The following is a 56636-nucleotide window of genomic DNA, read 5'->3' as shown; positions in this document are numbered from 1 at the left end:
CATCAATCCCGAAACGCGCCGTATCTCCCTGAGCATGCGGGACGCCGAAGGCGACCCGTGGCAGGATGCCGCCAGCCGCTTTGCCGTGGGCACGGTGGTGGAAGGCACGGTGGAGAGCCAGAGCAAGTTCGGCGTCTTCGTGACGCTGGCTCCGGGCATCACGGGCCTGCTCCCGGCCGGCGTCATCAAGAACGCCAAGAAAAGCGAATACACCAGCCTCGACAAGGGCGACAACGTCAAGCTGGTCGTCCAGAATCTGGACACCGCCGCCCGTCGCATCAGCCTTGCCCCCGAAGGGGTGGAAGTGACAGAAAAGCCCCGTGACAACGACTGGAAGCAGCATGCCAGCACGGGGCCCGCCGGACAGGGTGCTGGGATGGGGATCATGGCACAGGCTTTGCAGAAGGCTCTGCAAAAGAAAGCCTAAGGAGCTTCCCTATGAAAATGAGAAAACCCCTTGCTCTGGCGCTGGCCACGCTGCTTATGATGGGCAGCCTGGCGCAGGCCGCCACGCTTCCCGATTTTTCCACGCTGGCCGCCAAGTGCGGCCCGGCGGTGGTCAATATCGGCACGGAACGCACGGCCCAGGGGGGCGGTCCCGAAGAATTCTTCGGCGAGATGTTCCGCAACATGCCCCCCGGTTTCGGGCAGTTCTTCGATCAGTTCGGCGCAGGCCCGCGCGGCGGACAGCGTGCCCCGCAAAAAAAGCAGAAGTCTCTTGGTTCGGGCTTCATCATCTCGGCTGACGGCTATATCGTCACCAACAATCATGTGGTGGCCGATGCCGACGTGATCCACGTCACCCTCGACGAGAGCAACGGCAAGCCCACGCCGCTCGTGGCCAAGCTCATCGGCGCCGACGAGGAGACCGACCTCGCCCTGCTCAAGGTGGACGCCAAGAAGGAATTGCCCTTCCTCAAGTTCGGCAATTCCGATGCGCTCAAGGTGGGCGAATGGCTCATGGCCATCGGCAATCCCTTCGGCCTTGACCACACGGTGACCTCCGGCATCCTGTCCGCCAAGGGCCGCAACATCCGCTCCGGGCCGTTCGACAACTTCCTGCAGACGGACTGTTCCATCAATCCCGGCAACTCCGGGGGCCCGCTCCTGAATATGGACGGCGACGTGATCGGCATCAATACCGCCATCATCGCCAGCGGGCAGGGGATCGGCTTTGCCATCCCCAGTAATATGGCCGCCAACATCATCGAACAGATCAAGAGCGGCAAGAAGGTCAGCCGCGGCTGGATCGGCGTGACCATCCAGGACGTGGATGAAGCCATGGCCAGGGCCATCGGCATGGAAACGCCCCGTGGGGCGCTGGTGGCCAGCACGCTGGAAGGCGAGCCCGCCGCCAAGGCCGGCATCGAAGATGGCGACGTCATCGTCAGCGTGGACGGCGAAAGCATCGCCGACTCCTCCGCGCTGCTGCGCGCCATCGCCGCCAAGAAGCCCGGCAGCATCGTCAAGCTGGGCATCTGGCGCGGCGGCAAGGAGCAGGTGATGGACGTCACCCTTGGCGAACGCCAGAGCTCCCAGAACGCCGCCGCCCCCGGCAAGGACGGCAAGAAGCGGGATGAAGGCCTGCTGGGCCTCACAGTGCGGTCGCTCAAGGCCGAAGAACGTCAGGAAATGGATCTGCCGGACAAGGAAGGCATCCTCGTGCTGGAAGTCAATCCCGACAAGGCCGCCGCCGAAGCCGACATCCGCCCCGGCGACATCATCCTGCGGGCTGACCGCAAGCCGGTGAACACTCCCGAGGCGCTCTCCAGGATCGTCAAGGAAGTAGGCGTGAAGCGCGGGGCCATCATGCTGCAGGTCATGCGGCGCGGCGACACACTCTTCAAGGCGCTCACCATCGAAAAGAAGTAACAGCACCTGATGCCGCCTGGTAACAACAAAAAAAGGAGGCGTATGCCTCCTTTTTTTGTTGCCGCCAGAAACGGGACTTGTAACATGCGGCAAAGCCCTGTATCTGAAAGACAGGAACGTTTCGCCCGTGAAGCGACAACACGTGAGGCGGCCGCACAGCGCCGCCCGGCCAAAGTGGGCGGGAAAACCGCGTTTTTTCCACGAGACAACAGGGCCGTATGCTCTGGAGCGCGAAGCGTTTCAAACGGAAGATGCTCAAGGCCCACCCCTTGTCCAGGCCGGACACGACACCCCAAGGAGACGTCATGGCTACCACCCCCTCCGGCAGGCAGATGCACCCCTCGTTCGACGCGGCCCATGAGGCCTTTGTCCAGGAATACCTTGCGCTTTACCACAACTTCCCAAAATACATGGAAGATCTTGTCCTCGGCTTCGGCTGGGGCGAAGGCAGCGACGGGCAACGCTGGTTCATCATTTCCGCCGATCCCAAGGACCTGCAGCACCTTACCTACCCTGAGCTCATGAACTGGGATCATGAAGGGTTCAGCGATCTCCCCGAACTCATCCAGCACGCCCGCCTTGATCCCATCGTGGAGTAGGCCGCACCGCCCGGCGTCACGGCAAAAGGGCAGTCCTTTTTCCGCGGACCGGGGCACCTCCTCCCGTGTCCGGCTCTTCCTCCGCCTTCGCTGTCTGAGGACCGCCTCCCCCTGAGCGCAAGCCTTCCCTGGCCTGAGCTGGGGGAGAGGGGAGCAGCCTGGGGAGCGTTTGCCGCGTCACGCCAGAGGCCCGCCGCCGAAGACGCCGCAGGCGCGGCATAGCCGCCTGTCAGCCGGCCTCCGCCCCCTGACGGCGGTTGCGTCCGGCAAAAGGGCAGGCTATACTGACAGATGAAGCGAAAGGAGGAAGCCATGTCCCTGCATCCGCACGCCGGGCAACTGCCCACGCCTGACATGCTGACCGATGTCCCCACGCTGGTCAGCGCCTATTATACCGACTTTCCCAGTCCGGCCGAGGCCTCCCAGCGGGTCAGCTTCGGCACGTCCGGGCACAGGGGCTCTTCCCTTGACCTGAGCTTCAACGAGGAACACATCTACGCCATCACGCAGGCGGTCTGCGACTACCGGGCCAGTCACGGCATCAAGGGGCCGCTCTTCCTCGGCGGCGACAGCCACGCGCTGTCCCTTCCGGCCTTTCGCTCGGCGCTGGAAGTGCTGGTCGCCAATGACGTACACGTCTTCATTGCCCCGGACGGGGAGTATACCGCGACTCCGGTCATTTCCCACGCCATCCTGAGCTGGAATGCCGGCAGCGCCCAGGCGGACGGCATCATCATCACCCCTTCGCACAATCCCCCGCGCGACGGCGGCTTCAAATACAATCCGCCCCACGGCGGCCCGGCGGAGACCGCCGTCACCCGCTGGATAGAGCGCCGGGCCAACGAACATCTGGAAGCCAGCAACCGCGCCGTGCAGATCACGCATTACCGGGCGGCCCGCCATTCCTCACGCGTCAAGGTTTACGATTTCACGGCCCGTTATGTGGATGATCTGGCCGAGGTGCTGGACATGCCGGCCATCGCCGCTTCGGGGCTCACCCTCGGAGTGGATCCGCTGGGCGGGGCGAGCCTGCCTCTGTGGGAACCCATCGCCCAGAAGTACGGCCTGGCGCTGAAGGTGGTCAACAAGGAGGTGGATCCCTCCTTCCGCTTCGTGCCCTGCGACAAGGACGGCAAAATCCGCATGGATTGTTCGTCCCCCTATGCCATGAGCCGGCTGCTGTCCTTGCGCGACAGCTTTGATCTGGCCTTTGCCTGCGACCCGGACGCGGACCGCCACGGCATCGTGACACGCGACGAGCTTATGAACCCCAACCATTTTCTGACCGCGGCGTGCTGGTATCTCTTTCGGACGCGTTCGCAGTGGAGCAAGGGCAGCGGCATCGGCAAAACGCTGGTGACCAGCGCCATGCTGGACAAGGTAGGGGAGGAACTCCAACGGTCGGTGGTGGAGGTCCCCGTGGGCTTCAAATGGTTCGTCCCCTATCTGCAAAGCGGCCGCTGCGCCCTGGGCTGCGAGGAAAGCGCCGGCGCTTCTTTCCTGACCCGCGACGGCAGGCCGTGGAGCACGGATAAGGACGGCCCGCTGCTCTGTCTGCTGGCGGCGGAAATGATGGCCCGGGAAGGCAAGTCCCCGTCGGCCGTCTACGCCGACCTGACGCAACGGCATGGCGCCCCCTGCTATCAGCGGCTTGATGCCCCGGCAGACAACAGGGTGCGTAGCCTGCTCAAGGGCTTGGCCGCGGAGCAGGTCGATATACGGGAACTGGCGGGCGAACCGGTGGAAAGCGTCATCACCCGTGCGCCGGGCAACGATGCGCCCATCGGCGGCATCAAGGTCATGGCCCGCAGCGGCTGGTTTGCCGTGCGCCCGTCAGGCACGGAGCCCATTTGCAAGGTCTACACGGAAAGTTTCGGAGGCGAAGAGCATTTGCGCCGCCTGCAAAAGGACGCCATTGAATTTCTGGACAGGCTGCTCCAGCGGGCGTGAAGCGCACCTCCGCACTGCTGGGCCGTCCGCTCAAGCGGGACTATTTGGTCAGGGAAGATTCTCACGACTTCGCACGAGGGGGGAAGCTCTTTCCGTGATGTTTTTCAATCTTCCTCCACTCGTAGGTGTTGTGTTTCGATAGGTTGTTCACCCTTTCCTCATTCGGTAAGTTGGAAGTTACCACATAAACCAACAAGCGAGTGAGGGAAAGGGTGAACAGCCATAAGAATGCCAAACTTACGGCCAGAGGTCGAGAGGAAATGGTTCGGCGGATGGACAGTATGCCCGCCGCTGCCGTCGCTGCGGGATTTGGCGTAAGTCTGCGCACTGCCAGAAAATGGAAAAGTCGTTACCGGCATGGCGGCATCGAGGCGCTCGTGGACAAAAGCCCACGCCCCCTGCGCTGTCGGAGCAAGCTCACGGAAAAGACATTCGGGGAAATTTTCTCCCTACGGCAGAAACGCTTGACCGGAGATGCGATAGCGGCCCGGCTGGGACTTGGTCGGAGTTCTGTCTTTCGCGCCTTGCGTAAACTTGGCTGCTCGCATCTTACCTCTCTGGAGGCAAAGCCTCCAGTGCGGCGTTATCAGTGGGAAAAGCCCGGACAGATGCTGCATCTGGATATCAAGGTCAGGGGAAAATCGACAGTGTGGGGGCACACGTCAAGTTATCGTCGCCGTCCCGACTTGGGAGAATATCTGCATGTTTGCATGATGACGCTTTGCGTGTGGCCTGTACGGAGATCCTCTCGGATGAGACGGCGGAATCGGTTGTAGAATTCCTCTTAATGCGCCCTCTTGGCGCTTGGCAGAAACTCTCTAGCTTCATGTCTGAACAAAGAGTAAACAACTAGATGGTGTCGTCAAATTATGTTTGCCCACAAAGATATGCATCTGATTTGAACGGCGGCAAGAAAAGAGGCACATCTTTTGGCATATCGTGTGGCAATTCCCCGCCAGCGCTTGAGATGGAGAAAAGCATTCTCGACAAGATGCCTGACTTTGTAGAGCTCTCTGTCATAGTTGCGTGATATTTTACGACTTCTCTTTGGCGGGATGACAACCTGGAAACCGGATTCACCTGCTTTGCGGAGAATACTCTCCGTATCGTAGCCTCTATCAGCCAAAAGTGCCCCGGCACTCAACCCGTCAATCAACGCATAGGCCTCTTTGCAATCAGCTCGGGTACCTTCTGTAACAATGACTCTGACCGGCATACCATGCGCATCCACGGCCAGATGTATTTTTGAGTTGAGCCCCCTTTTGTGCGGCTCATGGCCTCATTACCTCCCGCAGCGCCCGCCGCATGAGGATGTACTTTGCAATGACTGGCATCAATGATGAGCCATTCAAAATCAGGTTCGACAATGAGAGCTTCGAGTATTTTCTCCCAGACTCCCCGATCTCGCCATCGGCAGAAGCGGCGATGTGTATTTTTCCAGTCGCCAAGATCAGGAGGCAAATCCCTCCACGGAGCCCCAGTTCTCAGTATCCAGAAGACAGCGTTGATAGACAATCGGTTATCGGCAGAAGGACGACCGATGCTGCCTTTGGAACCGGGGAGAAGTTTTTCGATGTTTGCCCATGTCTTGTCGGAAATATCATGCCTTCGATGTGCCGCCATATGACCTCTCCTCATTGTAAGTGAGGAGATTATAACATACTTTTAATTTGACGACACCATCTAGTGAACAACAACTTCTCTGCATCTCAATGGAGAAAAAAACAATGGGCCTTACAGAGAAAGAAAAAGATATAAACTATGGTATTTGTATCTTACGTATTATATTTTCATTTCAAGTTGTAATGGTTCATTGTAATGGTGGAAGTTTTTTTTACTGGATTGGGTCTGCTGTCCCATTTTTTATGTTGACATCTTTTTACCTTACATACAATACATTCAATAAAAGTAACTACATAAATATAAAACGTCGTATTTCTAGAATATGCATTCCATATTTTGGATATGCCTTTATCTCTTTTGTCATAATATCATTTTTAGAAGTTATTACTACAAAACATATTGTATCTTATACAGATCTACTTTGGCAGCTTTTACTCGGTTCCAGCAAACTAAATCCACCTCTATGGTTTCTATCAAATTTAATAATTTGTTCTGCTATAATTTTCCTAGTTTCAAAGTATTCTCTAAATAAAAATAAACTTTTTATTATCATACTCATCACATCTTTTTTTATTCAGTATACAGGAATAAATTCTTTTATATTCTCAAATTTACGGTTTGAAATAAAATGGCCACTAGGGCGCATAATTGAAATGATTCCATACGCCTGCGCCGGAACTCTCCTTGCATCATCAGGCATATTAAAAAAAATACATAGCAATATATTAGCCATGTTTACAATTTGCATTCTCCTACTATTCTTTAAAACACACAGCATACCAACACCAACAGGATTTTATAATCAAGGAATACAAATGTTTATAAACACAATATTAGTATTTCCACTTTTCTACTTAGCAAATTTTGAAAAATTAAACACAGATATAAAAAAATTTATTTTATACATTTCAAACTACTCACTCGGAATATATTGCATTCATCATATTATTATATTAATATACGAAAATACAACAAACTATTCGGGAACATCCTTCATTAGAGGATCAACAATATATATACTAAGCTTATTTTTTTCAATACTTATCAGTAAAATACCTTTTAAATGGGCTGCAAGTCTTGTCAGATAGATGAAGCATAAGGAACACCTGACAAAGTTTATATAAGCAGAAAAAAATAAATACCGTCAGCATGTTAAGTTCGACAAGTTGAAAATTACCTACAAGCTGCAAGCGAACAAACTAAAGGGTGGACACCTTGATTAAGCCAGCCCCTGGCTCAACTCCACCGCCCGACGCAGCGCCGCCAGCTCGCTTTCTTCCAGCGGCCGGCATTGCCCCGGCGCCAGCTTGCCCAGCTGCAACGGGCCAATGGCCACGCGGCGCAGACGCAGGATCGTCAAGCCCAGATCCCGGCACATCCGTCGGATCTGCCGGTTGACCCCCTGGCGCAGGATCATCCGCAACAGCGTACAGCCGGAGGCCGTGCTCCGTGCCGTCACCTCCACGGGAAGCAGCACCTCGCCCTCCGCCAGGCACATGCCCGAACGCATGGTCTGCAAAGCCTTTTGCGTCACCACATCGCGCACGAGCACCTCATAGTGCTTGGGCAGATGGTGGCGCGGATGCATGAGCCGCTGGGCAAGTCGCCCGTCGTTGGTCAACAGGATGAGCCCTTCGGAAAAATAGTCCAGCCGTCCCACAGGAAACAGACGTATCCCCGGATGATCACGCGCCACCAGCGAAAGAACGGTCTGCCGCCCCTGCGGGTCGGCGGCCGTGCTGACCACCTGGACAGGCTTGTTCAGCATGAGGCAGAGCATCTGTTGCGTGCGGGAAATGGGCTTGCCGTCCACGCTCACGCTGTCCTCCGGGCCGATCCTCCGCCCGGCATGCGTCTCCACCTCGCCATTGACGCTGACCCGTCCGGCAAAGATCAGCTCATCCGCCTTGCGCCGCGAACAATACCCGGCTTCGGCAATGGCCTTGTTCAGGCGACGGTCCGAGAGGGCGGGTTCCTCCTGCGCCGGCGGGACGGAGCACGCCTGCCGGCGGGAAGGACGCCGCCAGGCACGCAGCTCATCCTGTGCGGCCTGCCGGAAAGAAGCGAAGCCCGAACGTCCGCCGTCGCCCGGGCGCTCCTCGTCGCGCCAGCCGCTGTGATGTCCTTTTGGGTCTCCCGGCAGCGGGCGGGGGAGAGGAGGCGTCTCCTCACTTGCCGGCAACGCGGAACCTGACGCCGCATCGCGGACAGCCGAAACAGGCAGGTTCTCTGCGCGGGCCTGCCGGATCTGGCGAGCCTGCCGCTGCCATTGCCCGGCCGCCTGCGTAAGAGGATGCGGCGCAGCAGGGACGCGCGCACTGTCCGTCTGGCTCTCCCCGCACTTTGTGAATCTATTCACTTTCGGATCGTCATTGTCTTTCCATGCCCGAAAGGCATCATCGCCATCACGAGACGAAAAGGCCTGGTGGGAGGCGCTCCGTCCCGGCGCGCGCCGCTGCCCCTGACGAAACTCGCCGCCTGGACGCTTTCCGCCAGACGGCAAGTCCGGGCCAGAAAAATGTGCCAGCCCACAATCGACTGGCGTAGCCGTTTCAGGCTGACAATACGCGGCACCTCCGGGAGGGCAAAATGGCGCCGGACAGGACATCCGAGCCGCCTCGTCAGCGGAGGATGATCCAGCACAGCTGTCGGACACAGGCGCAGAAGCGGCGGCTGCCGCCCGCACTGGCCGCCGGCGCACGGCGCGACGCAAAAAACGAGATCCCATAGACACCTCTCCACAAAGACTGGCGCAACCCCGGAGATCTTTCCGGGCATCACCAGAAAAGTTGTGCCCAACTTGGCAGGCCAGGTCAAGAAAAGAGAAGGGACGGCACAAAAGAGGCGGCAGCTAATATACTTGAATAATTTGATTTTTATAGCTAAAAGTTTACATAATTATCATTATGGGACAATATTGCATAAGAGAAAACAATCAGGAGGAAACACCCCTTCCTTACCCATTTACTGCCCGAAATTTTTCCCGCCAATACATCCACACTCGCGACATTTTTCGGGGCAGCACGCACGCATGATGTCCTACACGACAGCGTCCATTGCTGCAAAAATGAGCCGGGCAGCAACCCCCTTTTCCCGCGAACCTCACATGATCTTTTCGGCTTTGAGTACAGTTTTTACAAAACTACAATTGTCGAACTTTCCGCCATTTATACAGTTTTCTCTTTTCTCTGTTTTTTTGATTCAATTTTGAATCGTTCTTTTTCGATTGACAGTGGCCGTATCGCTTTCTAGGCTCAGGCGGGAAAAGCACGGACGCAAGCGACGACCTCCCGGCACAAAAGGCCGTCGGGGCAGGCACGGATTCCGGGTAAAAGCGACTGCGAGAGCCGGGCAACATGCGTCCTGCTCGTTCCCCGGGCCTTCTGGCAGTGTCGAACCAGGCCCCCTCTTCCGCCGCCTTGTGCGCGCTCCATCTTTTTCCTTCCAACCACGGAAATGCCGTTATGTCAGCAGTACCCACCGCCCCCTCGCTCACGCCCCAGCAACGGAAAGCCTTGCGTGATCAGCATCCATTATACAGACGTCTTTCCGGCGAAGGCGTCTGGGTGTTCCTGGAAGAACTCGGCCTGGATGAAGGGCAATGCGAACGCTTCATGGATGCCTTTTTCCGCCAGATGGATCATATCCTCTCCTGCATGGCGGCCTTGAACGCTTCCTCTCGCCTGCGGGGGCAGATCATCGGTCGGCCCGAGGACTGCTGCCCCGCCTGCGCGACCAGCATCGGCCGGTATATGTCGTCTGGCGGGGGCGGCGCATGGGACCTTTTGCCCCCATTCGGCATCGGCTGCCCGCTCTCGCTCCGCCTTGGCCATCCCGAGGAACCGCCGGCAGCCGGCTCCACCCTGTTGCCGGATGCCGTAAAAGAGCCTTCCATCCTCTGCGCCAGGCTGGCGGCAGATCCGGCGGATGGGCTCCGACGCTTTCTTGCCGCCGTGCAGCCTGCTGACACGGAGATCTGATCCACATATCGTGAAAAAAATAACCACTCAGCCAGGGACTCCTGGTTTCGGACAGCGTTCAGGAATATTTTCACAACCCCCCGCGAAAAAACGATCCCGTCAAAAAAATCTCCTTGCCTTTTTACGCAACTTCCCCTATATACACGCCTTGCAAGGTCATGGTATCCCCGTTGCGCCATGACTCCGACGGCAAGACCGGACAGTTCTGTAACTTCAGTTTTTCTGTATATACGGAGGATACCATGAGCAAAGAATGCGCTTTCTGCGGCAAAAAGCCCCAGGTCGGCAATCTTGTGAGTCATTCCAACATCAAGACCAAGCGCCGGTTCAACCCGAACCTCCAGCGCGTGCGTCATCAGTTTGCCGACGGTACCGTCTGCACCCTTTCTGTCTGCACCCGCTGCATCCGCTCCGGTGCAGTCACCAAGCCGGTCGCCAGCAAGAAGGCTGACGCCTAGGCGTTGCCCCCTGTCATGCAGACCCCGGCAGCAATGCCGGGGTTTTTTTGTGGCCGACTCCTGCGCCCTTCCTGTGCGAACGATCCAACGCCCCCGCCGCTATCGCCTGCGCCGGCGTCCCCCAGCCCTGCCGGCTTTCTGGTGTCGCCTTACTCCGCCCCGGGGCTTTGTCGACTATCTCCAGAAACGCGACTGGGAACTGCTGTTCAGCGCGCGCGACATCCCCTACCGGTTTGACAAGTTTTCCGGCCGGGAGCATCTGTACGTCCCTCCGCTGTATGAAGGCATCGCCCGCTACGAGCTGGCAGCCTTTTCCCGGGAGGCGCGCACGCCTCCATCTGCGCCGCCCTCCCTGCCGGCGCACGCGCATACAGGCTGGACCGCCCTGCTCCCCCTCTTCCTTGTTCTCTGGCATGGCTGGCGTGAAGGCTGGTGGCGCTGCCCCTTTCCCTGGCCGGATGCCGCCAGCTGGGACCGCCTGGGGGAACTTGACAGCGCCCGTATCGCCGTCCACGAAGAATACTACCGTTTCGTAACGGCTCTGACCCTGCATCAGGACGCCCCCCATCTCTGGGGCAACGTCCTCTTCGGCCTGATCTTCCTGCCGCTGCTGGCGCGCGCCGCCGGTGCGGGACGCGCGCTGCTGATCTGCCTGCTGGGGGGCAGCCTCGGCAATGTGGCCAACTATCTTTTCCGCCAGCATGCCTTCATCAGCCTGGGGTTCTCCACGGCTGTCTTTGCGGCCCTTGGCGCACTTAGCGGCGTGGCGACGCTCTCACAGCGCAAAAAGGCGCTCCTCCCGCTGGCGGCGGGCATGGCGCTCATCTCCCTGCTGGGGACAGGCAACGAAGATGTGGATTATCTTGCCCACTGTTGCGGCTTTGGGGCGGGCTTTTTGCTTGGCATGCTGGAAGGCGCACAAGACCGCTTTGCCCCGGCATGGCAAATCCCCCAGCTCGTTGCCTGGCTGCTGTCCCTGCTGCTGCCGCTGCTTGCCTGGCGTTGGGCATTCTTCGGCTGACCCCTCCGCCAGGCCCCCCCTCACGCACAAAAAAAAGCCTCCCGCCTGAAACAGCGAGAGGCTTTCGCCTGAAACCATACGACGCTTGCGCGACGGCCTTGTCGCAAAACCTTACTTGAAAGCCTTTTCAAAATTCGGCACGACCTGCTTCTTGCGGCTCATGACGCCATCCAGCCAGACCGTATCGCCGGAGAGGGGCACGCCGAAGGCCTTTTCCACCACGGACGGATCATCAGAAACGAACAGCAGTTCCGAACCTTCCTTCATAATGTCGGTCAGCAGCAGGAAGACGCTGTGCCGCCCGTCAGCCTTGATGCGGGCGATCTCCTGCTTGAGTCCGTCCTTGACGCCATCCAGCAGGGAAAGGTCCACCACTTCCAGCTGTCCGATGCCGACCTTTTTGCCGCTCATATCGAAATCCTTGAAATCACGGAAGACGAGGTCCTGCATGCTGGCGCCGTCCACGGCGCTCTTGACGCGGAACATATCCATCCCCAGCACCATCACATCATCCACGCCGGCAATGGCGGCCAGCTTTTCCACAGCCTTCCTGTCCGCTTCCGTACTGGTGGGCGACTTGAACATGACGGTATCGGAAAGAATGGCGCACAGCATGCCGCCGGCGATGCTGCGCGGGATCTCGATGCCATAGAATTCGTACATATTGGTAAGCACCGTATTGGTGCAGCCCACGGGCCAGATCCAGGCCTCCAGAGGGAGGGATGTCGTGATGTCGCCGAGCTTGTGGTGATCCACGATGCCCATGACCGTTGCGCTGTCCATTCCCCTGGGGGCCTGCCCAAGATCGGAATAATCCACGAGATACACTTCCCGGCCGGCAACGTCCTCCACAATCTGCGGCGCCGTCAGTCCAAAACGCTCCAGAACAAAAGCCGTTTCAGGAGCCGGCTTGCCCTGCGCGGCCGGAACGACGTCCAGCCCCCGCTTGGCATACAAGTCAGCGGCGGCAATGGCGGAAATGATGCTGTCGGTATCAGGGTGCAGATGACCAAGAACGTATGCGGACATGATGACTCCTTGCAACGCTCCCCGCAGGGAACGGTGATATGTGACTTTCGCCGGGCAAGAGCGCTCGCCCGTTCCACGTCTTTGCAATATTTTGCCGCGGATTGCAAATCCCGCAAGCCGGCGGACGGCTGGCCCTGCTACCGGCGCACGCCCAGCAGCAGAGAGACTGCCCCCCGGCGCTCTGCCGTGTCCAGTCCCTGGCCGGATGGCGCGCCCGAGCGCCTACGGCTTGTCCTCTTCCGGGGGCGCGCCTCCCGGTGCGGCTGCCTCCGGCGTATCCTGCGCGCCGGGCCGGGCCTTGGGATGGGCGGCATCATACACGCGCATCAGGTGCTCAAGGCTGACCTGCGTGTATCGCTGCGTCGTCGTCAGGCGACGATGCCCAAGCAATTCCTGCACGCTGCGCAGATCGGCCCCGCCGTCCAGCAGATGGGTGGCAAAGGAGTGCCGCAGGGCATGCGGCGAAAAATGCCTGGTCACACCGGCCAGACTGCCCAGACGATCCATACTGCGCACGGCTTCCCGCCGCTGCATCCGCCTGCCGCCGCGTATCCCCACAAAGAGGGCCGTTTCCCCGTCCGCCGCCAGCAATGGACGATCATCCAGCCATTCCCGCAATGCCGGCACGCAACTGTCGGACAGCGGCGCCAGACGCTCACGATTTCCCTTGCCCATGACGCGCACGACGCCTGCCGCCAGCTGCACATCGTCCACATCGAGGCCCAGGGCTTCGGCAATGCGCAGGCCCGAACCGTAGAGCAGTTCGGCCAGCGCCCTGTCCCGCGAATGCCGCAAAGGGTCACCGTCCGTACCGGCTTCGGCATCCAGCACGGCAAAGATCTCATCGACATTGAGCACGCGCGGCTGGTAGCTTTCCTGCCGGGGGTTGCGGACGGCTTTTGCCGGGTTTTCCTTCACCAGACGGGAACGCAGCGCATAGTGAAAAAAACTGCGCAGGGCAGCCAGCTTGCGCGACATGGAGGATCTGGCTTCGCCCCGGCGGAAGAGCTCGGCCAGAAAGGCCTGGACATCCCGCCTGCCGGCGTCGCACAGCCCTTCCGGGCTGCCTCCCTGCTCGACGAGAAAATCCGCGAACTGCCGCACATCGGTCAGATAGGCCCGCACCGTCGCCGCCGAAAGTCCACGCTGCGTCTCCAGCCACAGAAGATAGGAAGCCAGCATCGCCTCCCGCTGCCGGTCATCCGCCGCCCCGACGGACTTCGTCTGCCCGCTCTCCGCCGGAGCGCGGCAGAGTTGCCCGGCTTCCTGCGGGGAGGCTCCTCCGCTTTTGCGCCGCCCCCTCGTCATGCCAGCGCCTCATAGCGCGCACCGGGCAGTCGCCGCACCCGCCCGGCAAGCTCCAGCTGCAACAGCAGCGCGGCCAGACTGGCCGGACGCACATGCAGACGCGCCGCCAGATCATCCACATGGAGCGGTCCCTCCTGCAGAAGCCTGAACGCTTCGGCCGCCTCGCCCTCAGGCGCGGCAGCCTGCGGCTCCGCGGCAACGATGTCCGCGCGCTCTCCCGGCTGCCCTTCCACGGTCGCTGTCCGCTCCCGGTGCAACGACTGTCCGGCAGGCCCGGCAGACGATGCGTTCTCCAAGGACGGGACAGGCGTCTCCTGCGCGGCTGCCCCCTTTTCGTCGCTTTCCGCTTTCCGGCGCGCTTCCTCAGTCATGGCATGCCGCAAAGCCTGCTCGTCAAGGACGGGATGCTCGATGCCGTACGGGCGCAGGCGCTCGAGAAGATCGCGCAAGATATCCTCAGCGGCGAACACGGGACGGGCCCCCTGACGGATCAGCTCCTGTGCGCCGCAGCATTGCTCATCCAGGGCCGGACCGGGAACGGCATAGACTTCCCTGTTTTGTTCCAGCGCCGTCCGGGCCGTGATCAGGCTGCCGGAGCGCGTGGCCGCCTCCACCACGAGGATGCCCAGTGAAAGCCCGCTGATGATGCGGTTGCGAACAGGAAAATTTTCGGGCAAGGGGGGCGTCCCCGGAGCGAATTCGGACAGCAGCAAGCCGCCTTCCCGATCCATGCGGGCAAAAAGCTCGGCGTTGCGCTGCGGATAGATACGGTCGATCCCCGTTCCCAGCACGCCGATGCTGCGGCCTATCTCGCGCAGGGCGGCGTCATGGGCGCTGGCGTCGATCCCCTGCGCCATGCCCGAAACGATGCTGATGCCGCAGGCCGCAAGACAGCGGGCCATATGGGCGGCCACCCTGCGCCCCTGCGCCGACGCCTTGCGCGCACCGACCACCGCGACGCAGGGAGCGCGCAACAGACTCACATCCCCCCGGCAGTACAGCAGTATGGGCGCATCCGGCAGGGTTCGGAGACAAGCCGGATACAGTGGATCGCTCCAGAGCAGGATACCGGCAGACAGACGGCGCGCGGCGTCCCATTCCCGCCTTGCCGTCGTCCGCCATGAGCCGGAGGCCATTTCGACGGCGACAGACGAGCGCTTTCCCGCCTTGCGCCACTGATCAAGCTGCTGCAAAGCCTGGTAGGCGCTGCCGAAACGCTTCAGAAGCGACGCCTGCGTCCGCGGACCGACTCCCCGGCAATGACGCAAGGCGAGGCTGGCCCAATATTCCTTGCGACCAGCCTCGTCCAGATTCTGCCACTGCGGACAGTACGTTATGCTTTTCTCTGACAATGCCTGCTCAACTCAGCGGCCGATGCCGCTGGACCGGATCTTGCCCGCCGCTTCGGACTTGGGGAAGAGTGCAAGCACCTGCTGATACTGCTGGCGTGCCCCCTGCTGATCGCCCAGACGGCTCATGGTCATACCGGCCTTGAGCATGGCGTCGGCGCTCTTATGATGCGCGGGATAGCGGGAGCTCACCGCCTGGAACTGCCCCAGCGCTTCCTGAAGCTTTCCTTGCGAGTACAGAGCTTCGCCGATCCAGTACTCGGCATTGGGAGCAAGCTTGCCCTGCGGATACTGCTGGAGGAACTGACGGAAACGCTGGATGCCCTCCTCCGTACGACCGCTGCGCACCACCTGCAAAGCGGCCTGATATTCGGCATTCTCCGTCCGGGGAGAAGAGGAGATGGCCGGAGCGGGCGTGGTGGCGGGGTACGGCTGAGGCTGCACGGCCGGCATGGTTGCGGCGGGCGACCCCTGAGCAGGCTGCGGCGTGCCGTTGATGCTGGGCAGCTGCGGCACCGGTACCGTCGCATCTCCCCTGCGGGAAGCCGGCGTGCCGGGCGTCACCGACGCAGGCGAGGGCGCAGGCTGCCGGACTTCAGGCGCAGCGGCCGGAGCCGGCGTCGGAGCCGCGGGAGCGGGCGTGGCGGCGGGCAGCGTGGCGGGAGCCGTCGCCGGCGGCATGCCAAGAGCGGAGGCGTCCGCCGGTTCCTGCGGCTTTGCGACCGGGGCCGGAGCCGGAGTGGCAGGCGCACGCCGCTGTGCGGCAGGACGGCGCGCCGCACCGGAGGAAGCCCCGGGGAAAGGAGCCGGTTTGCTGGCCGGATCGATCACCCGCGACGCCGGAGCTTCCGCCTTGGCCTTATCCTGCTGAGCGGCCGGGGCCGGGGCGGCAGGTTCCCCCCCGGGGTTGCGCAGTTCGCTCGGGGTCGGGTTGTAAACAGGGACAGCCACCATGGACGTCTTTCCGCCACGACGGGTACGCACTTCGTACGTCGTTTCGCTCAACGTCGTGAGACGGCGATCAAGAGAATCCACACGCTGTGCAAGCTGGGAGATCCGTTGCGAATTTTCCAGCACGCCAGTCCGATTCTCCACCGTCGCATCTTCCAGCTGACGGTAGCCGCAGCCGCTGGAAAAAACAAGACATGCCAACGACAAGGCTGTCAATTTATTCATTTTTCCCCACACTCCTCTTCATCAGGAAAAATAAAACCTCATGTTTTACCTTAAACATCCTCGGCCCAATGAGGTGTTCTTCCAGTAAAAAATAAAAAATTTTTCCCGGCAAGGCAAGCCTTTACCTGCCGTCCGGCCCATTTTCCAGAAAAAAATTCGACAATTTCTTTATTTTTTTGACAGCCCCCTGTCTGCCCCTTGCGGCGATACGTTTTTTCAGGCACAACGCCTCTATACTCTTTTGTGCGATGCCGCACGACAGCGTGTGCGCTTTCCTTCTTTCACACCAGCGAGACAAGGGCGGTCATATGCAGGCTTTCTTTGCCGATAATCCTGTTTTGCAAAATATTCTGGATATGGCGGCCATCATCATTCCACTGTCGATGCTCTTTGCCTTCTGCGGCATCAGCATCCTGGCTGTATCCGGGGAGGTGCTCTCCCTGCTGCGGCGGCGCGGCTTTTATGGCAAATGCGCCATGCAATTGTCCATGCTCGGCCAGGGTCTGGGGTGGACGCTGCTCGTGGGCGGTCGCGTCTGGCTCTATTTTCTTGAGAAGGACATACCCGGCGGGAGCACCCTGATAACGATCCATGAAGTCAGCTGGCTGGTGCTTGGCCTTTCGGTCATCTTCAGCTGCATCTACTTTCTCTTGTGGAAGACGCTGGCGCAGTATCCCGGCATCCATATCGGCGTGGGCATCATCAGCGCGTTGCAAGGAATACTGGCCCTGCTGCTCGTCCTGGTCTGCCTGCGCATCGCCGCCGTCGCCAGCCTTCCGCAAGCGGAAGAAGCGGGCATCACCCTGCCGCAAGCGCTGATGCCCGTCTGGGGAACGGATTACGCCACAAGTCTGTGCTACATCCCCTTCCTGCTGCTGGCCATGCCCGCCGCCTTCGGCTGTGTCTGGCTGCTGCTGCGCCGCAAGAAGGACGACTTCGGCCGGGATCATTACAATACCGTGCTTCCCTGGTGCGCGGCCTGGGCGCGCAATGCCTGGGGCGTACTCTGGCTGCTGCTGCTTGCCGCCAGCGGTCTCGAAGTTTTTCGGCTGGTGCAGGCCCAAATGTTCACGCCGGCTGATGGCGTGACGGCCGGCATACGGGTACTGCTCTGGCTTGTGCCCGTGCTGCTCTGGTTCATGGCGGCGCGCAGCACCACCCCCCTGCGCCACAAGATCGGGTTGAGCCTCAGCCTGGTGCTGAGCTGTCTGTTCACGCTCCCCTTCTTCATGGGACTGAGCAGCTGGACGCCCCTGCCCTGAGCCAGTACTCCAGCCTGAAGCTGTGGATGCCGCCGGACATGCTCTGGCGGCATTTTTGTTTGCCTGCCCCAGTAAGCGGAAGCGTGTCGTCCGTACGCGGAAACTTTTTTTTCGCAGGCCTCGGAAACATCAACGAGACTGTACGGCCCCCAGGCTGTTTTCTCCACGACACCACACGGAAACGGACGTCCTTGCCGCAGGCGTGATGAGCGTCCTGCCCCGGGAGCCGCCGAGCCGGAAGGGAAGCGGGATGACCGCTCGGCAACCCGATGGAGCGTCTTCCGGCCCGCCATACACGGCCTGGGCGTGCATGAACGGCAGTTGGCGCGCATTCCGCAGCCAGCTCGAGGAACAGCGGTGCGCTTCAGCAAAGCAGCCCCGACCTCTGTGGAGGCCGGGGCTGCGGACGTGGCTGGATGAAAAAGCCAGACCAGGTTAGCACTATTCGCTGTCTGCTTGGGGAGAAGGGGAAGCCCTCGCTCTGCTGTCGATGCCTGTAAGGCCTTACGGCCTGACAGGCACGGCCCTGCGGGCCGCCTTTCGGTCGCCGCCGGTGCGGGAGGGGTTCCCCGGCAGATTGTCAAACGAAAGTTGACACAAGGAAGCCCCCGTCTTCCCTCATTCCTTCCCCAGCGCGCTTTTACCGGGGAAAAGTCGGGAACACGCGACAAGCCCGCCCCAAAAGACACGCGGGGCATGCACAGCTTGTTTTCACTTATGTATTGAAATTGTTCACAAAATCTACACAAACAGACCCTAGGCCGCGCCGCTCTCCGCCGCCTTCATCTGAGCCAGCAGCTTCTTGGCCGGTTCATAGTCGGGATCAAGCTCAAGGGCGATCTCCGCCGCCTGCTTGGCCTTGTCCTTGCTGTAGCCCAGCGAGAGGACCTGGGCCATATTGTAGGCCACGACAGGCGATGTCCGGGGCAGGCTGGAATTGAGCGCCAGCGCCTTGAGCATGAAACGGTTGGCGTTTTCATACTCCTTGCCTTCGGCATGGGCCATGGCGATATTGTAGTAAAGCTCGCTGGAGTTGGGCGCGATCTGCAGGGCGCGCTTGTATTCCACGATGGCGTCAAGCCACCTCCCCTGCTTGCGCAGGCAGATCCCCAGCTGATTGAAGGTCGTCAGGTCATCGGCCGTCAGATCCTTGCCCTTGAGTTCAAGACACTTGCGGAGATACTTCTCCGCCTGGGCCGGATCCTTGTCCTGCAGGGACATGGCGATCTTTTCCGACATAAGCGCCACCTGCTGCATGGCGTTCTTGTAGGCACGATTGACGGCGCCGTCAAAAAGCTTCTTGGCCTCGTCCATGTTGCCCATTTCCATCTGCAGCTCGGCCATCTCCACCTTGCGCTGGGCGTTCATGGGGGACAATTCGTCAAGCCGCTTGAGATATTCAAGCTGCATATCGGTCTTGCCGTCTTCCTTGGCGAGATCCACCAGCTTTTGCAGCGGCTCCAGATAATCTTGCGAATACTTGCAGGCCCGCTCGTAGGCGATCTGGGCCTTGTCCCTGTTGCCGGAAACACGCAGCGCGTCCCCCAGCACGACATAGCCTGAGGCGCTGTCCGGCTTGACCTTGAGCACCCCTTGCGTAATCTTGATGGCTTCGCTCCCCACGTTCTTGATGACGAACTTGCGCGCCTTGTCGAGCAGCTGCCGGATGGTGCTCGGCTCGCGCAGGGTGACGGCCATCTTGTCGATGAGATCGATACTGCTTATGGGCTTGAGGATGAAGTTGTCGGCGCCGGATTCATACAGCAGCATGATACGCGCCTTTTCGGACGACGTCGTCATGGCAAAGATACGCAGATCGGGAAAGCTTTCCTTGAACTGGCGTACCATGAAGCTCGTCTCCCCGGAGCCGCTCATAACGCTTTCGATAAAAAGCGCCGGCCGCTTGTGCGCGGCGAAGGAATCCGTGATGGCCTTGAGCAGCTTGCTCGGATCAGGAACGAAGACGACGAGTTCAGAGGCCGGTAAGCCCATTTCCTTCACAGTGGCGCGCAGCAGGCTCAAAATGGTCGGGTCATCCGAAAGGCAGAGAAGCTGTCCATTCCGTTTGGTGAAGTAATCCCGAATGATAGATTTTTGCTTGTTCTGCTTCTGTTTTGTCTGAAAGTCTGCAAATGCCATTCTCTGCTCCAGCTTACATGGGAAACATGACCCGCAATCCGGCAAAGCGCAGCTTCACCGGCAACAGACGGCATATATAATGGATATGGTCGATCCAGGCAACTATGCAACAGGCAGGCGTACGCCGGCCGGAGGATCTGTGGCGGACATGCACGGAAAAAATTTCCCGGCACGATACTTGCTTACAACGTCACGTCATGCAAATTTTTCATCGGCCTCGCCATACCCGCCCTCTTGTGGGCGCTGTCCGCTCTGATCTGGGAACGAATCCCCCAGCAGTTCCTTTTTTGTCAAAAAAAGGGGAGATGCCTCCCCTTTTTGCAAGAAAACGCTGCTTTTTACCGATGAAAAAAGTCATTCTCCCCGAATCAGCGGACATGGGGAGAATGCCCTCATCCTTGTCACCGCAGCCGGCGGCACGGCAAAAGCATGTTGTGCAGCCCTGCTAGGCCTGAAGGGACAAAGCTCCATGCGCAGGCTGGGCATACGCCCGGCCATAGGTCTCGCTGCGCTGGGCGACCTTGCCGCCAAGGGCTGCATTGTTGAAGAATTGCATTTCGCTTTCGCTCAAATATTTGCGGGCGGTATACAATTCAAAAAAATTCTTCTCTTCCTGGCTCAGCACGGAAGAAGGTTCCCGGGATGCCACGTCCTGTTTCAGGGGAAGGACGGCTCCCGGGCCCGTGACCGCGGACAACTGGGGATTGACGCACCCTGTCGCCTGCAGGCCTGCCTGTGACTCGAACGTCTCTGCGAACGAGCTGCACCCCGCAGCCTGCCGCGAACGCGCCGTCTCCGAAGGTGACTGCGCGCGAGACACCCCAACGCTGTTGATGTTCATAACTCCCTCCCAAAACGTTTCTCTGTACCCTACGCACTTTTGCCGGAAAAGACTAGTATGTGAAAATAGCTTTAAATTCTAGCATGTTGAAAAAAATCAAGATGAAGTACAATGTTTTTTTCATTTTTTTATCCAATTAAATCAAATGATTAAAACTTTATACCTTTTCTAGAAAATTTCAAAAAAACGTTTTTTTTCTGTCATTGACGCTGCCCCCATTAAAAAAAATACATAAAAACAATATATTTCAATATATTAAAAAAATACCCAGGTTTCACGGAACGGAAAACCGCCCATCCTGGCCTGTTTGTCCGTTTTTATCCCTTTGAAATATATGTTATAAAACATGCCTGCCGCCGTTTCCGGGCATACCGCTGGAACACGGACGCCGTTCCAATTCCCCCACGGCGTCAGCCGCGCGTGACCCGGCAACACTTCGCTCCTGCACCGCGATACTGACGACGCCACTCGTCCAGAAAGAGGATGGCCGTTTCCACGTCGCTCAGAACGCCACTCTGCTGCCGCAACCTGTGGACGACATTCTCAAAAGATGCTCCGGGGCCCAGCTCGAGGTGCTGCAGCAATTCCTGGAGGGGCTGCGCAATGACTGTCTGTGCCGCTGCCGCCCGCCACGGGCCGCATGCCTCGGCCACATAGTCCAGAAGCTGCTGCATCCGCTGCATATAGGTATGCTCCGCCAGCACGCGCTCCCGTGCCCGCCGGCTGTACTGCGCCCGCTCTTCGGGATGTGAGAGGAAATAGTCTATCTTTTCATAAAGTTCAGACTCGGAATCAAAACAGGCCAGCTCATCTTCAGCAAAAAGCTCCGGCAGGAGCCGCCGCCTGTCCACCAGCTGGAAGGCTCCCATCGCCGCCAGTTCAAAGGTACGCGGATTGACGAAGTCCCCGTGACTGACCAGCCTGTCCGTTTTCAGGCTGGAATGCAGGTTCAGATTGATGCGTGAAGCATTGTAGATCTTGACGCTCTCCTCCTCGCCGATGCGCTGTCCCTGCCGCTGAATGCAGGGGGCGAGCACGCTCTCTCCGTCCCAGTCCGACCCCCAGATCTTGAAATCCCGTCCGGCCAGCGGACGAAACGCCAGCCGCCGGTTGGGGTATCCGGCCCCGAGAAAGCCGATGTCCGCGCCGTATTCCCGCGTTTCCTCCGCCGTCAGCGTCAGCGGCCGGTGGAATTCGGGCAGAGCGGCCAGCGGCAGATAGGGGGCGTGCTCCTGCCCCGCGGCGACGAGTTTTTCCTGGAAGGGCTCCTTCTGGATGACGGCAAAGACGTCATACAGCGGTGCATAGGCCTGCCAGTAATCAAAAACCTGCCAGTCCTCCACGAACCACATGGCCGTCCGCACTCCGGCCTTGCGCAGCTTTTGCAGACTGAGCCGGTTCAGCGGCGCCTGCGCCAGCGCCAGCACGAGATCCGGTTCAAACTGCTCCACCTGCGCCAGGATGCCCTGATTGAGCACCTGGAGGAAGGAATTTTCCAGCGGGCCCAGCGAGGAAGGAGGAAGTTCCAGGGTCTTCAGACCGGTAAAGGCGGAATGGAAGACCGGCGCATCGAAAAGGCGCACGGCATGCCCCATGCTGGTCAGGGCTCTGGCGCAATACCGGCCAATGGGCAGGGAGCCGCCATACAGGGGCAGCACCACAAGAATACGCAGAGGGGACGACATCAGCTATACCTCCTGGGGGGCAACATCCAGTCGCTGTCGGCACGCAGCCAGCGACGCACAGTCTCTTCAGCGGCAGCGGACGCCTCGTCGCCGGTCATGTCCGGCAGCGGCGTCCCCAGCCAGGCGGCCAGTTCCCGGCGGGCGGCACGGCGCAGGGCCGCCCGGGAATCCTGCCCCGCCGCGAGCCGCAGCACGCCGCCCAGGGCATCCAGTCCGCTCGTCCAGCATTGCAGCCCGGCAGGGAGCCGTCTGCCCGCCGCCGACGTATCCCCCTGCACCAGGGCCACCAGCGCGCCAGGCAGATGTTCGTCCTCAAACGGAAGCCGGCAGCGTACGTCATACGGACAGGGAGCCGATTCCAGACAGGGCACGCAGGGAATATCCGCCTGGATGACGGTATGGCCCACTCCGTATGGGCCCGTCTCATGCGCATACGCCGAGGACAGGAAAAAGGCCAGCACCGGCACGCCCAGCGCGGCGGCAAGATGCATGATGCCGGTATCCGGCGTCACCAGCCTGTCCAGACCACGCACGGCCTCCACCAGAGCTGGCAGATCTGTCCTGCCGCTCAGGTCTTCCACATTGTCGAGCATGCGGGACGGCAGCTCGCGCAACAGACGACGGGCGGCCGGGCGCTCCTGCGCCGTGCCCAGCAGACGCACGCGCGGCCCCCCCATGAGATCATGCAGCGTACGCACGATGCGTGCCAGCAGCGGGACCGGCAGGGAACGACGGGACTCCCGCCCGGCCAGCACCACGCCCAGACCGGCCCCGCCGCCCGCTGCCGGGGGATTGACCGCATCGGGAGCGATGGGCTCCGGCGCGAAATGCCCCCAGTAGTCCACCAGATTGAGACTGCCGCAGGCACGGTGCTCCGTCAGCCGAAAGGCTCGTCTGGCCCAGGGGGATCGTTCGGGGCCGCCGCGGCCCGGCCGGTAGCCGTGCACCAGCTCCGGCGCGAAAAGGCGGCAGAGGCTTGCCCCGGCCGACGAGAAGTTGCAGTTGTAGACGGCCGCAAAATCCAGCTCGCGCCAGGCCCGCAGCACGTCGCCGACCTGCCGGACGGCGACGGCCGCATCCCGCGTATAGAGCGGCAGGGCATGCAGCCGGGCAAAGGGATAGAGCACGCGGGCCAGCGGCACGAGCCCCGTATCCACGGCGAGATGCGTTTCCCCCCGTGCCGCCAGCGTCAGCAGGAGACGACGCGTCTGCACAAGATCCCCCAGACGGGCGGACTGGATGACAAGAAATCGGGGCATAAGCATTCCTTTGCCGCCCGCAGCCGGGCAGACGACATTCCAGCCTAGCCCAAGCCGTACGGAGAGGCAAGAAAAGCCTCCCCTCCCCCCCTTGCGCACGGCGTCGGCTTGCGTATACTGCCGGGGGTGACCTATGAAATCCGACCTCTATCCTCTGTTTCTCGATCTGCATGACGCCCGCTGCCTCGTGGCGGGGCTGGGCGATGTCGGCTGCCGCAAGCTGCGGGGCCTGCTGGACGCGGGCGCCGCAATGGTGCTGACCTTTGACGTCGCCGAACCGTCCGCCGAGGCCGCCGTCCTGCTGGCATCCCCCCGGGTGCGGCATGCCCGGCGCGCATGCACGGAAGCGGACGTGGCGGGCTGCCGGCTGGCGTTTGCCGCAACGGGCGATCGTGCGGAAAATGCCCGCATCGTTGCCTTGTGCCGGACGCATGGCGTCCTCTGCAATTGTGCGGACGCTCCCGAGACGGGAAATTTTCAAGTGCCCGCCCTTGCCCGGCAAGGAGAGCTCATGCTGGCCCTTTCCACGGGGGGAGCCAGCCCGGCTCTGGCCCGCCGCTGGCGGCGGGAGCTGGAGGACTGGCTTGCGCCCCGCGTGCGCATGGCCCGGCTCATGGGCCGCCTGCGCCCCTGCGTGCTTGCCTTGTCCAGCGACTCGGGGCAGAATGGCAAACTGTTCCGCAGCCTGGCGGAATCCCCCTTGCAACACTGGTTGCAGGACGGCGACCTGGAGGCCTGCCGCGCCTTCCTCACACAGAGCCTGCCGCCGGAACTGCATGCCCGCATACCGGAGTTTCTGCATGATCTCGCCTGAATCCTCCACTCTGCTCACCCTGTGCCTCTACGGAGCGGCCAGCCTTGCCGGCATCAGCGGCATGATGCTGCGCAGCGCCGCCTTGCGTAAGGCCGGCTGCTGGCTGGCCGGTTTCGGCTTCCTTGTCCAGACGCTCATGCTGGCGCTGGGCTTCCACTCCACCCTGCCGGGGGGACTCAGCCTGGGGGCCTATCTCCAGATGCTGGCCTGGTTCGTCCTGCTCTGCGGGCTCATCTCCCGTCTACGCTACCGGCAGGAGGCCACCCTCATCCTGTCCGCGCCGCTGGCGCTCATCCTCTTCATCATGTCGGCCCCCTATCTCTCGGCGGTGGTGAAGATCCCCCCTCAGTTGAGCGCCCCGTTCTACACCCTGCATATCGGCGCGCTCTTCCTCAGCCTCGGCCTGCTGACGCTGGCCTTTGCGGCGGGCTGCATCTTCCTTTTTCTGGAAGGTCGCATCAAGAGCAAGCAGGCTATGAAGGGTTTCTGGCAGGATATGCCCGCCCTTTCCCTGCTGGACAAGATCAATGCCTTTGCGGTCCTGACGACCTTCCCGCTCTACACGCTGGGCATCGTCGCCGGTCTCGTCTGGGCCAAACCCGTTTTCGGCGCCACCTTCAACGGCGACCCCAAGGAGGTCATCAGCCTTACCGTCTGGCTGCTGCTGGCCGTCCTTTTCCATAACCGGCTGACCCGTGGCTGGCGGGGCCGCAAGCCCGCGCGACTTGTGGTCATCATCTTTGGTCTGTGCCTTTTTTCCATCATCGTGGTGAACACCTTCATGGAAACGCACCACGCCTTCATCAGAGGCTGATCTATCACCATGAACTGCGATCTTGTACTTGTGGGGCTCAATCACCGCACGGCGGGCGTGGATGTGCGCGAGCGCTTCGCGCTGGTCGATCACTGCTCGGCGGACAGCTGGGCCGTCCCCTGTGAGGGAGCCATCAGCGAGGCCCTGATTCTCTCCACCTGCAACCGCGTGGAGCTGCTGGCCGCCGGCCACGGCGACATGGCCGAACAGATGCTGAGCGACTGGGCCCATACCTGCAAGGCTCCGGTGGAAGACCTGCGGCCCTACGTCTATATATATAAGGGTGTCGAGGCCATACGCCACCTCTTTACCGTCGCCTCCAGTCTGGATTCCATGGTGCTGGGCGAGCCCCAGATCCTGGGCCAGCTCAAGACGGCCTACCGCAAGGCCGCGGCCTGCCATACCACGGGGCTCATCCTCAACCGTTTGCTGCACAAGGCCTTTTCCGTGGCCAAACGCGTACGGACGGAGACCGCCGTGGCCTCCAGCGCCGTTTCCATCAGCTATGCCGCCGTGGAGCTGGCCAAACGCATCTTCGGCGACATGCCCTCCCATCGGGCCATGCTGCTGGGGGCCGGCGAGATGGCCGAACTGGCCGCCACCCATCTGCTGCAAGCCGGCATCGCGGAGATCCTCGTCGCCAACCGCACCCTTGCGCGCGGCCAGGAGCTCGCCCGGCAGTTCAACGGCCGGGCCATCGCCTTTGAGGCCATTGCCGCCCATCTGGTGGATGTGGACATCATCATCGCCTCCACAGGCTCGCCGGAGCCGGTCATCCGCGCCCGCGACATCCGCAGCGTGCTCAAGGCCCGCAAAAACCGGCCCATGTTCTTCATCGACATCGCCGTCCCCCGCGACATCGACCCCGACGTCAACGGGCTGGACAACGTCTATCTGTATGATATCGACGACCTTAAAGAAGTAGTTGAAGAAAATCTCGCCTCCCGCCGGGATGAAGCGCAAAAAGCCGCCGAGATCGTCGATGACGAGGTGGGACATTTCGAGCAATGGGTACAGGGGCTGGACATGCAGCCCACCATTGTGGACCTCATCCAGCGCGGCGAACATCTTGCCGAAGAGGAACTTGCCCGCACGCTCAAACGGCTGGGGCCCGTTTCCGATGAGGTACGCGAGGCCCTCGACGTGATGGCGCGGGCGCTGGTCCGCAAGATGAACCATGATCCCATCGTCTTCCTCAAGGAGGGAGCGGGCTCGCATGAGGGCAGCGCCTCGCGCATAAGCCTGATGCGGCGCATCTTCAATCTGGACGGCGGGACCTGTAGCCGCGCCGCACCACGGGAGAAAAGCTGATGCGCGCCTATCTTGCGGAAGATCTGCCGCCGGAACTCTGCCGCCGTCTGGCGGACTTTGCGCGCGAGCGCGGCTACGCCTCCTCGCTTGAGGGGCTTTTCTGGCTGCCCGTGCCGGAAAGCCTCTGGTCACCCCTGCAGCGGGAACATGCCGCCCGCTGCGGTCCCTATGCCGTCTCGCTGGAGATCGGCGAGGACTTTCTGCGTCTGGAACTGCTGGTCCGCGCCTGCAACCGCCTGCACTGCGACTGTGTCGCCCCGGCGGACAGCGCCACCCGCCAGGCGCTCATCGACCGGCTGGAAGAGCTCATCAGCGAATGCGATCTGCCGCACTAGCCTGCCCGCCCCGTGCGTCCGGCATCCGCCGCCCGGGCGGATCCGTATCCTTCTCTCCTTGCGCCTTCGCAGCAGGCTAGCCGTGACGCCTCCTCTGTTCGTCCCCCCGGCATCGCTCCGGGAGCTGCGGCCCGCCGTGACCCGCGAGTGCCTGCGGCTGGAAAACCGCCTTCTCCGCTTCGGCGTCGTCCGCGGTCAGTCGCTGCTGCTGGCGGTCTCCGGCGGGGGGGACTCCACCGCCCTGACCGTCATCCTTGCCCTGCTCGCTCCCCGCCAGGACTGGCGGCTGCATGCCTGCACCGTCAACCACGGTCTGCGGGCGGAAGCCGATGCCGAATGCGAGCAGGTACGGCGTCTCTGCGCCGCGCTGCATATCCCCCACCATCTCCGCCATGCCCCGGTGCGGGACATGGCCCGCGCGGCCGGGACAGGTCTGGAAGAAACGGCCCGCAAGGCCCGCTATGCCCTGCTGGAAGACGTGCGCCGGCAAACGGGCTGCCACTGGCTGCTCACCGGCCATCAGCGCGAAGATCTCTGTGAGGATCAGCTCATGCGGCTTTTGCGCGGCACGGGCTGGCCAGCGCTGGGCGGCATGCCCGCCTGTGATCAGGAACGCCGCCTTCTGCGGCCCCTCCTGCCCCTGTCTGGCAAAGAACTCCGGCAATGGCTGACCGAATGGGGGGTCCCGTGGAGTGAGGACAACTCCAACAACGATCCCGCCTTCCTGCGAAACCGCCTGCGTCACACCGTCCTGCCCCTGCTGGAGAGGGAAAACCCCGCCTACGGCGAATCGGCATCCCGCCTCTGGCAGCTGGCCCAGCTGGACGCCGCTTACTGGGAACGCACGCTGGATGCGGCCCTTGCCCTGACGCCCTGGCAGCAGACCGAGGACGGCATCATCCTCCCCCGCGCCCTGCTCCGCGCCCATCCCCCGGCCGTGCGCCTGCGCCTCTACCTGCGGGCCTTGCGCCACCTGAACCGCCGCCACGGCGGACAGGCCCGCGCCGAACGCCTGCTGGCGCTGGATCAGGCCTGGCAGGAGGGCCGGGGCAATACGCGCTTCCAGTTCCCGGGAGGGCTTGTGGCCGTCCTGCGGGGCGGCGCCGTCACCTTCGGCACAACGCCGCCCGACCAAAAGTGAGCGAAAAACCACATTTTCTCCGCGAAGCGATGAACCGTATGGTTTGAAGCGCGAAGCATTTCAAACGGAAAATGCTTCAGGCTCTGTTAACACAAATTCCACAAACAATTTCAATAGATAATATAAATGGGCTGTACACGCTCCGCTTGCTTTTGGGGGCGGGGTTGCCTCGTGTCCCTGACGCTTCCCCGGTAAAAGCGCGCTGGGGAAGGGATGGGGGGCTTGGGGGAGGGGAACACCTCCCGCGCTGGCGGAGGGGTTCCCCTCCCCCCAAACAGGAAACGAATAATGTCAACAGGCCCTCATGGACAGAGACGAAAAAGCCCCCTTTGCCTTGTGGGCAAAAGGGGCGAAACGACATGTTTTCCCTGAGCCGTCACTCCTGCAGGGCGTCGCGCACGGCCTGCGCCAGATGTTCGGCATCCAGGCCCACCATGCGCCGCAACTCGGCCTGAGTGCCATGCTCCACAAAGGCGTCCCAGAGTCCCAGACGGCGGATGCGCTGCCCGCGCAGCGCTCCCTTGTCGGAAAGCAGTTCCAGCACAGCGGACGAAAAGCCTCCGGCCCGGACGCCCTCCTCCACCAGCACGAGCACGGAAAAACGCTCCGCCAGCTCCAGCAACTGGGCTTCGGGCAGCGGCTTGATCCAGACGGCATCGAACACTTCCGTGGAAATGCCCTCCGCCGCCAGCATCTCCGCCGCCTGCAAAGCCGGATGCACGCAACTGCCCACCGCGATGAGCACGGCATCCTTCCCCTCACGCAGGCATTCCCCCTGCCCGACGGGCAACAGGGCGGGCTCTCCCTCCAGCGGCTCGCCGACACCCGCGCCGCGCGGGATGCGCAGGGCGCAGGGCGCATTGAGCGTAAGCGCCGTGGCAAGGCAGTGCCGCAGCGCGTTTTCATCCCGGGGGGCCAGCAGATGCATATTGGGGATATGCCGCAGATAGGCCATATCGAAGACGCCGTGATGGGTCGCGCCGTCCTCGCCCACCAGCCCGGCCCGGTCGATGCAGAAGGTCACGGGCAGATTCTGCAGGCAGACGTCATGGACTATCTGATCATAGGCTCGTTGCAGGAAGGTGGAATAAATGGCCACCACGGGGCGCAGGCCCTGACTGGCCATGCCCGCCGCAAAGGTGACGGCATGCTGCTCGCAGATGCCCACATCGGCAAAGCGGTCGGGGAAGCGGTCCTGAAAGGCCTGCGTGCCCGTGCCTTCCGGCATGGCGGCGGTGATGGCCATAATGCGCTTGTCCTCTTCGGCCAGCGCCACCAGCGTCTTGCCGAACACGCTGGTATAGGACGGCGCCGACACCGTGGCCGACGGCACGGCCTTGCCCGTTTCCGGCAGGAAATGCCCGACGCCGTGATAATGCGTGGGGTCCAGCTCCGCCGGGGCATAGCCCTTGCCCTTGCGGGTACGCACATGCAGCAGCACCGGCCCGTCCTCCACACCGGCGGCCATTTCCAGATGCGTTCGCAGAGCGGCCAGATCATGGCCGTCCACAGGCCCGATGTAGGTGAAGCGCAGGGCCTCGAAGAGCATGCCGGGCGTGAAGAAGGACTTGAAGCTCCATTCGCCGCGCATGGCGTAGGTGGCCAGATGATTGCCGATGCGCGGCACGGTCCGCAGGAAGGTCAGCACGTCCTTACGGACCTGCCGTACCCAGCGGCGGGACAGCGTGCGGCTCAGAAAACGGGAAAGGGCCCCCACGTTGGGCGAGATGGAGATCTCGTTGTCGTTGAGCACCACGATAAGCCGCCTGCCCATGTGGCCGGCAAGGTTGAGCCCCTCAAAGGCCTCGCCGCCCGTCAGGGAACCGTCCCCGATGACCGCCAGCACATGATGGTTCTCATGCAGGTAGTCACGGGCCACGGCCATGCCCAGCGCCGCCGAGATGGAGGTGGAAGAATGGCCCACGCCGAAATGGTCGTAGGGGCTCTCTTCGCGCCGCGGGAAGCCGGAGATGCCCCCCAGCTTGCGCAGTGTGTCAAAGGCGGCATGACGGCCGGTCAGCAGTTTGTAGGCATAGGACTGATGCCCCACATCCCAGACCAGCTTGTCGCGGCTCATGTCGAACGTGGCCAGCAGGGCCAGCGTCAGCTCCACCACGCCCAGCGAGGGCGCAAGGTGTCCGCCGTTGCGCGCCACCACCTTGATGATGCGACGCCGCAGCTCGTCGGCCAGCTGCTGGAGCTGGCCGTCCGTGAGGTTCCCCACCTGGGCCGGCCCGGTGAGGGAATCGAGCAGAGGCGTCGTGCTTTCCCTGTCCATCGCGCTAGGCCGTTCTGTTGACAGTGTAATCCGCCAGCGCCGCCAGGAAGGCGGCTTCCCGCCCCTCAAAGCGGGACAGCGCGGCCTGCGCGCTGTCGGCATAGCCGCGCGCCAGTTCCCGGCTCTTGTCCAGCCCCACCAGCTTGGGGTAGGTGTTCTTGCCCTGCTCCTCGTCGCTGCCGGCAGGCTTGCCCAGCGTTTCGGTGTCCGACACCACATCAAGGATGTCGTCGGCGATCTGGAAGGCCACGCCCAGCGCCGCCCCGAAGTCGCCGATAGCCTTGAGCGCCCCGGCATCGGCCCCGGCCAGCAGGGCCCCGCACACGCAGGAGGCGCGCAGGATGGCCCCGGTCTTCATGGCGTGCATGAGACGGAGCTGATCCAGACTGATGCTCTCCATGCCGGTGAAGATCATGTCCCATTCCTGTCCGCCCACCATACCGGACGAACCGGCCGCCAGGGAAAATTCCCGCAGGGCGGCCAGCACACGCTCCGCGGGCAGATCAAGGCCGCTCATAACGTAAAAGGCGTCCGTCAGCAGGCCGTCCCCGGCCAGGATGGCCGTAGCCTCATCAAAGGCCTTGTGGTTGGAAGGCTTGCCGCGCCGCAGGTCGTCGTCGTCCATGGCTGGCAGATCGTCGTGGATCAGGGAATAGGTATGCACCATCTCGATGGCCCCGGCAAAGGGCAGTACCCTTTCCGGCGCAAGACCGCACATGGCCGCCGTGCTCATGCAGAGCACGGGACGCAGCCGCTTGCCGCCCGCCTGCAGGCTGTACAGCATGGAATCCTTGAGGCGCGGCGGCAGCTCCCGCCCGTCCAGACAGGAGGCTAGCCAGGTCTCGACCTGAGCGCCGCGTTCCTTGAGCAGTCCTTTCATTTCCTGAGGCGTCATATGCTTTCCTCCTCGTCCGGCTGACGGCCGGACACGGCATCCGTAAGAGTCATATCCTTCTCCTCGCCATCCTGCCAGACGGACATCTGATGGCGGGCCTTTTCCAGTTGCTCCCGGCACAGGCGGGAACACTCCACGCCCTCCTTGTACAGAGCCATGCCCTCTTCCAGCGGCAACCGGCCTTCTTCCAGCGCGGTCACGATCTCCTGGAGACGTTCCATGCGGCCCTCAAAGTCGGCCGGGATCTTGTTGCGTGAATTCTTCATGTGTCACTTGAGGGGTTGAACGACGACCGCTGCGGCGGCAGGCTGCGCCGCGGTCTCTTCCCAGGGGGCAAGGAGGGGTTCCACATCCACGGACTGCCCCTGCACGATGAGGGAAAGATGCAGATGCGGCCCGGTCACGCGCCCCGTGGCGCCGACCTTGCCGATGATCTGCCCCTTGCGTACCTCCTGCCCGTTCCGCACCAGCTGTTCGGACATGTGCAGATAGGCGGTGAAGACGCCCTGCCCGTGATCCAGATACACGGTCTTGCCGGAAAAATAGAGATCATCGCACAGCACCACGCGCCCGTCGGCACAGGCCCTGATGGGCGTCCCGCTGGCGCCGCGCAGATCGAGGCCCCGATGATAGCCGCGCGCCTGGCCGTTGAAGACGCGCTTGAGGCCGTACAGGCTGGAGATGCCTCCCGGCACGGGCCGGGCAAGCGGCAAGGTCCATTGCCGTACGGGCGAATAGCCGGCCAGCGCGGCCCTGACCTGTTCCCTGTCCCGGCGGATGCGTTCCATGACCTTGGCGGGCGGATCCACATACTTCTTGTCCACGGTCAGCTTCTGCACCGGGCGCTTGCGGTCGAAAAGCCTCACCGCCGCCTGCGGGGAACGACCGCCGCCCGCTGCCGAGGCCGACAGGGAAAGGCGGTCCTCCCTGGCTTCCAGCGGGACGGAAAGCAGCATGACAGCTTGCCAGGCCGGCGTCCCCCGCGGGGTGGTCATAGCCTCGGCCTGCGCGCGCCATTGCTTGCCGCGCCAGGAAAAGATCACTTCCCGCACCGGCGTATCGGCAGCGGCCAGCGCCAGGAAAGCGTCGCCGCGCGCCACCTGTTCCGGCGCCTCGAGTCGCAGCGTCGCCGCCTGCACCATGCCGGCCCAGAGGCAGCACAACGCGGCAATGCCCCCGGACAGAAGCGTCATTCGAAACGAGCGGCGCAACAGGCCCGCGCCCTGAAGCATGTGGGACATCATCCTTCTCCTTCTGTCGCCGCCGGCGGCGTATCCGAACGGGGGCTGATTTGAGCGACTGTAACCCCCAGAGCCCCATCCTGCAAGCGAATGCTCAGCTCCTGTCCGCCATGCGTCTGCCGGACGCTGTGCACCACGGCTCCCCGCGCGTCGGCAACGAGCGCGTAGCCGCGCGCCAGCGGCGCGAGGGGATCGCAGGCGGTCAGCCGCACATCCAGCCGCTCCAGCCGCGCTTGCGCCCTGTCCGTGTACTGCCGGCCGCCCGCCCTCAGGCGCTGCTCCCACCAGAACACATCCTGCCGACGCCGCACCAGCAGCCGGGGCAGTGCAGCCCGCAGGCGCTCTTCCAGCGCCCCGCTCTCCCGTTCCGGGACGGTCAGCCGGGACGGCCCCCAGAGTGAACGCAGCATCCGCGTGAGATGATCCGTCTGCCGCTGCCGCCTGTCCAGCATTTCGCACGCGGCCCGTCGCAGGGCGGCGGCAAGACGGCCCCGCGCGCTTTCCAGCCGTTCCAGCTGGCGCTGCGGCGCATGGGCGCGCAGCAGACGCGCCAGACTCCCCAGCCGCAGTTCCTGCCGCTCCAGCCGCCGTTGCAGACAGCGAAAAAGGGCGGCATCCATATCATCGAGCAACTGGAACAGTTCCTGTCGTGTCGGCCAGAGCAGTTGCGCCGCATGCGAGGGGGTCGCGGCCCGCACATCGGCCGTCAGATCGGCCAGCGTGACGTCCACTTCATGCCCGATGCCGGCCAGCACCGGCAGGCGGGAACGAAACACGGCCTCGGCCACCTCCTGCTCGTTGAAGGCCCAGAGGTCTTCCAGCGAACCGCCACCGCGGATGAGGACGATGACCTGCGGCCCGTCAGGCAACAGCGCATGGGCATTGGCCGTTTCCAGCGCGCGCACGATGGACGGCGCCGCGCCGTCGCCCTGCACGGTCGCCGGATACAGCCGTATCCGCGCCGCCTGTCCGCGCTGGCCGGCCAGACGCCAGAAGTCGTGGATGGCCGCGCCGTGGGGAGAGGTGATCAACGCCACTCGCGCGGGATTCCAGGGCAGACGGCGCTTGCGCTCCTGCGCGAAGTAGCCGAGCGCGGCAAGACGGCGCTTGCGCTCTTCGAAAGCCTGGGCAAGGCCTCCCTGCCCGGCGGGCTGCACGAGCTCCACCACCAGCTGATACTGTCCGCGCGGGGCATATATGCCCACATGGCCGGCGCAGATGAGCTCCGCCCCCTGCCGGAGCAGTTCCTCCGGGGCGGGCGGCGGCGTTTCAAAGACTTCGCCGGTCAGGGGATCGAAGGTCCCCCGCTGCCGCTGCTGCTGCCGGAACCAGACGCACTGGAGCTGCGCATCGGCATCCTTGAGCGTGAAATAAAAATGCCCGGATGCGGGACGGGCAAGATTGCCCACCTCGCCCCGCACCCAGACAAAGGGGAAATGGCGCTCCACCATGCGGCGGAGCTGTTCCGTCAGCTGGCGGACGGACTGAATGGTCATATCGTTCGACACTGGCCTCTCCGGCCCCGCCGCGTCAGCGGGGACCGCTCTCCGCCTGGCCGGCTCAGGCCATGCGGGCCCGCCAGCCCTGGCGCACCGTTTCCATCCAGGCGGCCAGCGCCTCGGGCAGCGTTTCCAGCGACAGCTCGCCCTTTTCGCCCGTGCGCCTGTCCTTGCATTCCACGATGCCGCGCGCAAGCCCCTTGCCGCCTACGATAAGCTGCATGGGCGCGCCGATGAGGTCCGCATCCTTGAACTTGACGCCGGGCCGCTCTTCACGATCGTCCAGCAGCACGGAAACGCCCTGCCCTTCCAGCATGTCGTGGATGGCGTCGGCCCGGGCGGAGACGTCTTCCTTACCGGGATCGAGATTGAGCAGGATGCACTGTACCGGGGCGATCTGCGGCGGGAAGATGATGCCGTTCTCGTCGTTGTTCTGCTCGATGGCCGCAGCTACCACGCGGGAGACGCCGATGCCGTAGCACCCCATGATCATCACGCGTTCCTTGCCGTTCTCGTCGAGGAAGACGGCATGCATGGCGTCGCTGTACTTGGTGCCCAGCTTGAAGATGTGCCCCACTTCGATGCCCTTGGGCAGCTCGATGGGCGCGCCGCAGCGCGGGCAGCGGTCGTCCGCCGTGATGGCCCGCAGATCGGCATAGGACGTGACCGAGGCGTCCCGCGCCAGGTCCACATGCAGCAGATGCGCGTCCGCGGCGTTGGCGCCCGTCACATAATCCGTCGCGCCCTGCAGCTCGGCGTCCGCATAGACGGGCACATCCAGGCCCACCGGCCCGGCAAAGCCCACCGGCGCATGGGTCAGGGCCTCCACCACATCGCCGCTGGCCAGCTGCACATCCTGCGCCTTGAGCAGGTTCTTGAGCTTGATGTCGTTGACTTCGCGGTCGCCGCGCACGAGGACGGCCACATGCCTGCCGTCCACGGTGAACAGCATGGTCTTGACCACGCGCTCGGGCGCGACGCCCAGCATGGCGCTCACTTCCTCGACGCTGTGCGCGCCGGGCGTGGCCACCTGTTCACGAGGCGGACAGCCCGTCGTACAGGGGTCGCCCTTCCAGACCACTTCGGCGCGCTCCACATTGGCGGCATAACGGCAGGAGGTACAGGCGGCGATGGTGTCTTCCCCGGTATCGGCAAGCACCATGAACTCATGCGAGAAATTGCCGCCGATGGAGCCGGTATCCGCTTCCACGGCCCGGAAGCGCAGGCCGAGGCGCTGGAATATCCGCATATAGGTCTCGTACATGATGGCGTAGCTGGCATCGGCCGCCGCATCATCCACGTCGAAGGAATAGCCGTCCTTCATAACGAATTCGCGCCCGCGCATGAGGCCGAAGCGGGGGCGGATCTCATCGCGGAACTTGCTCTGGATCTGGTAGAGGCGCACGGGGAGCTGACGGTAGGAGCGCACCTCGCCGCGCACCAGGTCGGTGATGACTTCCTCATGCGTGGGGCCGAGGCAGTAATCCCGATCGTTGCGGTCCTTGAAGCGCAGCAGTTCCTTGCCGTAATGCTCCCAGCGGCCGGTCTCCTTCCAGAGATCGCCGGGGATGACCGAGGGCATGAGCAGTTCCTGGAAGCCTGCGGCGTTCATCTCCTCGCGCACCACGCGGGCCACGTTGTCGATGGCCCGCAGGCCCAGCGGCAGATAGATGTAGACGCCGGACGTCAGCTTACGGACCATGCCCGCACGCAGCAGCAGTTTATGGCTTGCCACCTCGGCCTCGGCCGGGGTTTCCTTGAGGGTGGGGATATAACAGGAACTGAAGCGCATCAGGCGGTTTCCTTTTCCTTGAGCAGGAGTTGCAGTTCTTCAAGAAAAGCCGCCAGCAGGGCATCCTGCCCTCTGACGGAACGTATGACTTCTCCCTTGCGGAAGATGAGCCCCTTGTCCCGGCCGCCGGCAAGGCCGAGATCCGCCTCGCGCGCTTCGCCCGGCCCGTTGACCACACAGCCCATGACCGCCACCTTGATGTCGGCCGTGGATTCCGCAAGCCGTTCTTCCACCGCGCGCGCCAGCGTGAAAAGGTCGATCTCCGTGCGCCCGCAGGTGGGACAGGAGATGATCTCCGGCCCGCGCCGCCGCAGGCCGAGGGCACGCAGGATCTCATAGGCCACGCTGACCTCTTCCGCGGGGTCGGCCGTCAGCGAGACGCGCAGGGTGTCGCCTATGCCCTCATGCAGGAGGATGCCCAGCCCCACGGCGGATTTGACCGTGCCGCGCATGAGCCCGCCCGCCTCGGTGATGCCGATGTGCAGCGGATAGTCGCATACGCTGGCCAGCAGACGGTAGGCCTCCAGCGTATCCGGCACGGAGGAGGACTTGAGGGATATCTTGGTGTCGTAAAACCCGCGTGCCTCCAGCATGCGCACATGCCCGAGCGCGCTCTCCACCATGGCCTGGGGGCAGGGCCCGCCGTACCTGGCGAGCAGCCCTTTTTCCACGGAGCCGGAATTGACCCCGACGCGGATGACGGCCCTGTGGGCCCTGGCCGCGTCCACCACGGCATCCACATGTGCCCGCGGCCCGATATTGCCCGGATTGATGCGCAACCCTTCAAGTCCCGCTTCAAGGGCAGCCAGCGCCAGCCGGTGGTCAAAATGGATATCGGCGATGAGCGGCACCGGCGAGGCGTCGCGAATGGCCCGCAGAGCGGCGGCGGCGCTTTCGTCGGGCACGGCCAGCCGGACGGCTTCGCACCCGCGGCGCACAAGGGCCTCGATCTGCCGCAGCGTGGCCGCGACATCTCGCGTATCGGTATTGGTCATGCTCTGCACGACGATGGGGGCTCCACCGCCGATGGTCAGTCTGCCCAGCTGCACGGAACGGGTCTTGCGGCGCTCGATCATCCTTTTCTCCCGGACGTATGCGATGGACGACAGCCCGGAAGCGGGCCGCAGCATCATGGAAGAACCGCGAAAGGTTGTATGCTATTTCCCTCCGCAAGCCAAGCCTTATAAGCGGAAGTCCCGGGACGCATCCGCCGCCCCGGCGGTTTTTTGCCACGCCGCATGCCCTGTCCCGCCCGGATAACGTCTTTCCCTTTGCCTGCTTTTTCGCTATATTGCCTTTGCCGGAGGGGGAAGGCCCCGCACGCTCCGCCATGACGATACGGGCAGTTTTTACCGGAACGAAATTTGCATATTTCTGCCGAAGAGCCCGGCAGCAACGGATATGCGTCATTTCTGCCGGCGTGCTCAAGTTTTTTTCCATACTGCCGTTAAGCTTCGCAAGACCTTCACCTCAAGAGGTGCCTATGTTTCACATGTCCCCTGCCCCATGCCGCCGCTTCTGCCTGCTGCTTCTGCTGCTGGCCGCCCTGCTCACGGCATGCACCCGTTCCTCCGCCCCCACGGATCCCGAGTACATCGACGCGGTGGAGCTCAAGCTCAAATGCCGGGAACTGGCCGATCAGATGCTGGCCACCATGCCCAATGACGCCCTCAAGGGCGTCGTGGCCCTGCCGACATCCTTTGTGGAGCAAGGCAACCGCAGCGTGAGTTCCCCGCTGGGCCGCCTTATCTCCGAAGCGCTCATCTACGAATTCAATCAGCGTGGTTTCCCTGTGCGGGAGTATCGTCTGGCGGGCAAGGTCTCCATCACCGGGGGCAGGGATGACCTCGCCTTCCTCAACAATGTCAGCATCCCGGTGGGTCAGAAGTGGGCAGCCCTCATCGTGGGGACCTACTATGTGGACAAGGACGCCACCTTCGTCAACGCCCGTCTGGTGCGGGCCACGGATGGCCTTGTGCTGCGGACGGGCCAGCTTGTGCTGCCCAATACCGGCATCGTGCAGCGCATGTCCGAATCCGACGTGCAGCTGGCCTCCCGCAAGGCCGCGGCAAGCAAGCCGCTCAAGTACGGACAGAACGGCTATTACCCCCCGCTCTACACCCCGGGCTCCAGCCTGAGCAGCGGCTCCCTCCCCATCCGGCAGAGCAAGTAGGTCTTCAGGAGATATCGCAATGACGTTCAAGCACATCCTCGGTCTGACGGCCGCCAGCGGTCTGGCCTGCACCCTCCTGCTCTCTCCCGTGCTGCTGCCGGTCCCCTGCCAGGCGGTGGAGGCCTCGTTCAGCACCAACGCCCTGAGCAGGCGGTATGTAAAGGAAGCGCGGGCCTTTCGGGCACAGGGCCGGTACGAACTGGCCCGGCAAAGTTATGTGCAGGCGCTCTCCGTCTGCCACGATCCCCAGGAATACGAAACCATCAAGCAGGAGCTCAACGGTATCGAGATGCTGCTGCGAACCATGCGCTAGGTACGGCCATGAAACGTCTTTTCATCCTGCTTCTTGTTACGGCCCTGGCCCTCTCCCCGCTGACGGCGGCCGCCTTCTTTGAAGGCAACGTGCCCTCGGCGGCGGACGACATCACCGATCAGATAGACGATCAGCTCATGGCCCGCTATGCCGGACGCGACCCCGACATGAGCAAATCCAACCGCGAGGCGGTGGCGCGTGCCGGCATCATGATCCTGGGCACTTCGCCGGTCAATATCAATGACCTGGATGAGAGCAGCCCGCTCGCCCGGCAGATGATGGAAGAAGTCTCCCGCGGGCTCATGCAGAAGGGCTACCGCTTCAAGGAGCTGCGCAGCGGCAGCTATATCCGCTTCGACAAGCGCTCCGGCGAATTCCTGCTGACCCGTGACGTCCGCAAGCTGCAAAGCCACACCGGCACCGGTCAGGCCGTCATGGCCGGGACTTATGTGGTGACCGGCGAGCAGGTGCGTTTCAGCATCCGCATCATCCATATCCCTTCCAACGAAGTCATGGCCATGGGCATGGCGACCGTCCCCATCACCGCCGACATTTACCCCCTGCTCCGCGACCCCTACAATCCTTCCCGTTCGGGCAGCGGCGTCCCCTCCTCCTACACCCGGCTGCAATAGACCTTGCCGTCCGGCTCCATATTGACTATAAAATGCCCCGGCGCGTCCGGGGCTTTCTGTTTCGCGCTGCTCCGCATTCCGCGGCCATCCACCCAAAGGAGAACGCATGGCTCTCAGCATCGGTATCGTCGGGCTGCCCAACGTGGGCAAGTCCACCCTGTTCAATGCCCTGACCAAGGCCCAGAATGCCCAGGCCGCCAACTATCCCTTCTGCACCATCGAGCCCAACAAAGCCACGGTGGCCGTGCCGGACGTGCGCGTTGACGCTCTGACCGCCAAGGCAAAGCCCAAGAAAACCATCCATGCCAGCGTGGACTTCATCGATATTGCCGGTCTGGTCCGAGGCGCCAGCAAGGGAGAAGGACTGGGCAATCAGTTCCTGGCCAATATTCGCGAATGCGCCGCCATTGTCGAGGTGGTCCGCTGCTTTGAGGACGACAACATCACCCATGTGGACGGCACGGTGGACCCGCTGCGCGATATTGACACCATCGAGACCGAATTGCTCCTCGCCGATATCCAGAGCGTGGAAAAGCGGCTGGAAAAATTGCAGAAGATGGCCAAGGGCAGCAAGGACGCCAAGGCCGCGGCGGAGATCATGCAAGACCTTCTGGCCGCGCTCAATGACGGAAAGCCCGCCTCGACCTTCTCCCTGCCGGACAATGAGGCCTTTTTGCAGTCCTGGCGCGAACTGGGCCTGCTCACCGCCAAGCCCGTCATCTACTGTGCCAATGTGGACGAAAGCGCCGTGGCCGACGGCAATGCGCTCTCCGCCCGCGTGGAGGCCCTTGCCGCCGAACGCCATGCCGGCTTTGCCCGCATCTGCGCCAAGCTGGAAGAGGAACTTCAGGGACTCTCGGCCGAGGAACAGGCGGAGATGCTCGCCTCCTACGGCATCGACGAGAGCGGCCTTGTGCGCATCATCCGCACCGGCTACGCCACGCTCGGCCTGTGCAGCTACTTCACCGCCGGGCCCGACGAAGTGCGCGCCTGGACCATCCACAAGGGCTGGAAGGCCCCGCAGGCTGCCGGGGTCATCCACACGGACTTCGAACGCGGCTTCATCCGTGCCGAAGTCATCTCCTATGACGATTACATGAGCCATGAAAGCGAGGCCGCCTGCCGCGCCGACGGCGTGCTGCGCGTGGAGGGCAAGGAATATGTCGTGCAGGACGGCGACGTCATGCACTTCTTGTTTAATGTATAGGATGAAGTTTCAGCACAGATTGAACAGGCTGGAAAGACTGACCGCCTGCGGTCAGCCCGCAACGGCGGCTGACTTCTCCCGGAAAGCCCCTGCACAGGCAGGGGCTTTCCGGCATCCTGCGACCGTCTCCCCTTTCGCGGCGGGGAGATAACGCATCCAGCCTTTTTCAAAGGCCGAATGCGCTAAAAAAAGAGGAGGAGAACCCTCCTCCTCTTTTTCCGCGTGTCATGCGACATCAATCAGCGGGCGGCCGGCACGGATGCGGGCGCCTGCTGCACGCCCGGGGCCGGTGCAGGCATCTGGGCGGGGGCCGGCGTCTGCATGGGCGTCGCCGGAGCGGCCGGCGCGGGCGTCACGCCAGGCTGCGGCGCAACGTCCTCCACCCCCACGATGCGCACGCCGAATTCGGCAACCGCATCGGACGGCGCATAAAAGAGCACCATGAACGGCACTTCGCCGCCCGGGGGCACATTGGAATTGCGGATGTAAATATCCGTACTGCTTTGCAGGAAGGATTCCATCTCCTTCTCGCCGAGCACCTGCAACTGGAAGAGCGAGAGCTGGGAACCGGCAAGCTGCTGCTTCACGGCCAGCGGCTTCTTGTCCTTGTCATAAATGGCCGCCTCGACGCGGATGAGCGCCTTGGGCTGCGGGAATTCGTTACGCACATCCCCGACGATGACGCAGACCTTGCCGACCTTCTCATTCTGCACATAGTACTGACGCACGTTGCGCATGGTCAGCATGGCGACGCGCTGGGCCAGTTCCGCATCCGACAGCTGCGGTTTCTTGTTTCCCGTCGGGAACTGTATGTAATACCAGTATCCCGCCCCGCCCAGCACAAGCAGGAACACCAGCAGACCGATCCAGACAAGATAGGGGGAGCTCTTCTTTTCCTTTTTTCGGACCGGGGCCGCCGCTTTGGCCGGAGCCTTCCTGGCGGCAGTCCCGGGCTTCCCGGGGGCCGCCTTGGGCGTCGCCTCCTTCCCGGGAGTTTCCAGCGTGAAGACGTTCTTGCAGACCGAGCAGCGCAGCTTGGCGCCGGGCTTGACGAGCTTGTCCGGCAGATTGAAGCGGCTGCTGCAATGAGGGCATTGAACTTCCATGCGTATACCTCGACAACAGACTAGACGGACAGCAGTTCATAAATGGCGGGCAAGGCGCGATAACGCTCGGCATGATCGAGCCCGTAGCCCACGATGAAGCCGGAATCCAGCATGAAGCCGGAAAAGGCCACCGGAACGTCCACTTCCCGCCGCTCCGTCTTGTTGACCAGCGTGGCGATACGGACGCTGCGCGCTCCCCTGCCCGCCAGAAGATCCAGCAAAAACCGCAAGGAATGGCCGGAATCCACCACATCTTCCACCACGAGCACATGCTTGCCGCGCACGTCGCATTCCAGGTCCTTGGTCAGCCTGATCTCACGGCTCGTCACCGTTCCCGCGCCGTAGCTGGAAATGCGGACGAAATCCATCTCCAGATCCTCGCGGCTGATGGCCCTCGTCAGGTCGCTGAAAAAATGGACGGCCCCCTTGAGGACGCATACGGCCACCAGCGGCTCACCCGTATAGACGGCCGCGATCTCCTCTCCCAGCTCCGCCACGCGTGCGGCGATGTCTTCCTCGCTGAAAAGCAGTCTGGCCGTCATTATCCGTCGCTCCCCACCTGTTTGAAGACCGCCGTTTCGTCGCAGCAGTCGGGATATTTGGCGCAATGCACGCAATCCGACCAGATCTTCTGCGGCAGAGTGCCCTTGTCGATGATCTCGTACCCGAGCCGGGAGAAGAACTCCACCTGATAGGTCAGCGAAAAGACGCGGCGGATGTGCAGCGCCTCACAATCGGACATGCAGGCTTCCACCACCTTGCGTCCGAGCCCGTGCCGGCGCAGATCCTCCCGCACCACCAGGGAGCATATCTCCCCCAGGTCATCCCAGACGGGAGCCAGCGCGCAACAGGCGGCAATGCCGCCGTCCGGCGCATCCACCACCCAGAAATTGCGCACATGACCATACAGGAAAATGAGCGCGCGCGGCAGCAGCAAGCCCTTTTGCGCGCAGTCCAGCAGGAGGGCGTGGATATCCTTCACATCATCCATGTGCGCCTTGCGCACGGACCAATCATACGCCATGACTTAATCTTCCAGCAGTTTGTCAAAAATTTCCACAAGATCCTTGTGTTCCACAAGGCCGGAACCCGCCAGCACCACGTCCCCCTTCCTGTTGATGAAAACGTTGAAGGGGATGCTGCTGATGCCGAAGGCGCGCGTGATGCTGTTGTCGGCCATGTAGACGGGGTACTTCACGCCCAGCTTCTGCAGGAAGCCGGGAACGGCGTTCTTGTCCTCATCCACGGACAGGCCGATGATCACGACACCCTTATCGGCATATTTTTCATGCACGTTTACCAGATCAGGGATCTCCATCCGGCAGGGCGGGCACCAGGTGGCAAAAAAGTTCAGCATGATGGCCTTGCCCTTATTTGCCGCCACGACAGCATCCAGGCCTTTCCGGTCAAGGGACTCGAGGGAGGCCGCAGACGCCAGCGCCGGCAGCAGCAGGACAAGCAGGAGCGCAAGAGACAGTCTTTTCATGAAGCGTTACACCTGACTGATGAATTTTTTCGCCGCGCGCACGGAACTGACGGCGTCTTCGCAATACGCGTCCGCCCCGATGGCGTCCGCAAAGGCCTGCGTCACCGCCGCGCCGCCCACCATGACCCTGATGGGCAACCGGCGCTCGCGGATCAGCCGGATGGTGTCCTCCATCCTGACCATGGTGGTGGTCATCAATGCCGACAGGCCGATGATACGCGCCTTGTGTTCCAAAGCGCAAGCCACAATGGTCTCGGCAGGCACATCTTTTCCCGCATCGATGACGTCGAATCCGTGGTTGCCCAGCAGCAGGGCCACGATGTTCTTGCCGATGTCGTGGATGTCGCCCTCCACCGTCGCCACCACGATGGTGGGACGTTCTTCGGGCCCGCGACTTTCTTCAAGCAAAGGTTTAAGTTCGGCAAAGGCGGCCTGCATGGTCTCGGCCGAGCGGATGAGCTGCGGCAGGAAGTATTCCCGGCGTTCATAACGGTTGCCGACCTCCGTGATGGCCGGGATGAGCACCTCGTTGACCAGCGTAAAAGGCTGGGCCCCTTTTTCAAGTTCCGCGCGAAGGAGCGGAAGCACGTTCTCCTTGTCGCCCAGGAGGACGGCCTCGCCCAGCGTGGCCGCCCGCGCCGCCGCGGGAATGGTGGCCGCCGTGTTGGGTGCGGCCGCCTTCCACTGGGCATAGCGGGGAATGAAGGTGGCCGCATGCGCATCATGGCCGCGCAGGACATTAAGGGCATCAAAAGCTTCGTGCAAGCGTGCGGCGGAAGGATTGGCGATGCAGGAACTCAGCCCCGCCCCCGCCCCCATGCAGAGGAAGGAAGCATTGAGCAGGTCCCGGGCGGGCAGACCAAAGGACAGGTTGGAAAGGCCCAGCGTGGTGGGCAGGCCCTGTTCCCGGCACCAGCGGATCATGTCCAGACAGGCCAGCGCCCCCTCCGGCTTGGAGGAAACGGCCAGCGCCAGGATATCCACCAGCATGAGACGGCGGGGGATGCGCAGCGCTTCGGCCTCGCCCAGCAGCTTCTCCAGGATGGCGATGCGCTCGGCGGCGCTCACGGGCAGTTCCGCGCCCTTGAGCGGCAGCAGGATGAAGGGCGCGCCGAAATCCCGGCACAGCGGGCCGAGCTTTTCCATACGTCCGCTCTCCCCGCTCACGGAGTTGACCAGACAGGAGCCCGGACAGTACGGCAGCGCGGCGGCGATGGCGTCGGCATTGGAAGAATCGAGCGAAAGCGGCGTCGCGACGCGCTCCACGAGCCGGCTGGTCAGCTCCGGCAGCAATTTGCCCTCATCCACGAGGGAGGCCCCCACATTGACGTCCAGCACCTGCGCGCCGGCCGCTATCTGCTCGTCGGCAAAGCGCAGCGCCTCGTCGAAACGCCCTTCCTGGAGCTGGGCGGTGAGCTCCTTCTTGCCTGTGGGATTGATGCGCTCGCCGATGATGACGAAGGGCGCATCGGGCGCAAAGCGCACGAGCCGGGAGCGGCTGGTCAGACACATGCCGGGGGAGGCGACAGCGGGCGTGGAGACGATCTCCACCCTGTCGAGCGCCTGACGCAGCGCGGCCAGATGCCGCGGGGTCGTGCCGCAGCAGCCGCCGAGCACACGCGCCCCCTGCGCGGCAAAGCACGCCGTCTTTTCGGCAAATTCGTCCGGCCCCAGCGGAAAGACCGTCACGCCGTCGCGCAGCTCCGGCAGGCCGGCATTGGGCTCGACCATGACCGGACAGGCGCAGACGTCCAGCAGCTCGCGCACCACGGGCGCCATCTGGTCCGGCCCGAGGCTGCAGTTCGTCCCCACCACGTCCACGCCGAGGTTCTGCATGGTCTCGGCGAAGATGGTCGGGCTGGAGCCGGTGAGGCTCACTCCCTGCTCGAAGGTCATGGAGACCATGACCGGCAGGTCGCACACCTGACGCGCCGCCACCACGGCGGCCCGGGCCTCGGCAAGGTCGAACTGCGTCTCCACCAGCAAAAGGTCACAGCCGCCGGCCACCAGACCGCGGATCTGCGCGGCAAAGGCGGCGATCAGGTCGGCTGGTTCCACATCGCCCAGCGGACGGGCAAAATGACCGGACGGCCCCACATTGCCGGCCACGAAGACCCGGCGCGAACTGCGGGACGCCGCGGCCCGGGCCGCCTCGACCATGCGGCGGCTGAAATCGAAGACGTCCAGCCCGGCGGGCAGCTTGTAGGGATTGCCGCCAAAGGTGCAGGCCGTGATGATGTCCGCCCCCACATCCACATAGGCGGCATGGATATCCTGCAGGATGTCCGGTCGCTGCATACAGAATTCTTCCGGGCTGACGCCGAGCGGCAAGCCGGCGGCCTGAAGCATGGTTCCCATGGCTCCATCGAGCATGAGCGGGCGTTTTTCCGAAAGTCTGTCCAGGAACGGCGATGCTGACATGACGAATCCTTTCTGTGCTGTGCTGCAAAAATTCATTCCTTCCGGGGCATTTCCCCCGGACAGGTTTTTATTACTGAAAAACATTGAAAAGGACAAACCAAAACTATAGGATTGTCTCTTCGGGGAAATGCTCCCCTTTCTGCAACGCCCCAACATCCAAGACACCTCATGGCAGACAAGGCCGAAAAAGAGGCCGGCTCCCCCGTGGTGGACCGGCCGGACGTGGAAATCCTCCCCCCGCCTGACACGAACATGCGCCCCCCCTCCGCGGCATCGTCGCGGCGGAAAGACGCCTGCGCCCCGGAGGAAAGCGACCGGGAGCCGTCGGAGCATGCGGCCGACATGGCCCTGGATGCCGACGAACCGGAGCATGACGACCTGGACGCCGACACGCTGGACGCCGACGCCTACGGAGACGATCCGCTTTTCCTCCCCGAAGCCCCGCATGACGACGACGCCCTGCCCGCCCCGTCCGAAGCGCGCCTGCCCGTGCAGGCGGGCAGCAAGGACAGCCTGCAACTCTACCTGAGGGAGATCAGCCGCTTCCCCCTGCTCAAGCCGGACGAGGAACACGAACTGGCCCTGCGGGTACGGGATCACAACGACCCGGATGCCGCCTTCCGCCTGGTCTCCTCCCATCTGCGGCTCGTGGTGCGCATCGCCATGGACTTCCAGCGCCGCTGGATGCAAAACGTGCTCGATCTCGTGCAGGAGGGCAACGTGGGCCTCATGCGCGCGGTCAACAAGTTCGACCCGGACAAGGGCATCAAATTTTCCTACTATGCCTCCTTCTGGATCAAGGCTTACATCCTCAAGTTCATCATGGACAACTGGCGCATGGTGAAAATAGGGACCACCCAGGTCCAGCGCAAGCTGTTCTACAATCTGAACCGCGAGCGCCAGAAGCTCATCGCGCAGGGCTTCGATCCCGATGCGGCCATGCTGTCCGAGCGCCTCGGCGTCAGCGAGGACCAGATCAACGAGATGGACCAGCGCCTCGCCGCCGGCGACCTGTCGCTCAACGCCCAGGTGGGGGACGAGCCCGGCGGCGCCACCCGCATGGACTTCCTGCCGGCGCTCGGCCCCGGCATCGAAGACGACCTGGCCAGCGGCGAGATGGCCGGCATCCTGCGGGACAAGATCAAGACCCTCCTGCCGAAACTCAACGATAAAGAGCTGTATATCCTGCAGAATCGCCTTCTCACGGACGATCCTGTCACCTTGCGCGAGATCGGCGAACGGTATAACGTGACGCGCGAGCGCGTTCGCCAGCTGGAAGCGCGCCTGCTGGAAAAAATCCGTCGGCATATTGCGGGCGACGTCAAGGACTTTTCAGACGAATGGATCCAATCCTAGATGAAACGCGGTAACTTCCCGATGAAATGCGGCAATTCCCTCCTGCTGTGTGCCGCGCTGATGGGGGGCATGGCTCCCTTTGCCCTGCTCGGTTGCGGCGGCTGCGCCAACCAGAACAACGCGGCCTCCGCGGAGCGCACTCTCTCCGGCGTGGAGACCCGGCCGCCGGCGGCGAACCTTTCGGCCGAGGCGGAGGATACCTATGCCTATCTCGTGCTTATGCAGCTCATGGGCGGCGGAGGGGAAGCCCCCCGTGAAGAGGACATCCGTCAAGCGGTCGCCCTGCTCAAGCGCAGCCGCGTCCCGGCCAGCGCCTGGCTGGACGGGGCCGTCTGGCTGCTGGGCCGGCATTCCGATCTGGTCGTCCCCTTCCTTGAGGACGCGCTGACCGCGCACCCCGACGATCTCTCGCTGACCATGCTCTATGCCGAAACCCTGGCCGACCGCAAAATGACGCAAAAGGCCATCGGCATCATGCAAGACTACATTGCCCGCCACCCCGCGAAATCCGACGCCCAGGTGGAACTGGCCCTGCTGCTGGTCAAGGATGGGCGCTTCGACAAAGCCGACGCCATGCTCAATGCCCTGCCGGAAAAGGCCCGTACCCCGCTGGTGGACTACAGCCATGCCCGCGCCCTTGCCGGCATGGGCCGCAAGGACGAGGCCATCGCCAAGCTGAGGCGCGCCATAAAGGAAATGCCCGAATTCGTGGAAGCGCTGGCCGAGCTGGCCTTCCTCCATGAACAGCGCGGCGAATGGAAAGAGGCCCGTACCGTCTATGAACGCCTTGCCAGACTGAATTTCTCCCCCGAGGAAGTGACGCTGCGGCTCGTCAACATCTCGCTCCAGCTCAATCAGCCGGACATGGCGCTCAAATACATGCGCAACGGTCCTGATACGCTGGCCTTCAAGCTGACGGTGGCCCGCCTGTTCATGGATTCCCGCCATTATCTGCAGGCCGAAAGCCTGCTGCGGCAGGTGGCGGACGATCCCGCCGCCCCGCCGGAAGTCTTCCTCCTGCTGGCGGATCTGGCCTATCAGCAGCGCCGGGACGTCTCCCAGGCCCTGAGCTGGCTCAACAGGGTTCCGGCCGAAGGCAGCGCCGCGCCCCGCGGCGCGCTCCTGCGGGTGCAGATCATCGCCGAATCCGGCAAGAACGAGGACGCCTTGCGCCTTGTGCAGGAGGGGCGTCGCCATTATGCGGATATGCCCGAATTCTACTCCCTCGAGGCCCGCATCCTCGTACGGCTGGAACGCAAACAGGAAGCGCTGGCCATCATCCGCGAAGGGCTGAAGACCTGGCCCGCGGACGAGGACCTCTCCTTCCTGCTGGGCAGTCTGCTGGACGACATGGGCGACAGGGACGCCGCCCTTGCGGCCATGGAAAACCTGCTGGCCAACCATCCCCGCAACGCGCAGGCGCTCAATTACGTCGGCTACTCCCTGGCCGAACGCGGCCAGGACCTGCCCCGCGCCATCGATCTGCTGCGCAAGGCCGACAGCCTGTCCCCCAATCAGTCCTACATCATCGATTCCCTGGCCTGGGCCCTCTACAAGGCCGGCCAGCTCCCCGAAGCCCTGGAGCAGATCCGGCGGGCCGTACGCACGGGCGAGGTCATCGACCCCGCCATCTGGGAGCATTACGGCGACATCGCCGCGGCCATGAACCTGCGGGAAGAAGCCCGCACCGCCTACCAGAAGGCTCTTGACTACAAACCCGCCAATGCCGACGCCCTGCGGCAACGCCTCTCGACACTATGAAACACCGCATCACTTCTCTTTTTGTCGTCCTTGGCCTGACGGCGCTGCTGGCGGCCTGCGCCGGCAAGGGGACGGAACAGCTCCCGCCCCCGGAAAGTCCCGCCGCTGCCGCCCGCAGCGAGAGCCTCTGGCAGGCCCTCGTCCGGCAGAGCGACCGCCATGCTCCCGCCCCCTGTCGCCTGAGCCTGAGCCTGCGCTTCGGCACGGAAGGCGACACCCGGCGCGTCACGGCCCTTTTCTGGGGGAACGACGACAAGCACCTGCGGCTTGACGTCATGGCGGGCGTGGGCGCCGTCATCGCCAACATCGTTGAAGCGGACACGCGCTTCCTCATCTACAGCCCCCGCGAAAACGTCGCCTACTTCCATGAGGGCAGCACCAAGCCGCTGCTCAAGGTCGGCGTGCCCGTCCCGCTGGCGCTGGCCGATCTTTCCGCCCTGCTCAACGGGCGGTATCTGCGGGCATTCGGGGAGGGGCATACGCCTGTGGCCGCCCCGTCGCCCGATACGGCCGCCTTTGCGCTGGAAAAACGCTTCGGCGGCGTGCTCACGCTGGATGCGCAGGGCCTTCCCGTCAGCTGGACGGAAAACGGCGACAAGGGATGGCGCATGACCATCCTCTATGATGACCGGCAGCTGCCCCGCCGTCTGGATCTCCTGCACGCCAACGGACAGAAGGCCATCGTGCTTGTCAAGCAGCGCGACGGCGTGCAGCGGCCCTTTACCGAAGAACAGCTCGGGCTTGCCCTGCCGGAAGACACCCCCCTGCTGCCGCTCTCGCGATACCGGGCCCCGGCAGACGGAAAGTCCGCCCCGTAAGGAGAACGAATGGAAACCATCCATATTGCCTGCGACCATGCCGGTCTCGAATTGAAGGAAACGCTGAAAGCCGCCCTGGAAGCCCGGGGGTTCAGCACCTGCGATCATGGCACAAACAGCCGGGAAAGCTGCGACTACCCGCAGTACGCCCATGCTCTCTGTGCCGCGGTGGAGGCGGAGAACGGACGCGGCATCCTCATTTGCGGCACGGGCATCGGCATGTCCATCGCCGCCAACCGCCATGCGGGCATCCGTGCGGCGCTCTGCACCACCGAGCTGCACGCCCGTTTCACCCGCCTGCACAACGATGCCAACGTGCTTTGCCTCGGCGCCCGCGTGACCGGCGTGGAGCTGGCTCTTGCCATCATGCACGTCTTTCTGGACACCGCCTTTGAGGGCGGCCGCCATCAGCGCCGCATCGATCAGCTCAACCCGCAGCCCGCCAGGTAACGACCATGCAGCTCTACAACACCCTGACCCGCAAAAAGGAAACCTTCACCCCCCTGCGTCCCGGCAAGGTGCATATGTACGTCTGCGGCATCACCGCCTACGACTACTGCCACATCGGGCATGCCCGCTCGGCCATCGTCTTTGACCTGCTGGTCCGGCATCTGCGCGCGCAGGGACTGGAGGTGACCTTTGTCCGCAACTTCACGGACGTGGACGACAAGATCATCCGCCGCGCCAATGAGGAAGGGCGGGACTGGAAGGAAGTGGCCGAGACCTACATCCGCGCCTTCCACGAGGATATGGATCGTCTCAACGTCCTGCGCGCCGACCACGAGCCGCGCGCCACGGACTACATCCCGCAGATGCAGGACATCTGCACGAGCCTCATCGAACAAGGCAAGGCCTACGCCACCCCCTCCGGGGACGTCTACTTTCGCGTACGGGCCTATCCGCCCTACGGCAAGCTTTCCGGCCGCAGCCTGGACGATCTGCAGGCCGGGGCGCGCGTGGCCCCGGGCGAAGAGAAGGAAGACCCGCTGGACTTCGCCCTCTGGAAAGCCGCCAAACCCGGCGAACCCTTCTGGGAAAGTCCGTGGGGCAAGGGACGTCCCGGCTGGCACATCGAATGCTCGGCCATGAGCAAGCCCTACCTGCCGCTGGACATCCACGGCGGCGGTCAGGACCTCATCTTCCCCCACCATGAAAACGAGATCGCGCAGACGGAGGCCTCCTGCGGCTGCGAGCTGGCCCGCTTCTGGGTGCATAACGGCTTTGTGCAGATCAATGCCGAAAAAATGTCCAAGTCGCTGGGCAACTTCAAGACCATCCGCGACATCCTGGACGGCTACCTGCCGGAGACGCTGCGCTTCTTCCTGCTGGGCAAGCAGTACCGCAGCCCCATCGACTTCAGCCCCGAAGCCATGGACGAGGCCGAACGCGCCCTGCAGCGCATCTATGAGTGCCTGCGCGAAGTCCATGCGGCACGCGAGCGTGCCAGCTGGAAAAAGATCGCCCTGCCCGCCGATCTGCTGGCGGAATGGCAAAACCTCGCACCGTCCGTGACGGCCGCCCTGGACGACGACCTGAACAGCGCGCAGGCCTTCGGGCATATCTTCACCCAGATCCGTCTCGTCAACCGCCTGCTCGAAGACAAGAGCCTGCGTGCCGGCGAAGGCGCGCGGGATCTGTTCGACGACTTCCTGGCCCGCGTGGGCGACTGGCATACCCGCCTCGGCCTGTTCGGGCAGGAGCCCGCCGCCTTCCTGACGGCCATGCGCGATCAGAAGGCCCGCCGCCGGGGTCTGGACACGGCGCGTGTGGAAGAGCTCATGGCCCGCCGGGCGGATGCCCGCCGCAACAAGGACTTTGCCCTTTCCGACAGCCTGCGGGACGAGCTGGCCGCCCTTGGCGTGCTGGTTCGGGATACCCCGCAGGGACAGCAATGGGATCTCGCCTGAAGCGACATCCCCTCTTCATCCATCCCGTGAAAGGAGGGCCCATGCGAACCGTCATCACCTGCTGCGTACAGGGACTTCGGATAGCCCTCCTTGTTCTGCTGGCATGGCAGCTCGCCGTCGGACAGGCCCACGCCTTCTTTTTTGGAGGGGTCTCCCTCAAGGACGAAAAGAAGATGGGCCAGAAGTTCGACACCATGATCCGCTCCAACCTGCCCCTGGTGCAGGACCCGGAGGTCAGCCACTATGTGGAAAGCCTCGTGGACAGGCTGGTCAGGGCCATCCCGCCCCAGCCCTTCACCTTCCGTTCCGGGGTCATCCTGCATCCGCAGCTCAACGCCTTCGCCGTGCCCGGCGGATACGTCTATGTCTTCACGGGCCTGATTATGAACCTCAACAACGAAAGCGAACTGGCGGGCGTGCTGTCGCATGAGCTGGCCCACGTCACCCAGCGTCATGTGGCCTCGCGGCTGGAGCGGGCCCAGGTGGTCAGCATCGCCTCGCTGCTCCTGGCCGTGGCCGGCATCGCGGCCGGCGGTTCCGGCGGCGGCGCGGTGGCCGTGGGGGCCCTCGGGGTCGGACAGTCGGCCATGCTCAACTACAGCCGCATCGACGAAAACGAGGCCGACCACATCGGCCTGCAATATCTGACGGCCGCCGGCTATCCCCCGGCGGGCATGGCGGGCGGCTTCAAGGTCCTGCGCCAGAAAAGCTGGATGAGCGGCGCCAGCGTGCCGGCCTATCTCTCCACCCACCCGGACATCGGCGACCGCATCAACGGCATCATGGCGCGCGTCACGGGCATGAAGGAGAGCGTCCGCAGCCGGCGCGTGGACAACAGCCGCTTTTTGCGGGTCCAGACCCTGCTCTGGGGCCGCTATGGCGACGATCAGGTCGCCCTCCAGCGCTTCAGCGGCAAGGACGGCCTGTCGCTCATGGGGCGGGGCATGGTCTATGCCCGCCGCAACGATGTGGTGCAGGCCGCCAAAAGCTTTGACGCCGCCGTGGCGGCCGCTCCCGCCGATCCGCTCGTCCTGCGGGAGGCCGGCGCCTTCCACTACCGCAAGGGAGACATGCGCAAGGCCGAACCCCTGCTGACCCGCGCCATGCAGCTTGACCCCCGGGATTATATGGCCAGCTTCTTTTATGCCCGCCTGCTGGACGAGACCGGACGGGCCGCCCAGGCGGACCGCTACTACAAGGATGTGCTGCGGCAGGTCCCCGAGGAAGCCGATGTGCATGAGGCCTACGCCCGTTCGCTGGGGCGCGCCGGCCGCACCGGCGCGGCCTATGTGCATATGGCCTACAGCGCCATCTACGCCAACCGCCGCAAGCAGGCCAAGCGCTATGTGGAAGAAGCCCGGGCCAAGGCCCGCGGCGCTGCCGACGCCCCTCTGCTCAAGCGTCTGGAAGCCGTATACAAGGAACGCAAGGAAATGTGGGAAGACGACTGATGGAAACGCATGCCACCACCATACTGGCCGTCCGCAAGGACGGCATCGTGGCCATGGCCGGAGACGGCCAGGTGACGCTGGGCCAGAACATGATTATGAAGCATTCGGCGCGCAAGCTGCGCCGCCTGCATGACGGCAAGGTGCTGGCCGGTTTTGCCGGCGCCACGGCGGACGCCTTCACCCTGTTCGAACTCTTTGAGGCCAAGCTCAAGGAGTTTCGCGGCAATCTCGTCCGCGCCGCCGTGGAGATGACCAAGGAATGGCGCAAGGACAAATACCTGCATAAACTGGAAGCCATGCTGCTGCTCGCCGACAGCGAACATATCCTGCTGCTGTCCGGCACGGGCGACGTCATCGAGCCGGATGACGACGTGGCGGCCATCGGCAGCGGCGGGCCCTATGCGCTCTCCGCCGCGCGCGCCCTGCTCCGGCACAGCGATCTCCCGGCAAGGGACATCGTACAGGAAGCCATGCGCATCGCTTCCGAGATATGCGTCTACACCAACGATCATTTCACGGTGGAAAGCCTCTGATGTCCGACAGCGATCCCCAGCCGCTGACCGCCGTGAAGGAGGCCTCCCCCCTGTGCCTGACGGCGGGCTGCAAGGTCAATCTCGGCCTGCGCATCACCCGCGTCCGGCCGGACGGCTACCACGAGCTGGATTCCCTGTTCCTGCCGCTGTCCGAGCCGAGCGACCTGCTGGAGCTGACCGTCATGGAGGGGGCCGCGCCCGGCATCGCCGTCACCTGCGATGCCGGCATCCTCGATCCGTCCGACAACACGCTGACCAAGGCCTATACGGCATTTTGCCAGGCCAGCGCCCCGCCGCCGCCCGCGCTGCATGTGCGGCTCCACAAGGGCATCCCCTCAGGAGCGGGCCTTGGCGGCGGCAGCAGCGACGCGGCCGCCCTGCTGCGCTGGCTCAACGCGGCCAGCCCCACCCCGCTCGCGCCGGACGCCCTGGCCCGCACGGCCCTGCGCGTGGGCGCCGATGTGCCCTTTTTTCTGCAGGACGGCCCCTGCCGCGTGCGGGGCATCGGGGAAATCATCGAACCGGCGTCCGTGGATCTGCCGGGAACCAGCCTGCTGCTCGTCTGCCCGGAAGAACGCGTCAGCACCCCGTGGGCCTATCGCGCCTATGATGCGCTGGCGGCAGCGAATGCCGGAGAGGTGGACGGTGAGGACTTGACAAACGCCCCGATGCAGGCTAAAGGAACAGCTCTCTCGACCATGCCGGACATAAGCACAGCGGCGACGGCCTGTTTTCGTCGCTGCCATGCTCTTGCCATGCGTAATGATTTGGAAGAAGCCGTTGCGCGGGGATATCCGGTCATCACCGCCGTCAGGCAGGCCCTGACGCGTTACGGGGCATGGGCTGTTGTCATGAGCGGCAGCGGCTCTGCGGTCGTCGGCCTCATTGCCGCCGGAGAGGCGGAGACGGCCCGCGCCGCACTGACGGGAGACGGCTGGCGCACATATGTGCAGACGCTCTGATACTTGCTGGGATGTCGCCAAGTGGTAAGGCAACGGGTTTTGGCTCCGTCACACGAAGGTTCGAACCCTTCCATCCCAGCCACATAACCCCTACGGCGCAAAGGCACGCAGATGATGTTCAGCGATCTGAAGATTGTCACAGGTTCTTCCAACCCCGATCTGGCCAAAGCCATTTGCAACCATCTTGGCTGCCAGCTTACCCCTACCCTTGCCACAACCTTCAGCGACGGCGAACTGCGTATCGAGATCGGCGACAACGTACGCGGGGACGACGTTTTTGTGGTGCAGCCCACCTGCCCGCCGAGTGTCAACCGTAACTTCATGCAGCTCTGCCTTATGCTGGATGCGCTCAAGCGCGCCAGCGCCGGTCGCATCACCGCCGTCATTCCCTATTATGCCTATGCCCGCCAGGACCGCAAGGTCAGCCCGCGTGCGCCCATCAGCGCCAAGATGGTCGCCGACTTCATCAGCACGGCCGGCGCCGAGCGCGTGGTGACCATCGATCTGCATGCCGGCCAGATTCAGGGATTTTTCGACTGCCCGGTGGACAATCTGTTTGCCACCCCGGTTATGATGGAACCTCTGCGCAAATACAGCGAAAATGACGACATCGTCATCGTCTCGCCCGATGCGGGCGGCGTGGAGCGTGCGCGCTCCTACGCCAAACGCCTCAATGCCCCGCTGGCCATCGTGGACAAGCGCCGCGACAAGCCCAATCAGGCGCAGGCCATGCACGTCATCGGCGAGGTGGAAGGCAAGGTGGCCATCGTGGTCGACGACATGATCGACACGGCCGGGACCCTGTGCGCCGGGGCGGAAGTGCTGCTCAAGTACGGCGCTTCCAAAATCATTGCCTGCGCCACCCATCCCGTGCTCTCCGGGCCGGCCATCGAGCGCATCAACAATACCGCCGCGCTGGACCGCGTCATCGTGACCGACACCATCCCGCTGGGCGACAAGCTGGCGGCCTGCCCCAAGCTGGAAGTGGTCTCCGTGGCGGCCCTTCTGGGCAAAACCATCCACAACATCCATACCGGTTCCTCGGTGAGCGTGTTGTTCGTCTAATGTTGAAGTACGGGAGCCCTTGCCCCGTTCCATAAAAAATACGAGTGTTTTCCGCCTCGCAGCGGCAGACAGTGAAGGAGAAGACAATGAGCATTGAAAAGACGTTGAGCGTGCAGAAACGTGAAGACAGCGGCAAGGGCCCGGCGGGTCGTGCGCGCGCCCAGGGCCTCGTCCCCGGGGTGTTCTATACGGCCGATGGCAAAAATATCGCTGTTCAGGTCCCTTCCCTGCCCGTGGAAAAGCTGTATGGCGAAATGGGCCGCACGTCCGTGTTCAATCTGGAGATCGACGACAACGGCACCAAGACCGTCTACCCCGCCCTGTTCTGGCAAGTGCAGATGCACCCCTACAAGAAGGAATTTACCCATATCGACTTCTACGGCGTGGATCTTGACAAGGAAGTCAAGGTGGACGTGCCGGTGGAATATGTGGGCGTGTCCCGCGGCGTGAAGCTCGGCGGCGTCATGGAGACCTATCGGGAAGTCGTGCGCCTCAGCGCCAAACCCATGGACATGCCGGCCAAGATCACCATCGACGTGACGGATATGGACATCAACAGCAGCGTGACCATCGAGACCCTGCCCCTGCCCGCCAATGTTTCCGCCGTGTTCGATCAGAACTACGCGCTGGTGAGCATCATCGACAAGTCCAAGGTCAAGGGCGACGCTGCCGAAGGCGAAGCTCAGTAAGCCTTTTTTCCGCTGTTCTTTCGGGCCGGTTCCCCACAAGGAGCCGGCCCTTTTTTCCACATGCCCATAGCTTTCACCCCATCCCCCTTGTGCCTGGCCTTCCGGCGCGTACCGCTTTCTTCCCGCAAGGGCGGAGCCCTGCTGGATGTTTGGCCGCGCGATGGCGCAGCTACCGTCCTCTTCCTGCCGGGCACCATGCTCGGCCCGCTGCAGTATCGCGTTTTTTTACGCGCACTGTACGCGCAGGGCTTTTCTGTCGCGGCCCTGCATCTTACCGGTCATGGCGACACACGGCATATCTGGCGCTTCCATTTGCCCGATCTGCTGGATGACGTGCGTCGTGCCGCGGCATGGCTGCACCAAACCAGCGGCAGCCCCGTCATCCTCGGCGGGCACAGTCAGGGCGGCATTATGACGCTGGCGCTGGCCTGCGGCGGCAGCCTGCCCGACGAGAACGGCCGTCAGCGCATCACACTTGCCCCGCTTGACGGCGTGGCCGCCTTTTTTGCCGTTTCCGCCGTTTTTCCGCAGTCTGCCGATCTGCTGCGCCTCACGCTGTTTGCTCCCCTGCTCGCCCATCGCCCCAGCATCCAGAAAAACATGCTGCGCCTGGCCCGACGCTTTCCCGCGCTTCCCCTGCCGCTTTTCAGCTATCTTTCCCCGCGCCGCCTGCTTGCCGGGCATGGTACGGTCGATCTGCCGCTTGCCGGCCGGCGCTTCACCTACCCGCTGGCCCTGCTGTCGGACCTCCTTTCGCTTCGCCTCAACGAAACCGCACACCGACCGTTCTTGCTCATGGGAGCCCGCAACGACGCGCTGTTCACGCCGGATATCCTGCGTGCCACGCTTGCCCGCCTTGATGCACCCTCCAAGGCGCTCCACCTGCTTCCCACCGGCGGGCACATGCTGCTCATGCAGGAAGAGACGGCCCGGGAAGCCGTAGCCTGCGTGACCCTGCATGCCTGTGCCCTGGGGCTGCCGCTGCGATGCGGCTGCGGGCCATCGGCATGCTAGGGGCTGTTTCTAAAAAAGCTGGACATCTTGAATGACTCCTGCTTTCCTGTTTGTTATGAGCAGACATGACA

Annotated in this window: 52 protein-coding genes and 1 tRNA gene (1 of these 53 running past the window's edge); 31 read left to right on the top strand and 22 right to left on the bottom strand. The window is 62.9% G+C overall.

Annotated features, from left to right (window positions below; genetic code table 11):
* The 5 genes from Q0J54_RS01835 to Q0J54_RS12175 form a co-directional block, all read left to right on the top strand.
* Positions 1-427, top strand: partial view of a 30S ribosomal protein S1 gene (locus Q0J54_RS01835; protein WP_296303601.1) — the end only. It extends 1043 nt beyond the left edge of the window; the window shows 427 of its 1470 coding nt (coding positions 1044-1470); its start codon lies beyond the left edge, outside the window; it ends in the stop codon at positions 425-427.
* A gap of 11 nt (positions 428-438) precedes the next feature.
* On the top strand, positions 439-1872 hold the full coding sequence (locus Q0J54_RS01830) for a DegQ family serine endoprotease (protein WP_296303600.1): 1434 nt from the start codon (positions 439-441) through the stop codon (positions 1870-1872).
* A gap of 305 nt (positions 1873-2177) precedes the next feature.
* Complete coding sequence (locus tag Q0J54_RS01825) at positions 2178-2471, top strand: hypothetical protein (protein ID WP_296303598.1); 294 nt, start codon at positions 2178-2180, stop codon at positions 2469-2471.
* Positions 2472-2783: 312 nt separating this feature from the next.
* On the top strand, positions 2784-4421 hold the full coding sequence (locus tag Q0J54_RS01820) for a phosphoglucomutase (RefSeq protein WP_296303596.1): 1638 nt from the start codon (positions 2784-2786) through the stop codon (positions 4419-4421).
* Between the two features lie 260 nt (positions 4422-4681).
* Entirely contained in the window at positions 4682-5197 is a 516-nt protein-coding gene (locus tag Q0J54_RS12175; protein WP_367172214.1) for a helix-turn-helix domain-containing protein, read from the top strand.
* An 86-nt stretch (positions 5198-5283) separates the two neighbouring features.
* On the opposite strand, the gene Q0J54_RS01815 is transcribed toward Q0J54_RS12175, so the two are convergent.
* Positions 5284-6044 (bottom strand): IS5 family transposase gene (locus tag Q0J54_RS01815; protein ID WP_296303595.1). Its coding sequence is split into 2 segments (ribosomal slippage): positions 5284-5687 and positions 5687-6044, totalling 762 coding nucleotides; the frame shifts between segments, so codons are not numbered across the junction.
* A gap of 104 nt (positions 6045-6148) precedes the next feature.
* On the opposite strand from Q0J54_RS01815, the gene Q0J54_RS01810 reads away from it, so the two are divergent.
* A complete protein-coding gene (locus Q0J54_RS01810) occupies positions 6149-7132 on the top strand; it encodes an acyltransferase (protein WP_296303594.1) in 984 nt (327 codons plus the stop codon).
* 131 nt (positions 7133-7263) lie between these two features.
* On the opposite strand, the gene Q0J54_RS01805 is transcribed toward Q0J54_RS01810, so the two are convergent.
* Entirely contained in the window at positions 7264-8403 is a 1140-nt protein-coding gene (locus Q0J54_RS01805; RefSeq protein WP_296303593.1) for a pseudouridine synthase, read from the bottom strand.
* A gap of 1105 nt (positions 8404-9508) precedes the next feature.
* Here Q0J54_RS01805 and Q0J54_RS01800 point away from each other — a divergent pair.
* The 3 genes from Q0J54_RS01800 to Q0J54_RS01790 all read left to right on the top strand — a co-directional run bounded on the left by Q0J54_RS01800 (position 9509) and on the right by Q0J54_RS01790 (position 11503).
* Positions 9509-10024 carry a hypothetical protein gene (locus tag Q0J54_RS01800; protein ID WP_296303592.1) on the top strand — a complete coding sequence of 172 codons (516 nt, stop codon included), beginning with the start codon at positions 9509-9511 and terminating at the stop codon, positions 10022-10024.
* Between the two features lie 242 nt (positions 10025-10266).
* Positions 10267-10482, top strand: a complete 216-nt coding sequence (rpmB, locus tag Q0J54_RS01795; RefSeq protein ID WP_296303591.1) for a 50S ribosomal protein L28 — start codon at positions 10267-10269, stop codon at positions 10480-10482.
* A gap of 73 nt (positions 10483-10555) precedes the next feature.
* Entirely contained in the window at positions 10556-11503 is a 948-nt protein-coding gene (locus tag Q0J54_RS01790; RefSeq protein WP_296303590.1) for a rhomboid family intramembrane serine protease, read from the top strand.
* A gap of 111 nt (positions 11504-11614) precedes the next feature.
* On the opposite strand, the gene Q0J54_RS01785 is transcribed toward Q0J54_RS01790, so the two are convergent.
* The 4 genes from Q0J54_RS01785 to ybgF all read right to left on the bottom strand — a co-directional run bounded on the left by Q0J54_RS01785 (position 11615) and on the right by ybgF (position 16365).
* A complete protein-coding gene (locus Q0J54_RS01785; RefSeq protein ID WP_296303589.1) occupies positions 11615-12532 on the bottom strand; it encodes a manganese-dependent inorganic pyrophosphatase in 918 nt (305 codons plus the stop codon).
* 222 nt (positions 12533-12754) lie between these two features.
* Positions 12755-13714: a tyrosine recombinase XerC gene (locus Q0J54_RS01780; RefSeq protein WP_296303631.1), complete on the bottom strand. Its 960-nt coding sequence runs from the start codon at positions 13712-13714 to the stop codon at positions 12755-12757.
* Positions 13715-13836: 122 nt separating this feature from the next.
* Positions 13837-15192 carry a DNA-processing protein DprA gene (gene dprA, locus Q0J54_RS01775; protein WP_296303588.1) on the bottom strand — a complete coding sequence of 452 codons (1356 nt, stop codon included), beginning with the start codon at positions 15190-15192 and terminating at the stop codon, positions 13837-13839.
* Positions 15193-15204: 12 nt separating this feature from the next.
* Complete coding sequence (gene ybgF / locus Q0J54_RS01770) at positions 15205-16365, bottom strand: tol-pal system protein YbgF (protein WP_296303586.1); 1161 nt, start codon at positions 16363-16365, stop codon at positions 15205-15207.
* A gap of 308 nt (positions 16366-16673) precedes the next feature.
* Here ybgF and Q0J54_RS01765 point away from each other — a divergent pair, with 308 nt between their 5' ends.
* A complete protein-coding gene (locus Q0J54_RS01765) occupies positions 16674-17627 on the top strand; it encodes a hypothetical protein (protein ID WP_296303585.1) in 954 nt (317 codons plus the stop codon).
* Positions 17628-18383: 756 nt separating this feature from the next.
* Here the strand turns inward: Q0J54_RS01765 and Q0J54_RS01760 are convergent.
* The 4 genes from Q0J54_RS01760 to Q0J54_RS01745 all read right to left on the bottom strand — a co-directional run bounded on the left by Q0J54_RS01760 (position 18384) and on the right by Q0J54_RS01745 (position 23551).
* Entirely contained in the window at positions 18384-19766 is a 1383-nt protein-coding gene (locus Q0J54_RS01760) for a response regulator (RefSeq protein WP_296303584.1), read from the bottom strand.
* A gap of 445 nt (positions 19767-20211) precedes the next feature.
* Positions 20212-20607: a hypothetical protein gene (locus tag Q0J54_RS01755; protein WP_296303583.1), complete on the bottom strand. Its 396-nt coding sequence runs from the start codon at positions 20605-20607 to the stop codon at positions 20212-20214.
* Between the two features lie 410 nt (positions 20608-21017).
* Positions 21018-22292, bottom strand: coding sequence for a glycosyltransferase (locus Q0J54_RS01750; protein ID WP_296303582.1), 1275 nt, complete (start codon positions 22290-22292; stop codon positions 21018-21020).
* Positions 22292-23551, bottom strand: coding sequence for a glycosyltransferase family 9 protein (locus Q0J54_RS01745; RefSeq protein WP_296303581.1), 1260 nt, complete (start codon positions 23549-23551; stop codon positions 22292-22294). Before Q0J54_RS01745 ends, Q0J54_RS01750 begins: the two co-directional genes overlap by 1 nt.
* 133 nt (positions 23552-23684) lie before the next feature.
* Between Q0J54_RS01745 and Q0J54_RS01740 the strand changes: the two genes are divergently transcribed.
* From Q0J54_RS01740 to tilS, 5 genes are all read left to right on the top strand, one after another.
* Positions 23685-24365 (top strand): bifunctional precorrin-2 dehydrogenase/sirohydrochlorin ferrochelatase, encoded by a 681-nt coding sequence (locus tag Q0J54_RS01740; RefSeq protein ID WP_296303580.1) that lies wholly within the window; start codon positions 23685-23687, stop codon positions 24363-24365.
* A complete protein-coding gene (locus Q0J54_RS01735; protein WP_296303579.1) occupies positions 24352-25179 on the top strand; it encodes an inner membrane protein YpjD in 828 nt (275 codons plus the stop codon). The genes Q0J54_RS01740 and Q0J54_RS01735 overlap by 14 nt, the downstream gene beginning before the upstream one ends.
* Positions 25180-25188: 9 nt before the next feature.
* A complete protein-coding gene (gene hemA, locus Q0J54_RS01730) occupies positions 25189-26490 on the top strand; it encodes a glutamyl-tRNA reductase (protein ID WP_296303578.1) in 1302 nt (433 codons plus the stop codon).
* Positions 26490-26825, top strand: coding sequence for a hypothetical protein (locus Q0J54_RS01725; protein ID WP_296303577.1), 336 nt, complete (start codon positions 26490-26492; stop codon positions 26823-26825). The genes hemA and Q0J54_RS01725 overlap by 1 nt, the downstream gene beginning before the upstream one ends.
* An 82-nt stretch (positions 26826-26907) precedes the next feature.
* Complete coding sequence (gene tilS, locus Q0J54_RS01720) at positions 26908-27966, top strand: tRNA lysidine(34) synthetase TilS (protein ID WP_296303576.1); 1059 nt, start codon at positions 26908-26910, stop codon at positions 27964-27966.
* A 376-nt stretch (positions 27967-28342) separates the two neighbouring features.
* On the opposite strand, the gene dxs is transcribed toward tilS, so the two are convergent.
* The 7 genes from dxs to ispG are packed head-to-tail and all read right to left on the bottom strand — an operon-like array spanning position 28343 to position 36801.
* Positions 28343-30244, bottom strand: a complete 1902-nt coding sequence (gene dxs / locus Q0J54_RS01715) for a 1-deoxy-D-xylulose-5-phosphate synthase (protein WP_296303575.1) — start codon at positions 30242-30244, stop codon at positions 28343-28345.
* 4 nt (positions 30245-30248) lie between these two features.
* Complete coding sequence (locus Q0J54_RS01710; protein WP_296303574.1) at positions 30249-31139, bottom strand: polyprenyl synthetase family protein; 891 nt, start codon at positions 31137-31139, stop codon at positions 30249-30251.
* On the bottom strand, positions 31136-31405 hold the full coding sequence (gene xseB / locus Q0J54_RS01705; RefSeq protein WP_296303573.1) for an exodeoxyribonuclease VII small subunit: 270 nt from the start codon (positions 31403-31405) through the stop codon (positions 31136-31138). Before xseB ends, Q0J54_RS01710 begins: the two co-directional genes overlap by 4 nt.
* A 3-nt stretch (positions 31406-31408) precedes the next feature.
* On the bottom strand, positions 31409-32380 hold the full coding sequence (locus Q0J54_RS01700) for a M23 family metallopeptidase (protein ID WP_296303572.1): 972 nt from the start codon (positions 32378-32380) through the stop codon (positions 31409-31411).
* The gene (xseA, locus tag Q0J54_RS01695; RefSeq protein ID WP_366141664.1) at positions 32380-33888 is read right to left on the bottom strand and encodes an exodeoxyribonuclease VII large subunit; all 1509 of its coding nucleotides are present in this window, start codon (positions 33886-33888) and stop codon (positions 32380-32382) included. Before xseA ends, Q0J54_RS01700 begins: the two co-directional genes overlap by 1 nt.
* Positions 33889-33940: 52 nt before the next feature.
* Positions 33941-35671: a proline--tRNA ligase gene (locus tag Q0J54_RS01690; protein WP_296303571.1), complete on the bottom strand. Its 1731-nt coding sequence runs from the start codon at positions 35669-35671 to the stop codon at positions 33941-33943.
* Positions 35671-36801: a flavodoxin-dependent (E)-4-hydroxy-3-methylbut-2-enyl-diphosphate synthase gene (ispG, locus tag Q0J54_RS01685; protein ID WP_296303629.1), complete on the bottom strand. Its 1131-nt coding sequence runs from the start codon at positions 36799-36801 to the stop codon at positions 35671-35673. The genes Q0J54_RS01690 and ispG overlap by 1 nt, the downstream gene beginning before the upstream one ends.
* A 362-nt stretch (positions 36802-37163) precedes the next feature.
* On the opposite strand from ispG, the gene Q0J54_RS01680 reads away from it, so the two are divergent.
* The 4 genes from Q0J54_RS01680 to ychF all read left to right on the top strand — a co-directional run bounded on the left by Q0J54_RS01680 (position 37164) and on the right by ychF (position 39996).
* Positions 37164-37844 (top strand): FlgO family outer membrane protein, encoded by a 681-nt coding sequence (locus Q0J54_RS01680; RefSeq protein ID WP_296303570.1) that lies wholly within the window; start codon positions 37164-37166, stop codon positions 37842-37844.
* Positions 37845-37863: 19 nt separating this feature from the next.
* Complete coding sequence (locus Q0J54_RS01675; RefSeq protein ID WP_296303569.1) at positions 37864-38157, top strand: hypothetical protein; 294 nt, start codon at positions 37864-37866, stop codon at positions 38155-38157.
* An 8-nt stretch (positions 38158-38165) separates the two neighbouring features.
* Entirely contained in the window at positions 38166-38789 is a 624-nt protein-coding gene (locus tag Q0J54_RS01670; RefSeq protein ID WP_296303568.1) for a FlgO family outer membrane protein, read from the top strand.
* Between the two features lie 106 nt (positions 38790-38895).
* A complete protein-coding gene (ychF, locus tag Q0J54_RS01665; protein ID WP_296303567.1) occupies positions 38896-39996 on the top strand; it encodes a redox-regulated ATPase YchF in 1101 nt (366 codons plus the stop codon).
* 239 nt (positions 39997-40235) lie between these two features.
* Here the strand turns inward: ychF and Q0J54_RS01660 are convergent, their stop codons facing one another.
* Genes Q0J54_RS01660 through Q0J54_RS01640 form a run of 5 tightly spaced genes read right to left on the bottom strand, consistent with a single transcriptional unit; the run spans position 40236 to position 45009 of the window.
* Positions 40236-41102 carry a DUF3426 domain-containing protein gene (locus Q0J54_RS01660; RefSeq protein ID WP_296303566.1) on the bottom strand — a complete coding sequence of 289 codons (867 nt, stop codon included), beginning with the start codon at positions 41100-41102 and terminating at the stop codon, positions 40236-40238.
* A gap of 20 nt (positions 41103-41122) precedes the next feature.
* On the bottom strand, positions 41123-41644 hold the full coding sequence (gene hpt / locus Q0J54_RS01655) for a hypoxanthine phosphoribosyltransferase (protein WP_296303565.1): 522 nt from the start codon (positions 41642-41644) through the stop codon (positions 41123-41125).
* A complete protein-coding gene (locus Q0J54_RS01650; protein WP_296303564.1) occupies positions 41644-42126 on the bottom strand; it encodes an N-acetyltransferase in 483 nt (160 codons plus the stop codon). Before Q0J54_RS01650 ends, hpt begins: the two co-directional genes overlap by 1 nt.
* Before the next feature lie 3 nt (positions 42127-42129).
* A complete protein-coding gene (locus Q0J54_RS01645; protein WP_296303563.1) occupies positions 42130-42588 on the bottom strand; it encodes a TlpA disulfide reductase family protein in 459 nt (152 codons plus the stop codon).
* A gap of 6 nt (positions 42589-42594) precedes the next feature.
* On the bottom strand, positions 42595-45009 hold the full coding sequence (locus Q0J54_RS01640; RefSeq protein WP_296303562.1) for a homocysteine S-methyltransferase family protein: 2415 nt from the start codon (positions 45007-45009) through the stop codon (positions 42595-42597).
* A 342-nt stretch (positions 45010-45351) separates the two neighbouring features.
* Between Q0J54_RS01640 and Q0J54_RS01635 the strand changes: the two genes are divergently transcribed.
* The 12 genes from Q0J54_RS01635 to Q0J54_RS01580 all read left to right on the top strand — a co-directional run bounded on the left by Q0J54_RS01635 (position 45352) and on the right by Q0J54_RS01580 (position 56565).
* Positions 45352-46365 (top strand): RNA polymerase sigma factor RpoD/SigA, encoded by a 1014-nt coding sequence (locus Q0J54_RS01635; protein ID WP_296303628.1) that lies wholly within the window; start codon positions 45352-45354, stop codon positions 46363-46365.
* Positions 46366-48126 (top strand): tetratricopeptide repeat protein, encoded by a 1761-nt coding sequence (locus Q0J54_RS01630; protein WP_296303561.1) that lies wholly within the window; start codon positions 46366-46368, stop codon positions 48124-48126.
* Positions 48123-48944: a hypothetical protein gene (locus Q0J54_RS01625; protein ID WP_296303560.1), complete on the top strand. Its 822-nt coding sequence runs from the start codon at positions 48123-48125 to the stop codon at positions 48942-48944. The genes Q0J54_RS01630 and Q0J54_RS01625 overlap by 4 nt, the downstream gene beginning before the upstream one ends.
* 9 nt (positions 48945-48953) lie before the next feature.
* Complete coding sequence (gene rpiB, locus Q0J54_RS01620) at positions 48954-49394, top strand: ribose 5-phosphate isomerase B (protein WP_296303559.1); 441 nt, start codon at positions 48954-48956, stop codon at positions 49392-49394.
* A gap of 5 nt (positions 49395-49399) precedes the next feature.
* Entirely contained in the window at positions 49400-50851 is a 1452-nt protein-coding gene (gene cysS, locus Q0J54_RS01615) for a cysteine--tRNA ligase (RefSeq protein WP_296303558.1), read from the top strand.
* A gap of 41 nt (positions 50852-50892) precedes the next feature.
* Entirely contained in the window at positions 50893-52302 is a 1410-nt protein-coding gene (locus Q0J54_RS01610) for a M48 family metallopeptidase (protein ID WP_296303557.1), read from the top strand.
* Positions 52302-52835, top strand: coding sequence for an ATP-dependent protease subunit HslV (gene hslV / locus Q0J54_RS01605; RefSeq protein ID WP_296303556.1), 534 nt, complete (start codon positions 52302-52304; stop codon positions 52833-52835). Before Q0J54_RS01610 ends, hslV begins: the two co-directional genes overlap by 1 nt.
* Positions 52835-53797 carry a 4-(cytidine 5'-diphospho)-2-C-methyl-D-erythritol kinase gene (gene ispE / locus Q0J54_RS01600; protein WP_296303555.1) on the top strand — a complete coding sequence of 321 codons (963 nt, stop codon included), beginning with the start codon at positions 52835-52837 and terminating at the stop codon, positions 53795-53797. Before hslV ends, ispE begins: the two co-directional genes overlap by 1 nt.
* 7 nt (positions 53798-53804) lie before the next feature.
* Positions 53805-53879 (top strand) — tRNA-Gln (locus Q0J54_RS01595).
* A 32-nt stretch (positions 53880-53911) separates the two neighbouring features.
* A complete protein-coding gene (locus Q0J54_RS01590; RefSeq protein WP_296303626.1) occupies positions 53912-54862 on the top strand; it encodes a ribose-phosphate pyrophosphokinase in 951 nt (316 codons plus the stop codon).
* Positions 54863-54948: 86 nt separating this feature from the next.
* Positions 54949-55551, top strand: a complete 603-nt coding sequence (locus Q0J54_RS01585) for a 50S ribosomal protein L25/general stress protein Ctc (protein WP_296303554.1) — start codon at positions 54949-54951, stop codon at positions 55549-55551.
* A 60-nt stretch (positions 55552-55611) separates the two neighbouring features.
* The gene (locus Q0J54_RS01580; RefSeq protein WP_296303553.1) at positions 55612-56565 is read left to right on the top strand and encodes an alpha/beta fold hydrolase; all 954 of its coding nucleotides are present in this window, start codon (positions 55612-55614) and stop codon (positions 56563-56565) included.
* The last annotated feature ends 71 nt before the right edge of the window (positions 56566-56636 follow it).

This window comes from uncultured Desulfovibrio sp. (assembly GCF_944324935.1).
Lineage (GTDB): Bacteria > Desulfobacterota > Desulfovibrionia > Desulfovibrionales > Desulfovibrionaceae > Desulfovibrio.
Note: the sequence above shows the minus strand (reverse complement) of the source record. Positions and strands in the feature narration are given on the sequence as shown.

Excerpts from the sequence above, each read along its gene's own strand:
- Q0J54_RS01830 (WP_296303600.1), top strand. The coding sequence starts at position 439 with ATGAAAATGAGAAAACCCCTTGCTCTGGCGCTGGCCACGCTGCTTATG.
- Q0J54_RS01825 (WP_296303598.1), top strand. The coding sequence starts at position 2,178 with ATGGCTACCACCCCCTCCGGCAGGCAGATGCACCCCTCGTTCGACGCG.
- Q0J54_RS01820 (WP_296303596.1), top strand. The coding sequence starts at position 2,784 with ATGTCCCTGCATCCGCACGCCGGGCAACTGCCCACGCCTGACATGCTG.
- Q0J54_RS12175 (WP_367172214.1), top strand. The coding sequence starts at position 4,682 with ATGGTTCGGCGGATGGACAGTATGCCCGCCGCTGCCGTCGCTGCGGGA.
- Q0J54_RS01810 (WP_296303594.1), top strand. The coding sequence starts at position 6,149 with ATGGGCCTTACAGAGAAAGAAAAAGATATAAACTATGGTATTTGTATC.
- Q0J54_RS01800 (WP_296303592.1), top strand. The coding sequence starts at position 9,509 with ATGTCAGCAGTACCCACCGCCCCCTCGCTCACGCCCCAGCAACGGAAA.
- rpmB (WP_296303591.1), top strand. The coding sequence starts at position 10,267 with ATGAGCAAAGAATGCGCTTTCTGCGGCAAAAAGCCCCAGGTCGGCAAT.
- Q0J54_RS01785 (WP_296303589.1), bottom strand. The coding sequence starts at position 12,532 with ATGTCCGCATACGTTCTTGGTCATCTGCACCCTGATACCGACAGCATC.
- Q0J54_RS01780 (WP_296303631.1), bottom strand. The coding sequence starts at position 13,714 with ATGCTGGCTTCCTATCTTCTGTGGCTGGAGACGCAGCGTGGACTTTCG.
- ybgF (WP_296303586.1), bottom strand. The coding sequence starts at position 16,365 with ATGAATAAATTGACAGCCTTGTCGTTGGCATGTCTTGTTTTTTCCAGC.
- Q0J54_RS01765 (WP_296303585.1), top strand. The coding sequence starts at position 16,674 with ATGCAGGCTTTCTTTGCCGATAATCCTGTTTTGCAAAATATTCTGGAT.
- Q0J54_RS01760 (WP_296303584.1), bottom strand. The coding sequence starts at position 19,766 with ATGGCATTTGCAGACTTTCAGACAAAACAGAAGCAGAACAAGCAAAAA.
- Q0J54_RS01755 (WP_296303583.1), bottom strand. The coding sequence starts at position 20,607 with ATGAACATCAACAGCGTTGGGGTGTCTCGCGCGCAGTCACCTTCGGAG.
- Q0J54_RS01750 (WP_296303582.1), bottom strand. The coding sequence starts at position 22,292 with ATGTCGTCCCCTCTGCGTATTCTTGTGGTGCTGCCCCTGTATGGCGGC.
- Q0J54_RS01745 (WP_296303581.1), bottom strand. The coding sequence starts at position 23,551 with ATGCCCCGATTTCTTGTCATCCAGTCCGCCCGTCTGGGGGATCTTGTG.
- Q0J54_RS01740 (WP_296303580.1), top strand. The coding sequence starts at position 23,685 with ATGAAATCCGACCTCTATCCTCTGTTTCTCGATCTGCATGACGCCCGC.
- Q0J54_RS01735 (WP_296303579.1), top strand. The coding sequence starts at position 24,352 with ATGATCTCGCCTGAATCCTCCACTCTGCTCACCCTGTGCCTCTACGGA.
- hemA (WP_296303578.1), top strand. The coding sequence starts at position 25,189 with ATGAACTGCGATCTTGTACTTGTGGGGCTCAATCACCGCACGGCGGGC.
- Q0J54_RS01725 (WP_296303577.1), top strand. The coding sequence starts at position 26,490 with ATGCGCGCCTATCTTGCGGAAGATCTGCCGCCGGAACTCTGCCGCCGT.
- dxs (WP_296303575.1), bottom strand. The coding sequence starts at position 30,244 with ATGGACAGGGAAAGCACGACGCCTCTGCTCGATTCCCTCACCGGGCCG.
- Q0J54_RS01710 (WP_296303574.1), bottom strand. The coding sequence starts at position 31,139 with ATGACGCCTCAGGAAATGAAAGGACTGCTCAAGGAACGCGGCGCTCAG.
- xseB (WP_296303573.1), bottom strand. The coding sequence starts at position 31,405 with ATGAAGAATTCACGCAACAAGATCCCGGCCGACTTTGAGGGCCGCATG.
- Q0J54_RS01700 (WP_296303572.1), bottom strand. The coding sequence starts at position 32,380 with ATGTCCCACATGCTTCAGGGCGCGGGCCTGTTGCGCCGCTCGTTTCGA.
- Q0J54_RS01690 (WP_296303571.1), bottom strand. The coding sequence starts at position 35,671 with ATGCGCTTCAGTTCCTGTTATATCCCCACCCTCAAGGAAACCCCGGCC.
- ispG (WP_296303629.1), bottom strand. The coding sequence starts at position 36,801 with ATGCTGCGGCCCGCTTCCGGGCTGTCGTCCATCGCATACGTCCGGGAG.
- Q0J54_RS01680 (WP_296303570.1), top strand. The coding sequence starts at position 37,164 with ATGTCCCCTGCCCCATGCCGCCGCTTCTGCCTGCTGCTTCTGCTGCTG.
- Q0J54_RS01675 (WP_296303569.1), top strand. The coding sequence starts at position 37,864 with ATGACGTTCAAGCACATCCTCGGTCTGACGGCCGCCAGCGGTCTGGCC.
- Q0J54_RS01670 (WP_296303568.1), top strand. The coding sequence starts at position 38,166 with ATGAAACGTCTTTTCATCCTGCTTCTTGTTACGGCCCTGGCCCTCTCC.
- ychF (WP_296303567.1), top strand. The coding sequence starts at position 38,896 with ATGGCTCTCAGCATCGGTATCGTCGGGCTGCCCAACGTGGGCAAGTCC.
- Q0J54_RS01660 (WP_296303566.1), bottom strand. The coding sequence starts at position 41,102 with ATGGAAGTTCAATGCCCTCATTGCAGCAGCCGCTTCAATCTGCCGGAC.
- hpt (WP_296303565.1), bottom strand. The coding sequence starts at position 41,644 with ATGACGGCCAGACTGCTTTTCAGCGAGGAAGACATCGCCGCACGCGTG.
- Q0J54_RS01650 (WP_296303564.1), bottom strand. The coding sequence starts at position 42,126 with ATGGCGTATGATTGGTCCGTGCGCAAGGCGCACATGGATGATGTGAAG.
- Q0J54_RS01645 (WP_296303563.1), bottom strand. The coding sequence starts at position 42,588 with ATGAAAAGACTGTCTCTTGCGCTCCTGCTTGTCCTGCTGCTGCCGGCG.
- Q0J54_RS01640 (WP_296303562.1), bottom strand. The coding sequence starts at position 45,009 with ATGTCAGCATCGCCGTTCCTGGACAGACTTTCGGAAAAACGCCCGCTC.
- Q0J54_RS01635 (WP_296303628.1), top strand. The coding sequence starts at position 45,352 with ATGGCCCTGGATGCCGACGAACCGGAGCATGACGACCTGGACGCCGAC.
- Q0J54_RS01630 (WP_296303561.1), top strand. The coding sequence starts at position 46,366 with ATGAAACGCGGTAACTTCCCGATGAAATGCGGCAATTCCCTCCTGCTG.
- Q0J54_RS01625 (WP_296303560.1), top strand. The coding sequence starts at position 48,123 with ATGAAACACCGCATCACTTCTCTTTTTGTCGTCCTTGGCCTGACGGCG.
- rpiB (WP_296303559.1), top strand. The coding sequence starts at position 48,954 with ATGGAAACCATCCATATTGCCTGCGACCATGCCGGTCTCGAATTGAAG.
- cysS (WP_296303558.1), top strand. The coding sequence starts at position 49,400 with ATGCAGCTCTACAACACCCTGACCCGCAAAAAGGAAACCTTCACCCCC.
- Q0J54_RS01610 (WP_296303557.1), top strand. The coding sequence starts at position 50,893 with ATGCGAACCGTCATCACCTGCTGCGTACAGGGACTTCGGATAGCCCTC.
- hslV (WP_296303556.1), top strand. The coding sequence starts at position 52,302 with ATGGAAACGCATGCCACCACCATACTGGCCGTCCGCAAGGACGGCATC.
- ispE (WP_296303555.1), top strand. The coding sequence starts at position 52,835 with ATGTCCGACAGCGATCCCCAGCCGCTGACCGCCGTGAAGGAGGCCTCC.
- Q0J54_RS01590 (WP_296303626.1), top strand. The coding sequence starts at position 53,912 with ATGTTCAGCGATCTGAAGATTGTCACAGGTTCTTCCAACCCCGATCTG.
- Q0J54_RS01585 (WP_296303554.1), top strand. The coding sequence starts at position 54,949 with ATGAGCATTGAAAAGACGTTGAGCGTGCAGAAACGTGAAGACAGCGGC.
- Q0J54_RS01580 (WP_296303553.1), top strand. The coding sequence starts at position 55,612 with ATGCCCATAGCTTTCACCCCATCCCCCTTGTGCCTGGCCTTCCGGCGC.